We start from the raw sequence: 57,671 nt of genomic DNA, 5'->3' as shown, positions 1-57,671 counted from the left end.
TTGAAGGCTTTAAGCTTTTCTTTTGGGTTAGAAGTGTTTTTTAAATTGCTATCATCTGCTGAAGTATTATTCACAATATACTCAATATGTTAGGAAGTAATGTTTATATGCTTGAACCATTAATAATGGAGTCGAAGAAGCAGTAATTCAAGGATATGGATGGAGAAACAAAAAATCCCATGACCAGTTAAGTCATAGGATTTACCTTTGATTAAGCGATTTAAGGCTTAAGTGCTTTAACGCTTAAGTTATTTAAGAATTAAGTTACTGTTGTTTGATATTGCGGTAAGCGAGAGCAATGGGATAACCACGTTGCTGCGTATAAAGCTCTGAGCGCGTTGTTATATCAAGGTCACTAATAGAATGAGTAATTGGGAACAAACGTTCGCCCACAGACTTTCTATCAACGAATCCGAGCTCTGCCAACTCTTCAGTTAATGCATCCGCACAAGTTAATACCGATGAGGCTTTAACTATTTCACAGCGTGCATAATTATTGCCTTCAAAAGAGACACCTGCCGCGCGTAAATTCGCATCTTCACCAGGAATTTGCTGTGCACCAAATAAAGGTTTACCTTCAACAACAGCATGTTTAAAAGCAGGAATATAACGCGCTAAATGATCGATAGCACGTTGACCACGTACTTCAATTTCTTGCGCTAACCAGCCTTTATCTATTTTACGGATAAACTGTTCGTTTAATTTTGGTTGAGCACTTTCCTCTGAACTGGTTACTAAACCGTTATCAAACAAGGTAATTTCATCGGTCATACCATGTAATTGCACCAAGTTGTCAGCATAAGGCGTAAATTGAGCCATGCCTTCTGGTGTGCCACGTTGACCATGGAAAATAACTTCGGGCCATAAACCTTCTGTGCCTTGCCATTTAGTCACGTAAGCCGCTTTAAATTCAACCAAACGCTGACGATGGAAGCCAGCAAGGTCATCAATTTCACCGGTTCTAAAACCTGCTGCATTAATTAAGTAATCAAATGAATCAGTGCTTTGCAGCCCTTCTTCTTCATGAGTCACTAACCATTGCTTGTTGTTATTTTGCACACCACTAATTTGTTCAATTTTAACAACTTTACTGTTTAAGTGTACTTTGCCTAATTCATTTTTTTCCAATGAAAGCGCTGCCGTTGCGCCAAGGCGAAATACATTCCATCCAAACTCCTGCACTAACACCACAGGGAATTTCAGTGCAGATAAATCAGTATGCTTAGCAAAGGGAATCATCCACTGCTCAGCTGTTTTAGGAATTTTTTGTTCATCTAATAAAGCTAATGCTTGTAACTCTTCTAGCTCAAATAAACGATAATAATCACTCGCTTTACCTAAGACTTGATTCGCTGCATCTTGATCAATCAGTGATTGATATTCATTTTGTAACAGCGTTAATCGAGGCAATAAGTCTAACGGCTGACCGGGATCTTGTTTAGGGATCGCAATCACTGTTGGTCTATAATCCACTGAATCAGGGTACAAACGCAATGATTCAATCGACTCATGTAATAGAGTGACACATTGATCATCGGGAATCTCGCGATATAAATTACCACCAGCATGAAGATGGCAAATAGGCGGCCCATTAACTAGGCTTGTTCCTTTCTCAAACAAGTCTACTTTTAAGCCAATCTCAGTTAAATAAAGTGCGATTGAAGCTCCGGCAATACCACCACCAATGATCGCAATTTTTTTATTGTCTGTTTTATTATTTGCTATGTGATTATTAATCATTGTAAAAACCATCTACATTGATTTGAAGATAAAGCATCTTATTGATTACTCAGCTAAAGTGTATTGGTTAACTTCAGAAAACACAGCAATCATATCGGCAAAGTCATCAAAACTAATATCAGGATTATGTTCATTGATATCTTCACCATAGTTATAACCGTAAGTTAAACCAATGCTTTGCATATTCGCAGCATGTGCCGCTAATATATCGTTTTTGGAATCTCCTACCATCACGCATTCATCTACAGTTACACCTAATTTTTCACAGGTATAATGTAGAGGAAGAGGATCAGGTTTACGTTTATCTAAACTATCGCCACCTAATATGGATTCGAACAAACCATTAAGGTCTAGACCATCTAAAATTGGCTGAACGAAATCAAAAGGTTTATTAGTAATAATCGCTAGTCGATACCCTTTTGCTTTTAATATTTTCAATGTTGAACGAACATTAGGATAAGTCACCGTGCCAACACAAAGATTTTCAGCATAAAATTCAAGGAAGATAGCTAATGCTTTTTCAAGTAATTCAGGATCTAAATTTGGATCAATTTCAGTTTGACCAGATAAACCGCGTTGAACGAGTATGCTCGCTCCATTACCAACCCATGAGTGAATGATCTCAGATGAAACTTCATCTCGGCCAATGCTGGTTAGCATATGATTAATAGCTAATGCTAGATCAGGCCCACTATCAATTAACGTCCCATCTAAATCGAATAAAATAGCTTTTTTATCTTTAAATTTCACAAGTCATTCCTTAATGCATATATGCTTCAAATCGTTATAACGGTTATTAATGGCGCTTTCTTTTTAGTAGTTTATCGCACTTGATTTAATACAGAATGCTTATTTCTTTGTTAACCAAGGTGTTATACGCAAAATGCTGATATCAAGTTCATTTATTTTAGTTATTTCTTCAAAATCACCATTATTTAACAATAACTGTTCATTATCTATAACTCTTGCCTTTGATAAAGCCGCTAATTGCTTGTCATTTAATGGTTGAGCAAGCTGCAATCGAACGCCTGAAAAAGTAGGTAAGAAGTATTTACCTATCATACCCGCATTTTTCTTTAATACGCCTTCTAACTGCTCACTGATAACAGTTAATTTAGTTGGCGTTAAATCATCAAGTTCTTTTTCTTTTGCCATGACAGTCACCTGCAAGTCACAGCTTGAAACCGCTTTGTTATCATCAATATCGATAACTAATACGCCACCGTCTTTACGATGCTGATCAGAATAGAAAGGTAATAAGCGACCTGTGGATTGGAAAAGAATAGGCTCAATATTATCCTCAACTTGTATTTGTGCATTATTTATCGTGCACTGAGTTTTATCGAGATGATCGACAAGATAAAAAGCAGTCGTGACGTATTCATAATCTAATTTGTACATGGTTTTCATGTAATCAAAAAAGAGCGAATAATTTAATTTAACCGTAGAAGCTTGGCTAAAAGGAGACAATAACAATAAAGTAATAACTAACGCTAAACGCATAATTGGTTTCCTGATGTTTACAATCGTTCTATCAATATAAATTAAGCTTCAAAACCACCGCTGTGAGAACTTGGCGTGTCATTATCATCATCGGATACTTCAGTCACTGAAATAGTAACACCGCATATTTGACGATAAATTAATCCCATCATATTCACATAAAATGGAATAACAAAAAGTAAACCAATACCAGAGGTAATAACACCAAATACAAAGAGGAAAATAAAGAAGATAAGTAATATTGTAAATTGACCAATATTCTTATTCACTAGTTTAAAAGAGATAGTTAACGCTAAAAATGCAGAGAGTTTTTTCTCAGCCATTAGAGGGTAAACTAGCATAAATGACATTCTTAAATAAAACATCACTAGAATTGAAAGTATAAAACCAGCGTCATTAAACAGCTGCCCCAGAACAATACTTAAAAAATTAACAAGCAAATTAATCATCATTGCTGCAAGTGATAGTTTAAGCGCCATATTAACGTAACTGAACAAATGAAAAGGTTTGCTTTTTAAACCAATAGAGTGATTCACTCCCATCATTAATAGCCCAGTAACAATAGGAGGTGCGACCAAGAGTACGAGTACAAAAAAGGCGATAACAACTCCTGTGTCCTTAAAGGAATCTACATTTTCAAGAGATAAAGTCACCAATAAAAATAATGAAAGAATAATAAGCAAACACGCAGTAAAAAGCGGGAAAAAGTTTTTCTGCGTTAAAGTGAAAGCATCTTTAAACAAGACTTTTAAATCAAGCTGATACCCTTCAGCGAGCGATTTTTTTATATCTCCGCCTAATACAAAATATTTTGAATTCATAACAAGCTAACATTCCTAGGTTATTTGGTCGTTGAATAGCACTTAGTAGCAGCGAATCATTGTAGGGAGTTCTGTTAGCTTTTCAAGTACATTAGCGGTGGGCAACAGTTTTTTAATAGCAATTAAGCCATTATTTAGCGAATAACATTAGCGTGATTATTTATAGCAAACTTTAATGCTTAGCTTTTGTTTTATTTTGCCAATAGCGTTTTAACCAATTCAGGAACCAGTTCTGTGGCTTTGCCTTGTTGCACAGTATCAAAATGACTATGAACATCACTAGGTTCAAGGTTTATTTCAATTGAATCTGCGCCAACACTTTGCACTTCTTCAACAAACCCCGCAGCAGGATACACAGTGCCAGAGGTGCCTATCGCAATAAACAAATCAGCTTGTGAAAGGTGATGGTAAATAATATCAAGCCCGAGCGGCATTTCACCAAACCAAACAATATGAGGACGCAGAGGTAAAGGGTATTGGCAGCAAGTACAAAGGTCCTCGGAAGTAATATCGGTTGTCCATGGGATCACTTGATTGGTTTTAGCACAACGTACTTTTAACAACTCGCCATGCATATGAATGATATTTTTAGAGCCGGCTTGTTCGTGAAGGTTGTCTATATTCTGCGTGACTAATAAGAACTCACCATCAAACTTTTCTTCGAGTTCAGCTAGTGCATAATGCGCTGCATTGGGTTTTTTATCACCTAAGCAAAAATCTTTACGACGTTGGTTATAAAAATCTAACACCAATTCAGGGTTACGTTTATAACCATCTAAAGTGGCCACATCTTCTAGTTTATACTTTTCCCATAAGCCATCTTTTGCACGAAAAGTTTGAATACCTGATTCAGCGGAAACACCCGCACCAGTTAATACAACAATCCTTTTATATTTACTCACAATAAGGAAACCTCAAATCATTTTTATAATAATGCGAAAAAACTTATGATTAATAATTGTAGTGTTCTATCAAAATTTGTTTGTGCATCACTTCATATAACACTCAAATTTTGAGTAAAAAAAAAGCCGCTAAGCGACTTTTTTCAAAAGATAATTATTATTTATTAGGCGAATCCGGCAGACTCTCTTCTACCAATTCTTTTAATTTCTGACCTGCTTTAAATGTAACCACTCGTCTTGCTTCAATAGGGATATCTTCACCAGTTTTAGGGTTACGACCAGGTCGTTCGCCTTTATCTTTTAGTTCAAACCCACCAAAACCTGAAATTTTAACTGGCGAACCAGATTCAAGAGTTGATTTTATTTCTTCAAAAAAAGATTCTACAAACTCTTTTGCTTCACGTTTGCTTAATCCAATTTTTTCCGATAAATGTGCTGCAATCTCTGCTTTAGTCAGTGCCATAATTTAATCTCTCAACGATGCATTAAACTCCGTAGAAACCGCTTCAACTATTGAACTTACGCTATCAGCAATCTCCTGTTCTTCCAAAGTTCGGGTTGTATCCTGCAAGATTAAACCTATTGCTAAGCTTTTCTTACCCTCTTCAACACCTTGTCCTTGGTATACGTCAAACAAGTTTATGCTAACTAGTCCAGTTCCGCCAATTTTTTCTATAAATTTTAGGACCTTACCTGCATTAACGTGCTCGTCGACAACAAATGCAAGGTCTCGGTGGTTCGCAGGGAACTTAGAAATGCCAATTGCTTGCGGTAATTGACGATTTAAAATAGCATCAACTTCGATTTCAAACACGATTGCTTGTCCATTTAAAGCAAAAGGTTTCTTCAAACTTGGGTGCAATGTGCCAATATAACCAATATTTTCACCGTTACGGTAAATACCAGCAGATTGACCAGGATGTAATGCACTGTGTTTTTCGGCTTTAAATTCAAAACTGCTTGCATCAACAGTTAAATCTAACACCGCTTCTAAATCCGCTTTTAGATCAAAGAAGTCAGCGGCACGTGATTCAATCGACCAATGCTCATCATTCGTATTACCAATGATCACGCCAGATAACATTTGTTGTTGGCGAATACCGTTCTCAGCTTTTTCGTCTTTAATAAAACGTAAACCTGTTTCAAATAAACGCACGCGGCTTTGTTGACGTTTTTGGTTATTAGAAACACTTTCTAATAACCCTGTCCATAAACTAACGCGCATTGCTGACATATCTTTAGAGATAGGGTTTGGCAAGATAAGCGCATCTGATTCAGGATGTAATTTTAACTGTTTGTCAGGGTCAACAAAGCTGTAAGTGATCGCTTCTTGATATTCACGATTCACTAATACGTCACGGATCTTGGATAGTTTTAAACGAGACTCATTATGAGCAGGCATAGTTAATGCTGCTTGCGGTGCGATATTGGGAATGTTGTTGTAACCAAAGACACGCGCCACTTCTTCAATTAAATCTTCTTCAATAGCCATATCAAAACGATAAGTTGGCGCAACAGCAGACCAACCTTCAGCTGTTTCAGTTACTACACAACCTAGTTGCGTTAGTATTTGCTGAACACGATCTGAATCAATTGATATGCCGATTAAACGATCTAGTTTGCTGCGACGTAATTCAATGGTTGCTTGTTTAGGAATATGCGCTTCACTGACTGCTTCAGTGATTGGGCCAACTTGCCCGCCACAAATTTCAACTAAAAGCTGTGTTGCACGTTCCATTGCCGTTGCTTGTAAAACAGGATCAACACCACGTTCATAACGGTGTGACGCATCAGTATGCAAACCGTAGCTACGAGCACGGCCAGCAATTGCTAAAGGTGCAAAGAATGCACTTTCTAAGAAAATATCCGTTGTGCCTTCTTGCACACCTGAATCTTGACCACCAAAAATACCAGCCATTGCCAATGCTTTAGATTGGTCTGCAATCACTAGTGTATCAGTGTTTAATTTAACTTCTTTGCCATCTAACAATGTTAAGGCTTCATCTTGATTTGCAAGACGTACATTAATCGCACCGTCTAATTTAGATAAATCAAAAGAGTGCATTGGATGACCAAACTCAAGTAAAACGTATTGAGTAATATCAACAACTGCGTCCACACTGCGTACACCACAACGACGTAATTTTTCAACCATCCATAATGGTGTTGTTGCATTTTGATTAATGCCTTTGATCACACGACCAAGGTAGCGAGGACAAGCTTCAGGTGCTTGTAAGTTAATAGCAACTTGATCGTCGATAGAAACAGCAACATTTTCCCAAGTCGGTTGTGTTGCTTCAATACTATTTAATACAGCGACTTCGCGCGCTAAACCAGCAATACCTAGACAGTCTGCACGGTTAGCCGTTAAATCTACATCGATGATCACATCATCAAGTTGTAAATATTCACGAACACATTGACCAATTGGCGCATCTAATGGTAATTCAATGATTCCATCAGCACTTTCTGCCATGCCAAGTTCTGACTCAGAGCACAACATACCGAATGACGGTTGACCACGTAGTTTTGCTTTTTTAATTTTGAAATCGCCAGGCAATACTGCGCCAACAACAGCAACAGCTACTTTTAAACCTAAACGACAGTTTTTAGCACCACAAACGATATCGATTAATTCGTCTTCACCGATATTAATTTTAGTCACTTGTAATTTATCAGCATCTGGATGTGGACCACATTCAACCACTTCCCCCACTAAAACTTTGCTAAATTCACCAGCAACAGGCTCTACGTCATCAACTTCAAGACCGGCCATGGTGATTTGATATTGTAGTTCTTCTGAATTAATTTTTGGGTTAACCCACTCGCGTAACCAAGCTTCACTAAATTTCATTATGTTTAACCCTTATTTGAATTGCTTGAGGAAACGAAGATCGTTTTCAAAGAATGAACGTAAATCATTAACGTCGTAACGTAGCATGGTTAAACGCTCGATACCCATACCGAAGGCAAAACCTGAGTATTTCTCAGGATCAACCCCCATCGATTTTAAAACACTTGGATGTACCATGCCGCAGCCTAAGACTTCTAACCAACCGTTTTTACCTTTTACATCCACTTCCGCAGAAGGTTCTGTAAATGGGAAATAAGATGGGCGGAAACGTACTTCTAAATCTTGTTCAAAGAAGTTATGTAAGAAGTCATGCAAAATGCCTTTAAGCTGTGTAAAGCTAACATTTTCAGCAATCATCAAACCTTCTACTTGGTGGAACATTGGCGTATGCGTTTGGTCGTAATCATTACGGTAAACACGGCCAGGAGAAATAATACGCACAGGTGGATTTTGATTTTCCATGGTACGGATTTGTACCCCCGATGTTTGTGTACGTAACACTAAATCTGGATTGAAGTAGAAAGTATCGTGATCAGCACGAGCTGGATGATGTGGTGGAATGTTTAACGCATCAAAGTTATGGTAACCATCTTCAACTTCAGGACCATCTTTTACTTCAAAACCTAATTCACTGAAAAACTCAACGATACGCTCAGTAGTACGAGTCACAGGATGAACATTACCCTGTTTTGAACCACGACCTGGCAAAGTGACATCAATCGTTTCAGAAGCTAATTTTTCATTTAAGATAGCTTCTTCCATGCCTTTTTTGCGTTCAACCAATACGGCTTGAATCGCTTGTTTAGCTTGGTTAATTAACTGCCCTGCTGCTGGCTTTTCTTCTGGAGGTAATTTACCCAAGCCTTTCATTTGCTCGGTCATTAAGCCTTTTTTACCAAGATACTGTAAACGAATTTCTTCTAATTCGTTGGTATCAGCGGCGTTTTCGATCTGTTGTTGCGCGTTAGCAACGATTTCATCTAGGTGCTGCATTCGATTTACTCTACTTTAGACAAGTGATAAAAAATATGGGGTAATTTTACGCAGATCAAAGTGAGTTGGCTAGTGCTGAGGGCATTTTGCAGAGGATAAAACGCAGGAAATAGGGAATTATTTCATGTTCACGGCTGCGCTTTATGTGCTTATTCACTATTTAAAGTTCAATTGCTTAAATTAAAAAGGATTTTACCTTTCAATTAAAATTAAAGTACCGTCCATGTTTGTGTTATCAGCAAGGTATCTTGATCATAAAGTTGACCTACAAAAACATCACCTTGGTTTACCTTACCCACTCCTTTTGGTGTTCCTGTCATCAAAATATCGCCATTCTCAAAAGACATAAATTCACTAACGGCTTCAACAATCTGCGCAGGTTTATAAATCATTAAGTCATAGTTTGCTTGTTGAATAATGACATCATTAATGGATAGCACTAAACGCAGAGTTTCAATTTGATTTGGGATTGCCACAAATTCTGATAATACAGCTGATTTATCAAAGCCTTTAGCGCGTTCCCAAGGTAAGCTTTTTGCTTTTAAAGTACTTTGTACTTCTCGTTTTGTTAAATCTAGTCCGATACCTGCTGCAATAAACTCATTATTTTCAATAATGAATGAAATCTCAGCTTCATAATGAATCGCATCGGTAACATGTGTATAAATCTCTGTTGCAATCGCTGAATTAGGTTTTACAAAAATAACCGGCTCAGTCGGGACTTCATTGTTAAGCTCTTCAATATGTTCAACGTAATTACGACCAATACACACCACTTTAGAAGGTGTTATTTTCTGTCCATTTGATAATACTGATTGCATTTGAGGATCCTTTTTAAAGCTCTTTAACTTAATCTAACGATGCATATTGTGTATACGCTTAACGTAACGCACCTTTAAATAGAGTGAAGTAGTTATTGGTTGTCACTTCAGCTAACTCCTCAAAAGACACACCTTTTAGTTCAGCCACAAATTGTGCAACATCGTAAGTATAAGCGGGTTCATTTTCTTCACCACGATGTGGGACAGGTGCAAGATAAGGAGAATCGGTTTCTACTAATAAACGATCCAACGGCACTGCTTTAATTACTGCTTGTAATTCTTTTGCATTTTTAAAGGTAACTATGCCTGACACTGAAATATAAAAGCCCATTTTCATGGCTTCTTCTGCCATTTCAATGGATTCAGTAAAACAATGCAATACACCACCGACTTGCTCAGCACCTTCTTCACGTAAAATATCTAACGTTTCTTGGCGTGCATCACGAGTATGGATAATTAAAGGTTTATTAAGTTGTTTAGCAACACGAATTTGTTTACGAAACGCATCTATTTGCCAATCTTTGGTTTCAGGCGAATAGAAAAAATCTAATCCAGTTTCACCAATAGCCACTACTTTATCGGAACTTGCATAGTCCAATAATAAAGCTTCATCCATCACTGCTTCTTTATATAAAGGATGTACGCCACAAGTACTAGAAACCTGTTTGAAAGGAGCAATTAATTCAGCCATCGCAGGGTAATCATCTAACGTCACGCAAACACTTAATAAGTGTTTAATGCCTTTTTCCTTTGCTTTGTTAATAACATCATTAATGTCAGTATGCTTTTTACCGTAAGCAAGACGATCAAGATGACAATGAGAATCTACTAACATGATTAACTTTCCTTAAATTTGTTTTTTATTTTTATTAACAGTGCATTAATTAATAATTCTTTTTTTAATGCCGAATGTTCCATCAACAAGTGTCGAGTTTTTAATATTTCGGCACTCAACACACGTAAGCTTTTTAATGAAAGCTGTGTTTGCCAAGTTTGCAACTGAGGTAAAGCAAAATAATAAATAGCATCTTGATTCAGCTGATTATGATTCAACTTAAGTTTATGAATATCATGTAATAAATGAAACAATAATAATAAATTTTGCTCAACATCTTTGGCAATTAGCTGCGCAAATGCAAACAGATTGATAGGTTGAAATAACACATTAAATAAACCTTCAACACACTGACGACGAGTATCTAAAGATGCGTCTTGTTTTAATGCATTAAGATGATTAAGTAATGCTAAAGGACTATTTTGAAACCAGCGTAATACGCCTAAGTCACTCACTTGATAACCCAATTGATACAACCAATCGATTAACATTTGATCATCCGGACTATGTAAATGCGTTTGTTGTAAACGGCTTAATAAGGTCGGCATTAATTGATGGTGAGTACGTGCCAGCAATATTAAGTAACTATCGCCTTGAGGCTCTTCAAGTGTTTTAAGTAGCGCATTAGCCGCAGATTCAGTTAATTGATCAGCCCCTTTTATGACCACTACTTTATTGTTACCTAAATGCGGTCGCTCATTTAATGTTTCCGTTAATGCACGGACTTGATCAATACCAATCGATTTGTTTTTTTCTGCCGCTAATAATTGAAAATCAAGATGATTATTTGCCGCCATTAATTGGCAAGAGTGGCATTGAAAGCAGGCATCATTAGCTTGTTTATTACTGCATAAAAGGAATTGAGCAAGTTGCTTAGCGATTTTATACTTACCAATACCACCACTGCCCGTAAAAAGCAGTCCATGTGGAAAACGTCCTTGATGAAAGTTATTTTGAAGTTGCTGATAAAATGGCGTTAGCCAAGGTGTGCTGACGTTATCAAACACAGCTTCTACACTTTCAACAACTTCATTGCTCTTTGACATAGTTATAAGCTCGCTAACCAAGCATCAAGTTGCTGAATAATTGCAGACTCAACTTGTTCAAAACTAAGACTCGCATCAATTGAAACCGCATTTTTTTCATTAGTAACCAATTGTTTAAAAACAGCACGAGAACGATTAAAAAAATCAATTGCTAACCGTTCAATTCGATCTAATTCACCACGACCACGAGCACGTGCTAATCCCAATTCAGGTTCGATATCGAGAAATAAAGTAAAATCAGCTTTAAAATTACCTAATGCGACTTGCTTGATGTCATTGATCAGTTGTAAATCAATGCCTCTTCCACCGCCTTGATAAGCCAGCGAAGACCAATTATGACGATCACCAATCACGACATCACCAGCATTTAATGCAGGTTTAATTTTATGTTCAACAAGCTGTACTCTTGCGGCATACATAATGAGTAGCTCGGCTTTATCAGCAAGCTGTTCGTCTTCAACGTCCATCTTTACAATATCACGCATTCTTTCAGCTAATACGGTACCACCGGGTTCTCGCGTTAATGCGATCTTCTCTTGAACGATACCCTGTTCCATTAGCCAATTTTTAATATATTGAATTGCAGTACTTTTCCCTGCACCTTCTAAACCTTCAATAACAATGAATTTGCCCGCTAATTTTTGTTGTACAGACATGCTATTTTCCTCGGATATATTTATTAACGGCATTATTGTGTTCTTTTAAGCTTTTCGAGAAATATGACGTCCCATCACCTTTACTCACAAAATAAAGAAAATCAGTTTCAGCTGGATGTAACGCCGCATAAAGTGCATCTTCACTTGGCATTGCTATTGGCGTTGGTGGTAAACCATACATTGTGTAAGTATTGTAAGCCGTTTTTTCTTGTAAATCTTTGCTTCGAATGCGTCCATCATAACGATCTCCCATACCATAAATAACGGTAGGATCGGTTTGTAAGCGCATTCTGATTTTTAATCGGTTAACAAAAACAGAAGATATTTTATCGCGATCATTGGATGAGGCACTTTCTTTTTCAATAATCGAAGCCATGATCAACGCTTGGTAGGGCGTACGATAAGGTAAGCCCTTATCTCTTTCTTTCCAAAGTTTAGTTAGCATTTCATTTTGATGATCGTAGGCTTTTTTTATCAAGCTAAATGCGCTCATATCAGCCGTATAGTGATAGGTTTCAGGAAATAACAAACCTTCTAATTTTGTATAAGGGCTATCTAATTTTCTTAATAATGCTTGTTCATCTTCTTGTAATGGCTGTAAATATTCAGCGTTATCTAAAATCGTTAACCAGTCTTTATAAGTACTACCTTCAATAAAAGTTAATTTAAACTGATATTCACGGCCACTACTCAAGATGGTTAAGATATCTTCTAAAGATGCGCCTTTAGGTAATTGGTAAGTCCCTGATTTTATCTTTGTTAATTCAGGTTTTAGTTTTGATACCACTTTCCACCAAGTTAAATCATCTACTAGCCCTTGAACTACCAATTGTGTGCCGAGATGTGAAAAATAACGCCCTTCTTCTAGCGTAAATAAACGCGTCTCTTCTACTCTTGGAGTATCAAGGTATTGATTGATTTGTTGTAAAACCCAGAAAATAGCTCCCGTCAAAATAAGTCCGACAGAAAATAAGACAGGAGATAATTTTTTAATCATTATTGGATACTTCCTTATTAAGCAATGCTTGTAACTCAGTTACTTTTTGTAATGCTTGCTTTGAATAGTGTTTATCTTGGTATTGCTTAACAGGTACAACTCCCATTAAAGCATTAGTTAAGCACAGACAAGTTGCCTGATTGATGTCGTTGATACTGATTTCTTTTTCGATAACATTAACTTGGTCACTCTGCAAAATACGAGCTCGCATGACCCCAGCAACACCACAATAATCTAATTTAGGCGTTAACCATTGTCCATCTAAGTATATGAATACATTAGCGCTGCAACCTTCGATCACATTACCTAATTCATCGCACACTAAACCTTCATCGGCTTGTGAGCTTATTAATTCTTGTTTAATTAATACTTGTTCTAATCTTGCTAGTGACTTTAACCCAGCTAATTGTTTATTGCGACCCAATTGAGTATGACAGTTAATCACACGAATGCCTTGTTGCTGCCATTTTAGATAAACATCTGGAAAAGAAGAAAGGCTAATAATACGTACAGCCTGCTCACAGCCTTCTGCGCTATAACCCCGTCCGCCTGAGCCTCTTGTTAGTATTATTTTTAACACATAATGAGGATATTCTTTTACTGTTTGAGCAGTTTCAAAAATTTCATTTTCCAATAAAACCCAATCAACGCTTGGAAAAAACAAACGATCTGCACCAGACTTTAGGCGGTTTAAATGTAACGCCCAATCAATCACTTTTCCAAGTTCTATTTTGATTGTCGAGAATAATCCATCACCATAGGCGAGCCCACGGTCAGTGGCAGATATATTATTCGTTACAATACCATTAATTAACATCAAACGTGGATTAGCCTTTGTATAATAAATTTGTTTTCATTATATCCATTTTAAACGCATAAAATCATATAAAAATCAGCCATAAAAAAACCCGATGGATTAGATCGGGCTTTTATTTTATGAATAGTGCTAAGAACTAGATACGTTTGAAGATCAAGGTACCGTTTGTTCCGCCAAATCCAAATGAATTTGATAATGCATATTCAATGTTTGATGGACGTGCTTTACCATCAGTAACATAATCTAAGTCACAACCTTCACTTGGGTTTTCAAGATTAATTGTTGGTGGAGCAACTTGGTCTTTTAATGCTAATACACTGAAAACAGCTTCAATCGCCCCAGCAGCACCTAATAAGTGACCAGTCATTGATTTAGTTGAGCTCATCATGACAGATTTTGCATCATCGCCCCAAATACTTTTAACCGCTTGCGTTTCTGCAATATCACCAGCAGGTGTTGAAGTACCGTGAGCATTGATATATTGAATATCACTTGCTTTGATGCCAGCATCTTTAATTGCATTTTTCATTGCCAATGCCGCACCAGCACCACTTTCTGGTGGTGACGTCATGTGGTAAGCATCGCCACTCATACCGAAACCTACAAACTCAGCATAAATTTTTGCTCCACGAGCTTTTGCATGTTCGTATTCTTCAATCACTAATACACCAGCACCGTCACCTAATACAAAACCGTCACGAGATTCATCCCATGGACGACTAGCCGTTTCTGGTGAATCATTGCGAGTTGATAATGCACGTGCAGCACCGAAGCCACCCATACCTAATTCAGTTGATGCTTTTTCAGCACCACCAACAACCATTACGTCGGCATCTCCATATTGAATCATACGAGCGCCTAAACCAATGCTATGAGTCCCTGTTGTACAAGCCGTTGTTACTGCAATATTAGGGCCTTTTAGACCTTTATTAATTGATACATGACCTGAAATCATATTGATAATTGATGCAGGAACAAAGAATGGGCTTATTTTACGAGGGCCACTTTTGTTCATGTTATCTCTATTTGCTTCGATGATACCTAAACCACCGATACCCGAGCCAATTGCAACACCAATGCGCTCAGCATTTTCATCATTGATCACTAAACCAGAATCTGTAATAGCTTGCTCTGCCGCAGCCACACCGTATTGGATAAATAAATCCATTTTACGGGCTTCTTTCTTTGGCATATATTCTTCAACATCAAAATCTTTAATTAGACCAGCAAATTTAGTAGAAAATTTTTCAGTATCGAAGTGCTCTATATTAGAAATTCCACTTTGACCTGCTTGTATAGCCTTCCATGACTGCTCAACCGTGTTACCTACTGGTGATAACATACCTAAACCAGTTACTACAACTCGACGCTTTGACACTAGACTCTCCTAATGAGATTTAAAAAACAATAACGAAATACTTTAAACAAAATATTTAGTTATGACTTTAATGAGGATAAGTTAAATAAATATGACTTGAACCAAATAATAAATAGACAAAAGGCGGTCAATAGACCGCCTTTAGAAAATTTCTACACATTAAAGTGAAGAATTAACCGTTGTTAACAACGTAATCGATTGCAGATTGAACAGTAGTGATTTTCTCTGCTTCGTCATCTGGAATCTCTGTATCAAATTCTTCTTCAAGAGCCATAACAAGCTCAACTGTGTCTAGTGAATCAGCACCAAGATCGTCAACAAATGAAGCAGCATTTTTTACTTCTTCTAGTTGAACACCAAGTTGTTCTACGATGATGTTTTTTACGCGTTCTTCGATATTGCTCATGTTTTATTTCCTTTGTAATTACGCTTTTGCGTTAAGTTGCGGTAGTTTATTCTATCGCATTTAATATTCAAGTATTCTATCACTGGTTAGACCAGTTATTTTAAACTTTAATCAGCAAATTAGTAGAATAATTGTATTCTTTTAGCTTAATTGGTTAACAGTAATTGTCAACAATTAGACCATATACATGCCACCATTAACGTGAATTGTTTCACCATTAATGTAAGCTGCGCCTTCAGATGCTAAAAATACAACTGTTGCCGCAATCTCTTTTGGGTCACCTAAACGACCAGCTGGAACGTTTGCTAAAGTAGCTGCTCGTTGCTCTTCGTTTAATGCTTTAGTCATATCTGTTTCGATAAAACCAGGTGCAACAGTATTCACTGTAATGCCACGACTTGCAACTTCACGTGCTAATGATTTAGTAAAACCAATCACACCTGCTTTAGCCGCTGCATAGTTTGCTTGGCCCGCATTTCCCATAGTACCAACAACTGAACCTACGTTAATAATACGACCTACACGTTTTTTCATCATAGGACGAAGTGCTGCTTTGCTTAGTTTGAAGATAGGCGTTAGGTTAGTGTTAATAATGTCATCCCACTCGTCATCTTTCATACGCATTAATAGGTTGTCACGCGTGATACCAGCGTTATTAACTAATACATCAACACTACCAAAGTCTTTCTTAATTGCTTCAAAAAGTGCTTCGATTGATTCATTTTCAGTCACATTTAATACGAATCCTTTACCAGATTCGCCTAAATATTCACTGATGGCAGCAGCGCCGCTTTCACTTGTTGCTGTTCCTAGTACAGTTGCACCTAATGCTAAAAAATTCTCAGCAATTGCACGGCCAATACCACGGCTTGCACCAGTTACTAAAACAACTTGATCTTGCATACTCATTTTATTCTCCTTTAACTGCGGCTAATGCTGCATCTAAACTTGTTGTGTCATTAATTGCTTGTGCAGTAAAGCTTTTGTCGATACGACGAACTAAACCGCTTAATACTTTTCCTGGACCCGCTTCAACTTGTAAGTTAATACCTTGCTCAGCCATTTTTACAACAATTTCAGTCCAACGTACTGGACAGTATAATTGGCGTACTAATGCGTCTTTGATCTTATCTGCATCTGTTTCTGCAACAACATCAACATTATTAATCACAGCAATTTCTGGTGTATTGAATGTTAATGCTTGTAAGGCAACCGCTAATTTATCTGCAGCAGGTTTCATTAATGCACAGTGAGATGGGACAGAAACGGGTAATGGTAAAGCACGTTTAGCACCAGCTTCTTTACATAGTACACCAGCGCGTTCAACTGCGTCTTTATTGCCAGCAATAACAACTTGGCCTGGAGAATTAAAGTTAACAGGAGAAACGACTTCACCTTGTGCAGCTTGCTCACAAGCGGCTGCAATTTCAGCATCACCTAAACCAATGATTGCATACATAGCACCAACACCAGCAGGAACAGCTTGTTGCATAAGTTGCCCACGAAGTTCTACTAATTTAACAGCGTCTTTAAAGTCAATGACACCGGCACATACTAATGCAGAATATTCACCTAAACTGTGACCAGCCATAGTCGTTGGTTTTTCACCACCGATTTCAGCCCATACACGCCAAATAGCAACAGATGCGGTTAATAATGCAGGTTGAGTTTTATCTGTTTGATTTAAAGCATCCGAAGCCTGATCTTGAGTTAACGCCCAAAGGTCATAACCTAATACGTCACTTGCTTCTTTAAATGTATCAATAACAACAGGATAAGTAGCAGCTAAATCAGCAAGCATACCTGTACTTTGTGAACCTTGGCCCGGAAAGGCAAATGTAAAGTTTGTCATTTTAGTTCCTAAGTTTTCTATTAGACTTCTATTAATATTTTGTATCGATGGTAATAAATTACATTATTACCAGAGCGCTGCCCCAAGTGAACCCACCACCAAATGCTTCTAATAGCACTAATTGGCCCGGTTTAATTTTGCCACTGCGTACACCTTCATCAAGTGCAAGTGGTACAGAAGCCGCTGAAGTATTGCCATGTTTATCCAACGTTAAAATCACTTGCTCCATGGACATACCTAATTTTTTAGCCGTCGCTGCAATAATGCGTTGATTAGCTTGATGTGGAACCAACCAATCTAGCTTTTCTTTATCTACATTATTAGCCGCTAGCGTATCAACAACAACCTGGCTTAACTTTTTAACAGCAACTTTAAAAACTTCGTTACCGGCCATAGATAAATACGACTCACTCAATGAGTCTACATTTCCACGTTCAGCATTAGGTAGTTTAAGCAGATCACCAAAACGACCATCAGCATTAATATGCGTGGATAAGATACCAGGCTCTTCTGTTGCAGTAACAACAACTGCTGCAGCACCATCACCGAATAAGATAATTGTGCTTCGATCTTCAGGATCACAAGTATTAGCTAATGCATCAGCACCAATAACTAAAATGTTTTTATTGCTTCCAGCTTTAATAAAATTATCAGCGATGCTGAGTGCGTAAGTAAAGCCAGCACAAGCGGCTGACACATCAAACGCAGGAATATCGTAAATACCTAATAAGTTTTGCACTTCACAAGCAGCAGAAGGAAAAGCATTATGATTACTTGTTGTTGCGACAATGATTAAGTCTAAATCATTCGCTGTTAAGCCTGCCGCTTGCAATGCTTTTTCGCCCGCTTCTTTACCCATATAAGCAATTGTTTCTTGCTTATTAGCGATACGACGCTCTTTAATACCCGTACGAACGGTGATCCATTCATCACTTGTATCAACCATATTCTCTAAATCTTGGTTAGTGCGTACTGCTGTTGGTAAATAACTACCCGTACCTATAATTTTACTATTCATGTGATAAACAATCTCGCTCTACTAAGACAGACTCCAATCTTGCATTAATACAAGCTGGTATCTGCCATTGAATTTCTTTAATGGCTTGTTCAATTGCATAGGTAAATGCTTCAACATTTGCACCACCATGGCTTTTAACAACGATTCCACGCAATCCTATCAAACTCGCGCCATTATACAGATCTGGATGCAAATGTTTTAATTGGTTTTTTATTACTGGATTCAATAACTTACCCAGAAGTCGAGTATACCATGTTGCATTCATGGCTTGTTTTAGTTGTGTTAAAAATACTCGCCCCATCCCTTCATAACTTTTCAGTGCAATATTTCCACTAAATCCATCAGTTACTATGACATCTGCACGGCCATCAAACAATTCATTTGCTTCGATGTAGCCGATGTAGTTAACATAATCAGTTTTAGATAGTAAATTGGCACAGTTTTTTATTGTGCCACTGCCTTTATTGGTTTCGCGTCCGACATTGAGTAAAGCAACGAGCGGTGAATTTATTTGCTCTACTTTTTCGCAAAGTACACTCCCCATCACAGCAAAATTAAATAGCGCATTACAATCACATTGTAAATTCGCACCTAGATCCATTAAATAACTGTGTCCGCCATTATTATTAGGCCAAGCAGAGACTAATGCAGGACGAGAAATTCCTTTCAATGTTTTTAAGGTGTGTTTAGCTAACAGCATCAATGCACCTGTATTACCACTACTCACACAAGCGTCAGCTTCACCATTTGCAACTAATTTTAATGCCACATACATTGAAGATTCTGTGCGATGTCTTAATACCGAAATCGGGTCATCTTCCATGGAAATAGTTTCAGGAGCATGAACAAATGTCACTCTAGGATGTTCTAATAGCTGATATTTTTTTAATAAAGGAAGTATTTGCTTACCATCACCAACAATAGAAAGTAACAGTTCAGGATGTTTTTGTAGGGATTGAAAACTTGCAGATAGAGAAATATGGGGGCCAAAATCTCCCCCCATGGCATCAAGCGCAATAGTAAAGTTACGCAAAGTAATACTTACTTTTCGATGACTTTTTTGCCTTTGTAGAAGCCGTCAGCAGTAACGTGATGACGACGGTGAGTTTCACCAGAAGTGCTATCAACAGTTAAAGTAGGTGCACTTAGTGCATCATGTGAACGACGCATACCGCGTTTTGAAGGAGTCTTACGACTTTTTTGTACTGCCATTGTTAAAGTTCCTGCTTGTTACTTGAGCTTTAGCTGAGCTAGAGCATCAAATGGGTTAGGACGTTCTTGTTCTTCTTCAATTTCACCGAAGCTACTTTCGTAGTTGCCATATTTACACTCTTCAATTGCATGTTTAGCAATTTGAGGAAGCGTTAATAAAAGCTCGTCTTCAACGATTTGATGAAGATTTACCTCCCCATTTTCATCGTAATAAATGGGTTCATAAACGTCTGGTAAATTATTTTCCTGTTCTTTATTTTGAACGGGACAATACGTAAATTCAGCTTCACATTGATAAGTCATAGGCTCATTGCACCGTTGACAAGTGAGTTCTACTGCGACACTTGCTTTGCCTTTGAATATTCTCAGCTTTTGCTGGTCAACATCAAAAGCAAAATAAGTATCGATATCAGAGTGAATACTGTTTGTTGATTCTCTTAATCTGCTTAATAAAGATTTATCGAGACTGGCTTCAATCTCTAATCTATTATTAGCAGCGCGAACAGAATCAACGCTAATCGGTAATTTAACCTTTTGCATGGTCGCGAATAATATAGATAGAGTGCAAGTTAGTCAAAGAAAAAGCGCTATTTTTATTAAGTTTTTATTCAGTTATCGCTTTATTCTTTCACAACACCTAAAATAAACTTATTTTTATACTTAACTAAGGTCCATTATGTCACAAACGCTAGTACTAGCATCGACTTCCCCCTTTAGAAAGCAATTGCTAGAAAAACTTCACTTAGAGTTTTCCACAGCTAACCCACAAGTTATTGAAGATGAGTTACCTAATGAAACCGCAATTCAATTAGTGGAGAGATTAGCCATTGCGAAAGCACAAGCGGTAACTGGCGACTTTCCTAATGCCTTAATTATAGGCTCAGACCAAGTTTGTTTAAATAATGGAAAAATTCTTGGTAAACCGGGCAATTTTGATAATGCATTTAAACAACTAAAAGCAGCCAGTGGCCAGCATGTTACTTTTTACACAGGGCTAGCATTAGTGAATAGTAAAACAGGTCAAGTTCAATCTTTAGTAGAGCCCTTTGATGTGTACTTTAGAGACTTATCAGACGAAATGATCACTAATTATCTCAATAAAGAACAACCTTATAATTGTGCAGGTAGTTTTAAAAGTGAAGGATTTGGTATTAGCTTATTTAGTCAATTTGAAGGTAAAGACCCAAATAGTTTAATTGGATTACCACTGATATCTTTAATCGAAATGCTAGAAAAAGAAGGTTTAACGGTTATTTAACTTTCAGGCAAACTATATTGATAGTTAAGAGGTTTCTATTTAGAGAAAATAGAAACCTCTTAACTAAGTTAATCGGCAAATATTCTCATTTCTTCACCAATTTTTTTACGCATATCCATTAATTTCTTTGCAGTTTCATTTTGCTTAATATCGGCTTCAGACTCTGGAATCCATTGAGGAACTTGCTCCGATTGACCATTTTGATCAACCGCAACCATGATCACAATACAGTTGGTTGTTAAACGACGATTCAATGATTTCGGGTCACAAGCATTCACTTCTAAAGCAATGTGCATTGATGAATTGCCCGTGTAAATCACTTTCGCATCAACTTCAACAAGGCTACCAACATGGATAGGTGCAATAAAACGAATGCCACCAGCATAAGCCGTCACACAATAACGACCACTCCATCCAGCTGCGCATGCATAAGCCGCCAAATCGATCCATTTCATTACAGCACCACCGTGCACTTTACCGCCAAAATTGACATCTTGTGTCTCTGCTAAAAATCTAAGCGTAATATCACGTTGTGGTTTTTTCATATTCATTCTCTAAATTCTGTAGGAATGTTGAATTTATATTCAAACGAGCTTGTTAGCAAATAATTAGTGATTAAGTTAACAAAAAATTTACAATTGCTTATGTTTTGTATGAATTTCAAGCAATTCATAATAAAAAACTTAATGATTTAAAATAGCTGGAGCTCATAAAATAGTGATTAAATTAACATTAATCTGTACTGTTGATAAATATCGAAGTTAGAGATTGGCGTGCATTTTATAATATGAAACTTTATTTTTATAAAATAGCTCTCCAGAAATTTGGAAACCTAAACCTTGATAAAAATTGACAGCAGAAGATCTTGCATCAAACCAAAAATAAGTAACGCCGCATTTACTTAATATTTGAATAATATGATTCAATAAATGCGAGCCAATTCCCTTACCTTGAAATTCCGCTAACGTGGCAAATTTTCTTAATCGAGCAGAAGATGGATCGTTATCCATATAAATTGAAGCAACAGAGACCAATTTATTATTAATAGTTACGCCAAAATGAAGTGCTTTATCATCTCCCTTTAACATACAATATTCAGGTAACTCATTTGGCCACAATACTTTATGACGAATTGGTATTGTTTGTTGTGCTGTTAATTCGACGACCTGCAATGCTTACTCCTTATGTTATATTTATTGGTCATGTTGTGTTTTAGCATTGTAAATAGAATAAGACATTGCTAATAGCAAGCAGCCCACAGCAGGCATAAATAAAGCTTCAAATTTAAATGCATTGAAAGCAAATGCCCCAAAAATACCACCAAAAATAAAGCCATTGATAATTAAAATAAAAAGTAGAGCTTTGCGCTTATCAAACGCCTCTCCTCTTAATTTTGCACCAACCATCAAACCTAAGTCTGTAAAAATACCTGTTACGTGCGTTGTACGAATAACAGCGCCACTAAATGTGGTTACCAATGCATTTTGTAAACCACAGGCAGCAGAAGCAAAGTAATGCCCATAAAAAGAGTCTTTAGTTAAAAAGCAAATAGCGATCAATAGAAAGCATGCTTCTAACATTAAAAGACGGCTGTAATTACGGCCTAGCTTTAATGCACCACTACGTAAAAAGAATCCAGAAATAGTCGCACCAATAATAAAACTGAGTAATACCATAGAAAGATGCAGAACGTCTGTAAATAAAGCATTAACGATAGAAGTACCAATTAAAGTCGCGGTGCCTGAAAGGTGAGAAATAGATTGATGGTTAAAGCCTAATAAACCAATTGCATTTACAAAACCTGCAATTAAAGCAAGTACAAAAGAGCCGAATTCGATCCAACGAGGTAATTTTGAAATCACAATAATCCTTTAACCAATGAAGTTAAAACTCAAGCTATTGAAGTATATTTCAATATTTATTAACCAATGTTGCTCTTTAACATCAAAAAAAACAATCAATTATTGATTAGCTTCTAATATGAGTATCTAAGATTCACAAATTTTACTTAACGCTCATTAAAGGATTCAAATAAAGTTTTACGTAATGGTTTTAGTAAATAATCCATTAAAGTTCTATCGCCGGAACGAATATCAACCTGCGCAGTCATTCCTGGTAATACGGTGATTGAATGCCCTGCGCTAGTTACAACAGGAAAGGCATCTGGAGAAACATGTACACGATAATAAATTTCAGTACCATTGCTAGTTTCTTCTTTCAATGTATCAGCACTAACATAAATTACCTTACCTTTTACAACACCATAAATCGTATAATCGTATGCATCAAAACGAATAGTGGCACTTTGTTCTTTATGTACTTGAGCAATATCCGCAGGTAAAACCTTGGTCTCAACAATTAACTCATCATCAAGTGGCACGATTTGCATAATCTCTTCACCTGCACTTAGTACGCCACCAACGGTAGTAACTCGAACATTTTTAACTACACCAGGTACTAAAGCAACGAAAATGCTATCTTGTTTTTCCTGATCTCTGCGATTAAAAATTTGTTGATTCTGTGCAATATCATCTTCCGCTTTAGCAAGGTCAATACGCGCATCTTCTAAGAACTGATTTTTATAATTAATTAATTTAGCTTCAGCTTCATTCAGAGATCGTTTTGCATGCAATCGCTCTAATGCGCTTACATCACCTTCTTTAAATAGTTTATTTAGTATTTCAAGTTCTTCTTTTGCTAAATTAACAGCATGACTTAAAGTGCTAGAACCCGCCAGAAAACCTTTGCGGCGTTGTTTAAATAGCGCTTTTTCTACAATTGCAGTTTCTTTAAATTTTTCATCGAATTCAATCGGAAAAAAGATATCATCTTCCCCAACCACTTCAGCACGTAAACGTATTGCTCGCGCTTTAACTGCAAATAGCTTAGCTTCAACTTCTGATACGGAGGCTTGAATACGAGTAGTATCTAAACGAGCAAGTATATCGCCAGCTTTAACCAAATCACCTTCTTTCACGTTCAGCTCTGAAATAACCCCACCATCAACAGCTTGAATAATCTGCACTCGGCTACTTGAAATAATCTCTCCAGTCGCTTTAGCAACTTCATCAATGCGAAATGATGTAGCCCAAAAATAAAAGCTAACTAATGATGCTAATAATACAATCAAGAGAATACCTTTACCTTCTCGGTAATAGTTCTCTAATCGATTTACTTTGGCTTCATTCACCTAATTTTTCCTTTCTATTTTTATATAACATCAGGGAATTTTCTGCCTGATATTGATGATGATTGTTGAATAGGTTTATTTTGAAAGCGAGTTTGCATCTGCGGCAAGACATTTTCAGGTTTACCATCTTTTAAGACAGTACCTTCATTCATCACAACAACACGATTTACCCAAGCCAATGCATGCTTCGGTTTGTGAGTTGCAACAATAACAATATCATCGGGCTGTACATTATCCTTTAGTACTTGCCAGACCTTCGCTTCACTATCCACATCTAATGAAGCTGTAGGCTCATCCAGAATCCAAATTCGAGGTTGATTGATAACCATACGAGCCAAAGCAACAAGTTGTTGCTGACCACCAGAAAGGCCAACACCACCTTCACTAATAGGCAGTTCCATTCCCATAGGGCTAGTTGCAGCAATGGCATCGATGCCTAAATCATGAGTTATTTTTAACAAACGAGAGTCTGTTGATGTACCAGAAAGAGCAAGGTTACTTCTTAATGTTCCCTTAAATAAATGCACTGATTGAGGCAAATAACTTAAATGGGAAGACACTGTTTGAGGTTCCATTTCCCATAAATCGGCCATACCTAATTTAACACGTCCTTCGCTCGGACGATGAAGCCCAGCAAGTATTTTCAATAAAGATGACTTACCACAACCCACTGCGCCTAATAATAAAACTCTATCGCCTGATTTAAAAGATAACTTAGGAATATTAACCTGTTGAATGGGCGATTCAGGATAAGCAAAACGTAGACCTTCTACTTCTAACGTTTCAGGAAGCTCTTCGGGTGAAAGTAAATGTTGCTGATCATTACGCTCTTTGTTGAGCATCAACACATTATTAGCCATATTTAAGGCTTGTGAGGCACTTTGCCATTGAGACAAATGCTGAACACCTTGTGCTATGGGAGCAATCACTCGTCCACCTAAAATGCTACAAGCAATCAATGCTCCCATGGTTAAATGACCACCACCAATTAAAAAAACACCAACGACCAATGCACTAACATAGGCAATAGTCGATAAGCTTGTAGTTGTCACTGATGAAAAATTACTAATCGCTTTTTGTTGCACGTTATAACGACTAATAGATTGATTAATTTCTTGCCATTGTTGAGAAAACCGCCAACCAGCATTGTTTGCTCTAATAGATTCGGCACCACGAATTGCATCGACTAAAATTCCTTGGCGTTCATTTTCTCGCATTAATTGCTCATACATCAAACCACGTAATCGACGTTGTGTGACATAACCAAGTAAAATGGCTATCGGTAACAACGCTAAGTATACAAAGCCAATTTGGCCACCAATCACTGCAATAAAACCAATAAACATTAAAGCAAAAGGTAAATCAATTAATGACAAAATAAGAGCAGATGACAAAAACTGTCGAACAGCAGTTAATCCATTAACTTGAGCAGCTAATGACCCTAAACTTCGGGGCTGAAGATCTAATTGTAAATGTAAGAGATGATCAAATAAGTGTTGGGAAGTTTTTTTATCTACGGCTGCAGCCATACTATCAACAATACGCGCCCTTATTGTTTTTAATGACCAATCCAGTGAAATGATAAGCAACATACCGACAACTAATGTAGTTAACGTTGCGTAAGCTTGTGTTGGTACAACTCTGTCATAAACTTGCAAAGCAAAAAGTGAAGTCGCTACTGCGAGCACATTGATAATAATAGTTGCGACTGCAACTTTCCAGACCCATGCTGACTCACTAAACATTTCTCGCCACACTAATGCTGCGGCTTTGTTATCTTTAAATTTAAAATGACTTTGCTTTTTTTTTGCCGCCACTCGGCAAAGCAATACGACAGAATCGTGTAATGCCTCTTCTGAAACTAAATTAAGTTCTCCATTGGCATCTGTTAATGAAATATTACCCGCCTCTTCTCGCTGAGCAATCATCCATTTTTCTTGATAATGTATTAACGCAGGCAAAAGGCGCTGATCAAATCGACGCCAGCCAACTTGAATGACTTTTACATCTTTTATATCCGCAGAAATTAACGCACTCTGCAACCATTCAACAGGACGCACTTTAGGTAAATTTTTAGTTGTTTTTTCACAAGCTTGCTTCAATATGCATTCTTCAACATCACGGCCTAAAAGGCTCAAAAGTTTAGTAATCAAGGTTGAATTTAATTGCATACCTTTCTCTACTTCTCGCATTTATTGATATTCCCTTTCATTAACAACATCTAACGCGCCAACTAACACCATTAATTTTAATGAAGATCTATACCACTGAGTTCTTACATCAACTAGTTCTAATTGAGCAGAAGTCATTTCACGCTGAATATTTAGTACATCTAACCAAGTCTTTTTACCTGCTTCATATTGTCGAATATATGACGCCAAAATTGTTTCAAAGGAACCGATAGATTGATCAATAACACTCACCATATCACCTTGTGTTTTTCGGCTGTGAATTAAGCTATTGACCTGTCTAATAACTTCAGTACGAGCGACTTCAACAGCTTCCTGACTTGAAAGTTCTCTTGATTTAGCTGCATTAGAGGCCCCAACATAAGCGAAACCTAAACCATCAAGAGAGGCCTCAATGGTAATGCCGATTTGCTCACCATTGCTTGAACTAAAATCATCAATTTGTTTGCTCGCTTGTGCATAAACTGTTGGCATAATTGATGATCGCTCTCTGGCCGTATTTGCCTGAGCTAAATTTAATAAACGGGCTTTATGTGCAATTTCAGCACTATTACTTAGCGCTAATGTAATAATATCCTTGTCATCGCGAGGCAATGAAATAAAATCAACAGGTAAACTGGCTATATCGTTAATAGGTAATTGTGTTAATGCTGCTAATTCAGTTATTGCTAATAAAACATTGCCGTCTATATTGTTTTTTTGAGTTCGAGCTTGAATTAAACGCAAAAATGCTAAATCCACATCCGCCTTAGAAGCGACTCTTCCCTCGTAACGACGTTGGATTTGCTCTGAAAGGCTTTGTAAAGCAGCGACACTATTGGTTAGGATAGCTTGTTGCTGTTTCATATTTTCAAGCTCTGTAAAAGCAACAACAGTTTGATCTAATAATTCACGAGATATCCTGATTAAATCAGCTTGACCGACCACAACATCCATCTCAGCATATGCAATATTATTATCTATTCGACCAAACGCCCATAATGGTTGTTTGATTTCTAAATTAAGAATAGCCTCTTTTGTGTTTACATCATCATAATTACTATTAACATAACCTGTTTTAATACTAGCACTGGGATAACGACTTGCTTTTGCACTATCTTTTAAATGTTTTTTTTCTTCAATTTCAGATTGTTTACCATGCATCGCAGGATTATTTCTAATAACAGCTGTTAATAGTTCAGGTAAGCTATAAATTTTATTCATTACAGAAAGATTGTTTGATATAGCTGAAACAGGCGTATTAAATAAAAGGAATGTTCCTAATAAACTCATACGACAAGTCGCCTTAAATGCAACGCTATACTTATTAAGTGAAGACATAAAATTAAAGTTCATTAGTTAAACTCGTTAATTGTTCAAATCCATCATGAAGCTCTGTTATTTCACTTTCAACTTCGAGCATTTCTTTACCTAGTTTAACCGTTTTAGCTTTATCTAAGTCGCCTTGTAACCGATATAGCTGAGCCAAATCTTGGCTCCAGTTTTGGTTCCATGGACAAACTGACACACTTCTTTCTAAGAGAGGTGTTGCATCCGCTAAATGCCCCTTTTGCACATAAATGAGACTTAATACCGCATTCGCGGCTGCATGTTCAGGAATATGATGAAGCAATTTTTTCAACTCATACTCTGCTTTATCGAGCTGTTTTTCCTTATAAAAGGCGACACCTGCTTGCAACAAACCCGCTTCAGGTAGGCTGATCATGTCGGTAATCGGTGTGGTTTTTATTTTGGCATTAGTGCCTTTAATCAAAGGCGCCAAATACGCCTCATAACGTTTCCATTTTGCCATTGCCGTTTTATAAATAGGCTGTCGAACTTGCCAAACACTTGCGGTTTTTACTGTTCGGTCGAGTTCATTAAAGTTCAGCACTTCAGGTTCCCAATCGACGCCAATGTAGTCGAGCATTTTTTTAGCAGAACCTTCCGTATCAGATACCACATCTTCATAATTTATTTCTAAGATTTCGCCAGGAAACACATTATGCCAATGATGCATCATCATATTGTGATCCGCCAACTGCTCACCAATATGCATCATGTCATAAGCAAAGCCCATTCCACCGTGTTTGGCTTGATAATCGGTGAAGTAATTCGATAAAGCAATGTCTCTAGGATCACGTCGTACAGAAATAATTTTGGCATTAGGAAAAAAGAACTTTATGAAGCCGACATTTTCAAAGTTGTGTGGGAGTTTATCAACAACATGGCGAGCGTTCGGCTTGTCGTCTTCCGCTAATTCCTTTAGTTCATCTAAGATACCATTGGCAATGCCTTCACGTACTTGAAGACTAAGATCATCAACACAATCAGGGTATTGTCGACCAGACCCAACATGGCGTTCCCAACGATTTAATCCTTGAATGCGACTCGGGATCACACCCAATTCTCCAGCACCAAAGATGTCACTGTGCCCAGCCAATATTTGCTCAACTAACGTTGTGCCAGAACGCGGCATACCGAGTACAAAAACAGGTAAACTCGACGTTACATTATAATTAGGACGATGTTCATATAAGGATTTTGAGAAAGCATAACGAACTCTTGCACATTTATTCCTGTGTTCAACAGGATCATATTTAAGTAGGTTTTTACTGGATTCGTTGGCATCAAAAGCTAATTCAAACGCTTTGTCATAAACCTTGCGTTTCTCCCAAGCACTAGCAAGCTGTAACAACAAACCAGATCGCACAACGCCTTCCATACTGCTTTGTCTGGCAAGCTTTTCTAAGCGCGTTAACGTCACTTCATCATCCGGAAATTGGCGCGCACTGATTAAAGAAGAATGGCCTTTTACAGGGTCAATTTTTTTTACGCGTTCAAACAAAGAAATCGCTTGTTCAATATTCCCTTGTTGCATTTCCATATTGCCTAAACCTTGAAGCGCCGGTAGATAATACGCATGTTCGGCTAATATGCTCTCAAACAATGCTCTGGCTTTATCAAAGTGTTGCTCTTGGCTTTCTACCTGTGCCAAAGCATTTTTGGCTTGTAGTTCCAAAAGTTTAATTTGATGAATCGATAGGTCATCACTCTCTTGCATATATTCAATTAAGCGAGTCGCTTTCTCTGTTGCTTTACGAGCCCACTCTGAGTTGGTATGCAACAAAGTTGAAGATAACTGAAGCCAGTAATGAGCTGTTGGTAAATCCTGTTTATTGGCGCACGCAATGACACGCTTGTACAGTTTTACCGTTTGAGGAATGCGTCCAAGTAAGTGAGCCAATTCCGCGAATGAAGTCATCATTTCGATGTTCTGAGGATAGTGTTTCAATCCTCTTTTCAACATTTCTTCCGCAGCATCATGTAAGCCTTGCCCTGCCAATAATTTTGAATAATGAATGGCTAATTTAGACCAGTCTTTTTCTTCTAGCGATGCTTTACGTTGTTCTAACCATTCTTCTGCATTCGCAAGATTATGACTATTTACCCAAATTTCTAACTGCAATACACGAAATTGCTCTGTGAATTGTTGCGCCGTTTGCTCCGACAGCTCGTGAAAGATCGCTCGAAATTGCGCAATACCTTTATCTAAAGAGTCTTGCGCGGCTTGATCGTCTTTTAACTCAAGACAAACACGTGACAAGCCACTCCAAATAGGCAGACGTTCAGGGTTCAATGAGGCAGATTTCTCATACAAACTACGCGCTTGTTCTCGCTCATTTATGAAAAGTTTGCACCAAGCAAGCCGTGCTAGCGCTAAACCATGTTCAGCTTCAGCCAATAAGGCAGCTTCTAGAAGACTGATCGCATCATCAACGCGTAAAAACAAGCAATACACGCCAGCCAAATCCACTTGTGCATCCGTGTCTAACTTCCCTGCTTTTAGGTATTTCTCTGCCTCTAAACAAGCCGATTCAGCAGCCTCTCTTTCGCCTAAGTGCGCGCAAGCAAGCGCCAACAATGGCCAAGAAAAATACTGTTCATCATCCAATTCTAAGGCATATTGAGCACTTGCTTTTAGTTCATCAAACTGCAATAAGTCAACATGATGTCGCAATGCAGTAGGCGTTATTAAATGAGTCATAATATTACGCTAAACCTTGGGATGTCAGGATGCCACTAGGGATGGCGTAGCCCAGAGCAACACCGCTACCCAAAAAAGCACTCCCCAGAGTAACCTCTATAGAAGCATATTGGCCATTCCATAAATCTTGGCTACTTATATTCACAAGAGTACTTGAAGGTTGAGATGCCACATCATTAGGTCTTACGCTGGCACTGAGAACTCCGCCTGGAGTCAATTGAAAGTGTTGCCTTTGTCCTGTGGTATTCAAGAGAATGTTCGGATTAGTCGCCGATAGATACGTTAGTGAAACGCCTCCTAAGTTAGGGCCACTATCAAGGCCAACAAAGACGATGGTATCGGATGAATCTAAATTATTCGCACCACTCCATTCCTCAGTAAGTAAACTGCTTAAGTTATCCGCCCTAGAATCTACGACAATATAAATAGTGTAATCCACATTCGCATCAAAGGTTCGATCTGAATGACTGCTACTGTTACTGCTACCTAGATCAAACACAACAATAGACGTATCTGCAACATAAACCGACTCATCAGAAGCGTCACTCAAATTACCTGCTTCATCAACGCTGTAGAATGTGTATTCTCCATAATCTAGCCCTGTTGCGGATAATTCAGTATCGGTATCGGCTACGGTGATATCAACACTGTTCCAAAGGCTGTCATCTGAGTTTGTGATGCTCGCCACATCAGTAACTGTGACGCTCGAATGAACAAGATAGCCAGTACCTACGTCTGAGCTTTGAACTGACACACTTTCATCATTGCCGATAACCACTTCATCGTTACCGCTCATCGTTTCGGTTACGCTTGCTGTCGGCACAATAGTATCAACCGCTTGTGTATTGGTAATGGCGACTGTGTTGCCATTACCAGCCAGATCGGTTGCCACATCGGCCGCTACATCCACCGTAATATCCGTTGTGCTATCAGATTCAGGCGTCACCACTAAAGTGTAAGTAATATCATCGGATGTGGATAATGTTCCTGCTGTGCCACCTGTAATAACAATGTCACTGACAGTAAACCCAATCACTTCTTCTGAAAAAGTAAAGGTGTAGGTCACATCACCAATTGCCGTACCAGCGGTATCATCAGTAATAACAACACTTGGAGCGGTCGTATCTGGAGTGGAACTGCTTGAATCATCAGAAGCGCCAGCCAAGGCGACGCCACCTAATACCGCTGCACCGCCAGCAAGAGAATACAATAAAACGTTGCTACCAGCGGCCGCACCACCGGAAGCAAACGAGCTGGATGCTTGCCACACCAAAGCACTGCCATCTGCCGCAACAAATGCAGACGCTGGCGTTGAAGAAGTAATCAAGCTCGCTTCCGTCGCTTGTGCTAACGCACTGCCGTCTGCAGCAAAACTGGCATCCGCTCCTTCCACAAAAAACTGCTCAATCTCAATAAGAGGTTGGCTAGTACTAGCGGCTTCTGCACCTGACGCTTCTTGAAGTACAAGATTGTTGCCCACTTTAAGGACATCCAATGCCGGCGCTTGACCTGTCGCACTATCAATAACGGTATAGTGCGCATTTGCTTCTACACTGATCGCTTGAGCACTGGGTAGTGCTATTTCAGTCACCACACCATCAAGTGTTGTTTTAATTAATACTAATGCCATTTTATATAATCCTATAAAGACAAAAAGCCTCATGCCTATCAGGCATAAAGCTCAATGAGTTTTAAATAAAGCGCTACGCTAAACCTTGGGATGTCAGGATGCCACTAGGGATGGCATTACCTAAACTGCCATTCGTTAAATACCACGTCCCAGTCCATAAATTCTGATTACTTAGATAATCCCCATTAGGGGTTAGTGCTGAAAGTGAACCATTAGCATATAACCGGAAATATTGACTAGCAGTAGTATTACTACGCGGAACACCAGTAGAATTTAAAACAAAAAATAAACTCGCTCCATTTGAAGTACGTGATGCGTAATCAATATCAATATTTCCAAATTCAGGGCTCCCATTACTGCCAACAAAGACAATGGTATCGCCTGAATCTAAATTAGATGCGCCTTCCCAAAGCTCAGAACTCCATTCACTATTGCCAAGATTACTTGCGCTGGAATCAATCACTAGGTAGATGGTGTAATCCACATTCGCATCAAAAGTTCGATCCGAATGACTGCTACTGTTACCACCAGCTAAATCAAACACAACGATAGAGGTATCTGCGACATAAACAGGCTCATCAGAAGCATCACTTAAGTTACCTGCTTCATCAACGCTGTAGAATGTGTATTCTCCATAATCTAGCCCTATTGCGGATAACTCAGTATCGGTATCGGCTGCGGTGATCTCAACACTGCTCCAAAGGCTGTCATCTGAGTTTGTGATGCTCGCCACATCAGTAACTGTGACACTCGAATGAACAAGATAGCCAGTGCCTACTTCTGAGCTTTGAACTGACACACTTTCATCATTGCCGATAACCACTTCATCGTTACCGCTCGCTGTTTCGGTTACGATTGCCGTAGGCGCTTGTGTATCAACCGCTTGAGTATTTGTAATGGCTGCTGTGTTGCCATTGCCTGCGGCATCCGTAGCGACATCGGCCGCCACATCCACCGTAATATCCGTTGTGCTATCAGGATCAGGCGTCACGACTAAAGTGTAAGTGATGTTATCGGATGTGGATAATGAGCCTGCTGTGCCACCTGTAATAACGATGTCATCGATGGTAAAGCCCATCATTTCTTCTGAGAAAGTGAAGGTGTAGGTCACATCACCCGCTGCGGCCCCTGTTGTGTCATTAGTAATCACAATAGCAGGATTGAATGTATTAACCGTTTGAGTGTTAGTTATCGCGACTGTGTTGCCATTACCAGCCAGATCAGTTGCCATATCGGCCGCTACATCAACCGTAATATCCGTTGTGCTATCAGATTCAGGCGTCACGACTAAAGTGTAAGTGATGTTATCGGATGAGGTTAATGTGCCCGCTGTGCCACCTGTAATAACAATGTCACCCGCAGTAAACCCAGTCACCTCTTCTGAAAAAGTAAAGGTGTAGGTCACATCACCTGTTGCCGTGCCTGTTGTATCATCAGTGATAACCACACTTGGAATTATGGTATCAACCGTTTGTGTATTCGTAATGGCTACTGTGTTGCCATTACCAGCCAGATCAGTTGCCACATCAGCCGCCACATCCACCGTAATATCCGTTGTGCTATCAGGATCAGGCGTCACGACTAAAGTGTAAGTGATGTTATCGGATGAGGTTAATGTGCCCGCCGTTCCACCTGTAATGACAACATCATCCACAGTAAACCCAGTCACCTCTTCTGAGAAAGTGAAGGTATATGTCACATCACCCGTTGCGGTCCCTGTTGTGTCATCGCTAATCATAACACTAGGAGCTGTAGTATCTGCTGTTGAATCACTTGAGGATGAGTCACTTGAAGATGAATCAGAAGAGCTTGCAACAGCAACACCTGCCGCTGTCAAACCTGCTGCTCCACCTGCAAGGCTATATAATAATGTATTGCTAATAACACTCGCTGAACTAGCGCCAACTGAAGCTGTACTTTGTGCTGCAGCACCTTTCCACACTAAACCGCTTTCACCTGCAATGCTTGGCGCAAAAGCTTCAGATGAAGAAGAAGTAATTAAATTTCCTTCAACGGTATTAGCTAATTGTGAACTACCATCAGCGGCAAAGCTCGCTTCGGTTTCTGCCTCAAAGAATTGTTCTATTTTAACTAGCTGCTCACTCGCATTTTCAGCACCTTGCTGAATCACTAAATCATTATTTGCTTTAACAATTTGCAATGATTCAGGTGCTTTTCCTGTGACGCTATCAATAATTGTGTAGTGTGCATTTGCTTCTACATTGATTATTTGAGCACTGGGTAATGCGATTTTTGTCACTGCACCGTCAAGAGTAGTTTTTATTAAAACAAGAGACATAAATATAAAATCCGAGGAATAAAATAATGAAGGGCTACAGCAGGAGTTAAAATAACTACGTTAAAGTATTTAACTTCACTTAACCGAAAAACTGTAATAGGAGCATTATAAAGCTTCACCAAAGGTGTCAATTATACAGCTCAAAAAAAACAGAACAAACAAGTCCTGTCAATTTACTTTCAATTGCTTTAATGATCAACAATAAAAAATAAAAAGTTAAGTGAAGTAAAAGTAAAATAAAGATTACATCATATTTACCATTGGATTTTCGTATATAAACCAAAGACTTACAAAAAACAAACAAGCTGCATAAAAGAAATTTAATCCTTTTTCATAAACAGGGCTACTCGACACTCTCGCTAATAACTCACCAATAGAAACCCAAACGAAGTGCATTGATATATTTAATAATGCCAACCAAATAATTAAAACGGTAACACCACTTTGTCCAAAAACTTGCAGGGATTGCTCACTAAATAAAGTGAACATTAAAAAAACCATTAACCATCCCTTGCTATTAAGTAACTGAATAATCAGACCATCTGTAAAACCGAGTGTTTTAATTTCTGATTCAGACCTAGCCTTATTCGATCGAATAAATGTAATTGCAAGGTAGATTAAATAAAGCGCCCCTAATAACTGCATGCTATTCATTAATATAGGTAATGAATGTAAAACCTCACCTAAACCATACCCAATGACAATGGATTTAATAATAAATACACAGTCGACACCTGCAATCAAAGGAATTGAACGCTTAATACCTACTTTAGCACCAGAAGCGGCAAATACGATATTTGCAGGACCAGGACTAAACACCAAAGGAAACATCACACCTAACCAAATAATAAATAAACTCATATCAATAAACCTCTTTTCAAAAAAAGCTATATTAATTAATCCACATAAGAGGGTCTTGTACAAAATTGATTAAGTTTATATACCGATCAGGTTAGCCTCGAAGATAGGATGAAGGTGATTATTAACAAGTATAATTAGAAGGCGAAACACCAAATGCTTTTTTAAAGTTACGCGTAAAATGACTTTGATCGTAAAACCCACAAGCTAAGGAAGTCTCAACGCAACTAAATCCTTGAGAAAGTAACCTTTTAGCATTTTTCACTTTAATTTGTAATAGATATTGATGAGGAGTAATACCGAAAATAGCTTTAAAACTTTTAATCAATTGAAATTTAGTGCAATTAGATACACGCTCTAGTTCTGATAATGATGGGTTTACGTCAAAGTTATCTTGTATGAAATCACGGGCAATATAGCAGCTCTTATGACAAATACTATTAGACGCTTCTTTCTTGGCAGATCCATATTTTGTAAACAGTTTTTCAAGTGACGCAGTAAATAGTGAATCTTTGGTTAATGTAAAGGAAGGTAATTCAAGTGATAAGTGTAATTGCATCAAACTATCAAAAAGAGCTTCATCATAAATTAAAGCTTGGTCAATAATAGGATCAATAGGTAAGTCTCTATGAGTAAATTGCTCACTAAGCTCTTGAAGGTTGAAATAAAACATTCTATAGCGCCAACCATCCTTAGATCCAGAAAATCCAGTATGAACTTCTCCAGGGTTGATCGCGACGATATGTCGTTTAGGAATAACAAGGTTATTGCCTCTATAAAACAATCCTTCAGCGCCTTCTTCAATAATCCCTATTGCTAACTCATCATGCCAATGCTTAGTAAACTGAAATTTCTTATAACTAGCAGAAAGAAGTTCAACACCAGAGAAGGTTTTATTTGTCCAAATTTTAGATTCTTCCAACATTCCCTCCTCTACAAGGTAATTGAAGCTTCATTTATAAAAAGTGCAAAACGAATATTATTTATCGTTGCTTAAGGCAATCTTTGCACTTAATACAATTAATAAAGATCCAGAAACACCTTCCAATACGCGAGCATATTTTTTAGCTTTAGGGCTATTGAACAAGATACTCCCCAAACCAGCATAAAGTAAATTGCATAGCGTTGCTAAACCACTAAACAATAAGCCTAGAGTCAACAAATCTTGTGTCGCAGTTATAGAGTGAGGGTCAATAAATTGAGGTAAAAATGCAAGGAAGAACATCGCTACTTTGGGATTTAATACACTAACAATAACCCCTTGTTTAAAAACGCCCGTTTGCTTTTCATCTTTATTATTAATAGTAAGTTTGGCATTGTTTCGATAACAATTAATAAGTGATGTAATACCAAGATAAAGTAAATAAAGTGCGCCTAAGTATTTAATTAATGTAAATAGAAATGCAGAACTTAAAATTAACGCAGACAAACCAAAAACAGCGGCTAGTGTATGAATTAAGTAACCAACACCTAATCCTAAAGAAGCTTTAATTCCTGATTTCATCTGCCCTTTCATTGTATTCGTCACAATATAAATAACATCTGGACCAGGAATCAGATTAATAGATAAAGCAGCAATAACAAATAAAACTAATGAATGCATTTCCATAGATATTCGCCTGATATAAATTTAATATAGGCATCAAACCTTACTACAGTTGATATTCAAATGTATAGTTATGCTGGTCATTCTCTGTATTAAGCGACATTTTACCCTTTAGATTTTTCAATTCATTGGTTCCTGAATCAGGAATGACTTCTAATATTAAATTTAAGTTCTCACTAGACATAGTGCCAAAGTGTTGCAAAGCAAAGCTTCCTTTTTTACCATTTAACTCTCCGGTCACAAGTTCAATTGCAACATACCCACCTGAACCCGCTTTTGGAGAAAGTGCATTTAACATCTCACCTTTGCTTGTAGCAGATAATTCACCTAAAAAGGCTTTATCAATGGATTTACGTGCAAACTTAATACCGTCAACAGATTCGACGTAAGATTCGATTGATTTGATCACGACACTAAATTTTCCTGATATTTTCATATACTCTCTTTTTAAATATTTAACTGCACTGACAGCTTAAAATACATTATCTTAAATAAGCGGCAATAATACCCTCACCACAAAAAACAAACAAACCATTGTTTAGTAAGGAAAAAGCATTGATTTTTTCAAAGAAAAAATGCTATTTATGTAAACACATCCTATTCTATTTAAGTTAATGCAGTATTTATGCCTAAACAGACTAAACAAGAGATAAAGATTAAAACAAAAGGACAAAAGATAAGGAATTGTGCACTTTTATATTACATGGAATATCTGATTGAGTTTCGAAGAATCAAGTGAACCATCTTCATTCACTTCTACAAAATAAGGTAATTGCCAAATTTGTGTTTTCTTGCCAGATTCGGAAAAAACTTTAGTCGCGACATCACCTCTATTTCCACTCCATGGCGGAAAAACTCTAAATCCAGTTTTACCTTTATGTTTCGCCGACGCGATAATTCCTTTTTCAATTAATAATAAAGTTGGAAAAACAAACACACCGATTTTAGGCTTCTCAATTTGCAGATTACCTTGATCCACAACTGCATGCTCCTCCACATGAATAAATAAGTAATCAATATCTTCTTTTGTTAATGGAATCGGTTTATTGTTTTCACTTGAAAAATGAGGTCGTTTCCATAAGGCTAAAAAAGCCCCCGGTCTATCAGCGGTAACCTTTCCTTTACGATAAACACATTTTTTATCATTTAAACTAAATGTAGCACCATCATATTGCTTTGCTTCAGGAAGATATTCGATTTGAACTTTTTCGGATAACTTGTATCCCGTTTCAGCAAGATCATTCACTATGTTGAATATAAAATTATTACCGATTCTATCGTTTCTCAATATGATACCTCATTATATTTATGCCACTCACCGAGTGGCATTTTATTGTTAATAAAAAATAGACTTACAGTTATTATTTCAATTAAGAGTTTCTATCTGAATTTCCATAAGGGTATTTAAGATGACCGAAACGAATAACTAATATTGCTAATGCGATAATCAATATAGCACCAGATAGACCTAACATTCTTTCTGTATCTAGGTTTTTCATATCTAAAATAATATATCGAGCCAGAGCAACGACAGCGATATAAAGCGGCATGCGGACAGGTAATCGACCAGATTTAAGATATAAACTTACCATTGCAAACACTTCTAAATATATAAATAACAGTAATAAATCCGCCAATGTCACGGTTGCATTTTTAATCACTACCCAAACTTCAATCCCCATCGCAATGGCGGTTAATATAGCGATAGTAAATAAGCCGAGATGCTCAACGAAGGATAAGGCTCTATATCCAGCTTTTTTTACATTCATTTATACTCTTCCTTAAATGCTAATTTTATAATAAATGACAACGATTCTTTACGACGGTAGAAAGTCAATCTGTTTTATAAATAACAAACCTTCTTTGCCATTTACTTTTAATTGTCACATTGATTTTTAATGTAAGTTAAAAGTTAAGATCACCATAGCAAACTTAATTTCATAATCAAAACCTTAACAATAATAAATAATTATTTAACATCAATAAAAATTAGCATGATAAACAGGTTTAAAAGGAAGTTTTCTAGGAAAAGACAAACATTTTTGTAAGGTAAATAATAAAGCGAATTAAGAATGGCCTTAACTCGCTTTAAAGACTTTAAAGATAGCTCACATCTATCCAGTTATTGCTGCCACGGATCACATCGATGATTTTTTGGTAGCGACAGCCTTCTTCGAAGGTTTGGTAGGCTTCAACGTCCTTACCTTCAATATCTTTAACAAATAAAGTCGCAAGATGTGTCCAACTTCTTTGTGTGTCATCTTCAATAGGTGGCAACGATCCTGCAATATCTTGCGGTAATGGAATTTCTTTCCAAGCGAAACCTGATTTACCTTGCTTGAATAGATGCAAAGGACCAGAGCCATAATGGCCTTTAATATAAATAGATCCCTCACTGCCGTGAAAGGTAATATGATCGTCGCTAAAACGCGGTGTTAACCCTCCATGTTTAAATAATACAGAAACAGGTTGTTTAGTTTCTCTCTCCGCCTCGAGTTGTGCAAGTACAGTATAAGACCATTCTACGTCACTCTTTTTCCACTCAAGAGAAGGATCATTAATATCATCGGGAATAAAGTTACGTCTTTCCATGAAATTATGCACGCCCTCTACAACTGGAGCGGATCCCATATCATCTCTAATTTCACCACTTACCGATAATATTTTTTCACCAATCACTGAAGTAACAATCGATAATAAATGCGTAAAGTTATTATTTAAACGACCGCCACCAGCGGCTGCATTGTGCGACCAACCAAATGGAATATGCCTATCTAAATTAAAATGCGAAACACATTCAACCTCTGTTGGCATACCAATCGCACCTGCTGCGACTAATCGTTTTGCATGCATGATTTCAGGCATGTATCTAAAACTTGCCGCAAAAGCAGTTTTCAATTTACATTTAAGAGATAAATCGTAAATTGCTTGCGCTGTTTCTCCGCTTTCAGTTAACGGTTTATCACAAAAAACATGGCAACCAAATTCCATCGCTTGTTTGATGGGTTCAACATGCGCACCTCCTGGTGTCGCGATAGAAACGATATCAGGTTTACAAACCTTCAATGCTTCAACCCAATCGGTTCCTGCATAAGGGATCGACATTTCTGCTGCAACTTGTTTAGCCATACTTTCAGTTCGGCCAACAATCCCCACCACTTCTGCGCCTGCATCTCTAAAAGCTTGAGCATGCCCCTTGCCTGCAAATCCTGTTCCGTATACTAAAACTGTTTTTTTGTTACTCATCATGACTCCATCAATTCTTTAATTAATTCGTTTTTTCAAATACTAATTTTTTACCAATGCCAAAGCGTGCCATCTTCTAATCGACTCACAGGTAAGTAAGAACGTTTATAAGGGTATTCCAATGCAGCATCTTCATTAAATTCAATACCTAATCCTGGTTTATCAGAGACATAAACCATTCCATTTTCTAAATACATTTCGTGTTTGAAAATTTGTTTAGTCTCTTCATTCCCCATCCCAACATATTCTTGAATGCCAAAGTTAGGTGTCGAAATATTTAAATGCATATGGGCAACAAAACAAATCGGTGATAAATCAGGCGCACCATGCGGCGCTGTTTTTACATTAAACACACTGGCAAAGTCAGCGATTCGCTTCATCGCAGTAATACCTCCAGCATGTGTTGCTGCCACTCGAATATAATCAATCAATTGGTTTTGTAATAAGTCTTTGCAATCCCAAATGGTGTTATAGGTTTCACCTAAAGCGAGTGGGATAGTTGTATGTTGACGGATCAGTTTATAATTTTCTTGGTTTTCAGCAATGGATGCATCTTCCAAAAACAGTAAATTATATTTTTCTAGCATCTTACCTAATCTTGCCGATTCAATCGGTGTTAAACGACTATGCACATCATGGGTGAACTCAATCTCTTCACCAAAACGAGCGCGGGCCTGTTCAAACAAATCCGTAACCATATTAAAGTATTTACTCGTTGACCAAGTTTGCTCAGGCGGAAGTGGACGATTGCCTTGTAATTCAAAGTAATCTTTTTTATCGCCTAATACGCCGTAAGTTTCTTTTAAACCATGTATGGCACATTGCAATCTAACGACTTTAAAACCTTGATCAATACACTCGCCGACTTTATCTAAAGTATCTTCAATGGTTTCACCATTTGCGTGTGCATAAACGGTCACACCAGTACGACTTTTCCCGCCTAATAATTGATAAAGTGGTAATCCTGCAACTTTACCTTTGATATCCCACAGTGCCATATCAATTGCCGCTACAGCAGCCATCGTAATTGGTCCACGACGCCAATAAACGCCGCGGTATAAATATTGCCAAATATCTTCAATATCATGTGCATCTCGGCCAATTAAACAAGGAATAACATGCTCTTCAAGGTAAGCAACTACTGCCATTTCTCGGCCATTAACCGTTGCATCTCCAACACCATAAACACCATCTTCAGTGATCACTTTAACCGTGACAAAATTGCGCCCCGGACAAGTCACAAATACTTTAATCTCTTTTATTTTCATTATTCGAATCCACTTCTAATTAAATAATCATTAACGAAACACGTCTAACGACATAGCGTTTTTTTAATCGATTTTAGATCCTTGTAGTTAGCGGCAAAGGTTGAGTTTTCGAGAGATTAACACATCAAACAAAACGGTTTACTAAATCGATTTAGTTGACAAATTACACCCACTGACTAGAATGTCAAGATTCCGCATTGCCTGAGTTAACAAAAATAAAAATAACCATGAAAAAAATAAAAATAATTGATGTAGCAGAGCATGCCGGCGTTTCCAAAAGTACCATCTCTCAATTTTTGAGTGGTCGTTTTAATTACATGTCAGAAAAAACAAAAGCGAAAATAGAAGCCGCAATCTTAGAACTTGATTATGTGCCCAACCCTATCGCTCGAAGTTTAAAAACAGATAAAACAAAAACCATTGGCGTCATTGTGCGAGACATTACAGGCTACGATACAAGCCGCGTACTAAGAGGCATTGATGATTTTTGTAAGACCAGTGAATATAATGTATTGATATACAACACAGATTTTGATGCAGAAACAGAAGCGCGCGCCCTTTTAAGTTTAAAAAGCATGCGAGTCGATGGAATTATTATTGCCTCTTCTGGTAACAATTTAGAGACCATTTCAAAACACGTTGAAGCTAAATTCCCTTTAGTTCAATTCCAATTAGAATACGATCAATGCCAAACTAATATTGTATTATCAGACTATCGAGAAGCCGCTTTCCAAGCCACAGAATATTTAATCAAACTAGGCCATACAAAAATTTGCTTCTTAACGCAGGAGTTTGAAGGAATTAGATCTCGTGATGAACGTTATCAAGGTTACTTGGCCGCATTAAATCAATACGGTATTCAGCAATTACCCGAGCTTGTTCAATATTGGGATAGAGCAAATGGTTTTCATACGCCTTTAGCTGAAACCTTAATAAGCCCCGCCGCACCGAGCGTTATTTTTTCACAACATTTAGCGATCACTATTGATGTGATTAAAACGTTAAAGCAACTTAACTTGAACATTCCTGAAGATATTTCATTGTTGGGATTTGATGACATTCCGATGGTTGAGCATTTTAAAGTGCCTATTACAGTCATTAAACAAAACCCTTATAACGTCGGCATTGAATCCGCTAAGTTATTACTCAATAATATTAATAATGAAAATTTACCAATCACTAAAATAACCATTCCTTGTGAATTAGTAGAAAGAGAGTCATGTCAGCGCTTTATTCAAAAATTAGGTCAATAAAACTTTAAATACTCCCACTAATAGCAATCAACATAAAAATACTCACCAAAAAAATACCTACAAATAAGTATTCTTTAGTATACTCCCTTTTAATACAATACAAGTCTGTATAGCTAAGGTCGATTTAAAAGTACTGTTTAGATATAACTTTTACTGCCTAAAAGGAATATAAAAAATTATGTTTTCATTTAAAAAACGAAATAATAAAATTAAATATAAAGAAAGCAATGCAGTTTTATTATTGAAAGAAAACCAATTAGAAACATTATCTAAAAATCTTTCAGTTGATGATTCATTTCCTCTTATTATTGCGTATTTTCCGCCTAATTTATCTAACCCAGAAAAAATATCAGCAAAGGTACAATCGCTCCTTTCAACTTACTCAGAAAATATTGTTACCGTGATGACAGCAGGATGTCTAAGTGATAGAAAAGAACAGAAAGGCATTTATCACACCACAGATGATCCAAGTATTGTATTTCATTTTTTTAGTGATCAAATTATTGATAAAATTTCAGTTCATACATTAGATATTCCAACTCATACTGATCATCAAAGTATTTCAAGCCATACTAGAACAATCGCAGAAGGGATTAAAACTTTAACTCCTCCCTTTCAAATTGAACACAGTAATACCTTTGCGCTAACATGGTTTGCAGGTTTGGCAGCAATGGAAAATCAATTTTTAGAAGCATTATATTCAACAAATAATCAGTTAACTTGTGATTTTATTGGTGGCTCTAGTGGCGGCAAAATGGACTTTAAAAGTGCCGCAATTGGTTACAACGGAAAAATGAGTGAAAAACAAGTTGTTATTGCTTTTGTAAAATTAAAAGCAGAATACCGCCATGCAATATTCAAATCTCATAACTTTGACTTAACCGACCTTTCATTTTCTGTTGCAGATTCTAACAGTGCAACTCGAACCTTAAATAGCGTAATTAATGAACAAGGAGAAATAGAAACTATTGTTGAATTTTTATGCCGACGATTAAAAACATCTCCAGAAGATCTTGAAAAACGATTAGTTGAAAATGCGTTTGCAGTACAGATAAATGGTGATTTGGTTATCCGTTCTGTAGCAGGTATAGATTTAACATCAAACTCTATTAGCTTCTTTTCTGATATGAGTTTCGGTGAAAAAATACACTTAGTTAAAGTGAAAAATATAGCAGATCATACCAATAAAGAATTCAATAAATTAATTAATGGTATTGATGGAAAAATAGAAACCATGGTTATTACTGACTGTATTCTTAGACGAGTTCAAAATCCATCTGAACAACTAAATATGATTGATTATTCTGGCGTTAACAATATTGCTGGATACAGTAGTTTTGGTGAAACATTAGGTCAACACCAAAACAATACCGTTGTAATCTTACTCATTTATAAAACAGAAACTAATGCACCAACACATCATTCAGTCAGTTCGTTCCCATTAAGAATGGCTAATTACAAAGCTTATTATTTAGAAACACAACTTCAACAAGAACGCTTCTTTAATAGCATTCAAGCAGATTTAATTGATTCATTAGAAAAGTATCAGCCTATTGTTCAATCCTCTATGAATAGTTTAATTTCATTAGCAGATAAAGCTCAAAAAAGTCATGAACAACAAGAGCGCATCGCAAAAGCATTGGAAGAATTAATCATTGAAACTCAAAACCAACAAGGTAGACGTGATGAATTAGTTTCTAAAGTATGCACTTTAAATACATCAGCTGCCGAGATCGTTAATGTAATGACTTCTATTAATGGCATAGCAGAGCAAACAAATCTGCTTGCTTTAAATGCCGCGATTGAAGCCGCTAGAGCAGGTGAGCATGGACGAGGTTTCGCAGTCGTTGCAGACGAAGTTCGTAAACTTTCAACAAGCACTCAAGCGAATGTCAATCAAACTTCCGGTGTAGTTAAAGAAGTGGAGGAAGCCGTTTCAGGCATTTCACAAAGCATCGATTTCTTTCATGAGCAAACGAATATTCAACAAAACACCACAGCGAATATGTCAGATATAATGACAGAATTAATTGCCTCATCAGAAAGCTCAATGGTTGAAGCAACTAACGGAGTAACATTAGTAGAAACGAAAAGCGTAGAAATGGAAAACATTGAGAATAATAGTAAAAAACTCAATATTTTAAGGGCGTTAAAAAACTAAGAATTAATTTTCTAATTCGAAAATCAAAAGCTAACAAAAAGGGGTTATAACCATAAGCCCTTTAACATCTTGCATTAATTATATTTTTACAGATTGATAAAAATAACTGTTAAAATCCACGCTTTCAAATAATATAAAAACTTAAAGGCATTAAAAATGGATGTTTTAATTTCCAATCATATTGATCACTCGGCGCTCAGGTCTCATCCGTGGACAAAGATGCAAACCGATGATGAAAGCGTTTATATGGACTTTAAACAACATCCAAATTTGATTCGTACTGCTTTGGAAGATCTCATTCCCTATAAAAAATGGGATTTTGTAGAGCAGTTTTATACATTAATTGAATGGATAAATAGCCAAGATTGTTTATTAGAAAGTAACGACTGTACTTTTAATGCGATAGAAGATAACTCAGATAAACAATACGCTTATGCTAAGAAATGCAGCGCACGTTTAATGATTTTGTTTCGAGACATTCCTGAAAACTGCCAAGAAAAAAGTATCACTTGGTTACTTGAAAAATTACAAAGCTTAATCGCAGCGAGCAAGCCTAAATTTAAAGCAGGTGCGATCGGTTTATCACTTTCTCCAACATGTTACCTAGCTTTAGGTGATACACCAGACACTGGTGGCATGGGCCATCAATTAACATTAAACTTCTTTGCTTATGGCAAAAATGAACGTCGTTGTTATGAGAATATGAAAGAAATATTAATCGTTGCAGAGCAGAGCCTTAAGCGCATCAATAAGAGCATTCAATTAGGCGAATTAGACAAACTTTATACCCTATCTAATTAGTTAAAGGCAGCCACAAACAAAATTGTGAAGTAGCGCTTAAATAAACACTACTTTAATTCTATTATTGGTTATATTGGCTGAAAACTCGCGTTTTCCCATTCCTATCAAATGCGATAACTTGATAAGGATCGACATTGCCAACCACATCCATGCCAGGAGATGAAGCAGGCATACCAGGAACAGTAAGCCCTTCTATTTCAGGTTTATCTCGTAACATACGTTGAATATCAGCAACAGGAACATGCCCTTCAATAATATACTTCCCGATTTTAGCCGTATGACAAGAAGCTAATTCAGCTTTAATGCCGTGGGTTTTACGTAACTCATTATTGTCAGCTTGCTCAATAATAGTGACATTAACCCCGGCTTCTTTTACATGCTCAGCCCAAGCTGAACAGCAACCACAGTAAGGGGATTTATAAAGTGTCAAATCAGCAGCCAATGTAGATGTACTCAAAAATGATAAAGTTAATGCGGTTATTTTAAATCTGTTTATTAATCTATTCATAGATCACTCCAATATTTTAAATTTTTATACTTCTAAAGATAATATTAAATATAAGAAATAAACGTAATTGGAGGACGATAATGGTCGGCTTTTATTCCAAGCAAGATTTGAGCGCTATATTCTAAATAGATTGGTTCAAATCTAGCGAATGTTAATGATAAAGAGGTGCTTGATGTATCGAAATAAAAACTTACATTACTCAAGGGACAGAGATCTTTACGCATCTCACAATCGATTTGCATAGACTCTATACACGTTATCGAACTAGCAATAGTAGTATGAGATTCATGATGAAGATTATTACGTTCGATACTTTGTTGTGTACCGCTTATCAAAGAAAAAGCAGAGTTTGAGAAAAGTAAAAGTATCAATGCAAAAGACATTATTTTTTTCATAAAAGTAAATGTAAACTATACCCATAGGGGAAGGTCAAGCACATAGCATGCTTTTCATTAACCCCAACGAATATAAACTAAAAACTGTAAACCTATCCCATTGTCACTAATTGCTCATGTAATTTACTGACTTGATCACGTATTTGAGCGGCCTTCTCAAACTCTAACTCTTTGGCACAAGCAAACATTTCTTTTTCTAATTTTGCGATTTCTTTTAAGATATCTTTTTCGCTGCGTAATGTTTTAGTGGTTTGATATTGCCCATTATCTTCAGCGACTTTATTAAGTGGAACAATATTGCTTTTTGGCTGAGGTTTTTGCCCTAATTGCATCACATCGGTAACTTCTTTTGATAAGCCTTTTGGCTCGATACCATTAGCTTTATTAAAGTCATCTTGCAATATTCGTCTATCTTCAGTGGTTTTAATAGCTTTACGCATTGAATCTGTAATTCTATCCGCATATAAAATCGCTCTACCTTCTAAATTACGTGCCGCACGCCCCATTGTTTGAATCAATGAACGTTCAGATCTTAAAAAACCTTCTTTATCGGCATCTAGAATCGCAACTAAAGACACTTCAGGAATATCCAATCCTTCACGCAATAAGTTAATGCCAATCAATACATCAAATACACCTAAACGAAGATCTCGAATAATTTCAACACGTTCAACGGTATCAACATCAGAATGTAAGTAACGCACTTTAATGCCATGATCGTTTAAATATTCAGTTAAATCCTCTGCCATACGCTTAGTCAAAGTGGTAACGAGTACGCGCTCACTCTTAGGCACTCGAATGTTTATTTCTGATAAAAGATCATCAACCTGTGTCGCAACGGGACGCACTTCGATAATAGGATCCAATAATCCAGTTGGCCTGATCACCTGTCTTACGACGTCACCTTGAGATTTTTCGATTTCATAATCACTTGGAGTGGCCGAGACATAAATAGTTTGCGGTGCTAATTTTTCAAACTCTTCAAACTTTAATGGTCGATTATCTAACGCTGAAGGTAATCGGAATCCGTAATTAACCAAGTTCTCTTTTCGTGAACGATCGCCTTTATACATTGCCCCAATCTGAGGTACTGTAACGTGACTTTCATCTATAATTAATAAACCATTTTTAGGCAGATAATCAAATAAAGTTGGCGGTGCTTCGCCAACACCACGACTTGATAAATAGCGAGAGTAGTTTTCAATACCAGAGCAATACCCTAACTCATTCATCATTTCTATGTCGTATAAAGTACGTTGAGAAATACGTTGCTCTTCAACCAATTTATTTTCTGCTAAAAATTCTTTTTTACGATCTTGCAATTCTTCTTTAATATTATCGATAGCCGTTAAAATTCTTTCTCTTGGCGTAACATAATGCGTTTTAGGAAAGATGGTCGTACGGGATAATGTTTCTAATTGCTGACCGGTGAGTGGGTCAAAAATACTAATACTTTCTACTTCATCATCGAATAATTCAATACGAATAGCTTGTTTCTCAGAATCTGCAGGGAAAACATCAACGACTTCACCACGAACACGAAAAGTACCACGGCTTAATTCTGTTTCGTTGCGTGTATATTGAATATCAACTAAACGTTGTAAAATATCTCTGCTTGAAATAACTTCTCCCACGCTGATATGCAACATCATCTTAAGGTAAGATTCAGGGTCACCTAAACCATAGATAGCAGATACAGAGGCGACTAGGACAACATCATCGCGTTCTAATAGCGCTTTAGTCGCAGAAAGACGCATTTGTTCAATATGCGCATTAACAGCGGCATCTTTTTCTATAAAAGAGTCTGAACTGGGTACATAAGCTTCCGGTTGATAATAATCGTAGTAAGAAACAAAGTACTCCACAGCGTTATTTGGAAAAAATGCTTTCATTTCCCCATATAACTGAGCCGCTAAGGTTTTGTTAGGAGCGAGTATCAATGTCGGTCGATTTAATTTAGCGATAGTATTTGCCAAGGTAAATGTTTTACCAGATCCAGTTACACCTAATAAGGTTTGAAAAGCCAAACCAGATTCCAACCCATCCACTAATTCTGCAATGGCTTGTGGCTGATCGCCAGCAGGGGAAAAAGGACACACTAACTCGAAAGTTTTACTCATAATTTCTCAACATTTATTTGGATGAATAAATAGTACTTTGGTATTCATATTTAAATGGTTTATTAGATAAGTTAATAAACGACTAAGGATGCATATAAATCAGCCAATCTTATAAAGAGTATATCTTGCTCAAAGTGATATTTGTATCTATAAAAATAAGCTTTCTAAAAACCATAACCACATTTAAAATATGGTCTTAACTCTTCATCGTATTTTTATAGAGATAGTTAAGAAAGATCCGAACAAAAAACAATCGATCCAAACTCGGTAAATTTAGCTGTTGTCAATGAAAAAAAAGAATTTTTTTTAAAATTAATTCACAGAAAACTATTGACACAAGAAAAAACAAAAAGACAGTTGAAAAGCAAACCAAAAACTTAAAAAAAACCACTTGACGATTATAACTAGTTGAAAAACAATAGAATTTTATTATGCTCAAAAAAACTTCTATTTAGTCAAACCTAAGGTATATCAAGGCTTACAGCACGATCTTCATTAACTTCCCACAGAGTTATCCACAGAAAAAGTGGATAACCGCCGCTAGCCTAGAGACCATCAGTGTTACAGAAAGATTAAGGTAATATGACGAGGATCCTAGTGATAAAAAAAATAGTAATTATGATCATATTTTATACAAAAAAGACTATTTATAAAGTAATAATTTTTTAAATATAAGCCTTTTTTAATAAAATAAAAAACGCCAACATTTATTTAACAATCCCAAAAAATAATGGTGATAAATAAAATGATAACTCTAGACATATTCTCTTTAATTTAATATGGCTTTATTAAGAGGTTTGCTATGATGTATTTTTATTTATTATCAAGGAATTCATCATGATTAAAAGTTACCTTAAAAAAACGCTTCTCATCTCCTCTTTATTAACATTAATAAGTTGTGCTTCAGTTCCTACTGATATTAATATTATTCCTGATCTTGATTTAAAAGCTGGTACTTACACCTTTACTAATGAAAACCCATGGCAAGTAGATAGCCAAGATTTACGCATCGAGCGTCACTTAGTGCAAATAGTTGACGGCGATAAGGTTGCTCAATTAATTAATGAGCATCAGTCAGTGCGTTTATTAATTGAAAAAAATCTATCAGAAGCTTGGGCAAATAATAAATTAAAAATAGTCGATCAAAGCGATTACAAAATTGATATTAAGTTAATCAAAGCATTAGCAACAGTAACAGAAGCTGCGGTTAGTTACGAAGTGAAATCAGAATTAATACTGAAAATACAGGTTACTCATCAAGGCAATATTTATGTGAAATTATTCAAATCAAATAATCAGTGGGAAGGTCCATTCACAGCAAGTATTTCACGTATTACAAAAGAATTAAGTGTGCAACTATCAGAATTACTCAATCAAATAGTTCAAGATGAAGAGCTAAACGATAAACTACAACAATTTTAACTTATTGATATCAAAGGAACAGTTATGAAATTCATTACCGCACTAATATTTTTATTAGTAAGTAATATAGCGTTAGCAATTGAAAAACCCATATTAATTAACCCAATTATCGAGATCGATACGAATCAAGGGAAAATAACTGTTCAACTTTTTACAAGTCGAGCACCCAATACGGTGGCTAACTTTCTAAATTATATCGACAATGATGAATACTCGAAAAGCATGTTCCATCGGGTTATTAACGACTTTATGATCCAAGGTGGTGGTTTTTACGAGTCAGGGCAGCAGCTAAAGACTTTTATCGCCATTGGTAATGAATCACGTAATGGCTTAAGTAATATCCGCGGTACTATCGCTATGGCCCGTACAAGCCATCCACATTCTGCAACACGTCAATTTTATATTAACCACAGAGACAACACTTTTTTAGATGCTAAAAATACGAAATACGGTTATGCCGTTTTTGGTAAAGTAACGTTAGGAATGGATGTTGTTGATAAAATAGCAGCTGTAGAAACAGACGATCAGGATAAACCTGTTGTACCAGTTATTATAAATAGTATTACTGTACTTAAAGCTGCACCTGTACAAGAAATCCCAGTTATATAACTATAAATTAAATAACCGTATGATGCTTCAGTATGAGCTATACGGTTATTGATTATAAGTGAATATTACTTACTTCCAACCTTGCAACCATTGCTTCACATCTTTTAAATCTTGCCAAAGTATTTCATTCTCTCGGTTTGATAATATTGCTTCTAAAATACAAAGAGTGACCTCACCTTCTTCATCAAACTCAACTTTAGTGACCAGAAAATGCTTTTCTTTATTAATCGGTTTAACCGCAGTCCATTTACTTTTAAGTAGCTTTTTCGGGTTAATTTGATTCAAAATAACATCTCCTAGGCATTAAAATTCGTAATAATAGACAGGTAAAGTGACTTGAAGAAACAAAACACTGCTCTATCGTGAGCAGTATTATTGGTTCTAAATTGATCTAGATATGATGCTGACGCTTTTCCCATAATTTAAATAAATAGATAACCGAAAAGGTTAAACACATATATAAAATACCCGCAGCTAGGTAAGCTTCAAAAGGTGCATAGTATCGCGCATTCACAACTCGAGCAGCACCAGTTATATCAACAATGGTCACAACACCAGCAATTGCACTACCATGGATCATGAAAATTATTTCATTACTATAAGCAGGTAAAGCACGGCGTAATGAACCAGGTAAGATAATACGTCTTAATGTTTGCAAGCGAGTCATACCATAAGCTTTAGCGGCTTCTAATTCACCTTTTGGCATATTTTTAATTGCACCGCGGACAATTTCAGCAGTATAAGCACCGGTATTCAAAGTGAAAGCTAACAAGGCGCAGAACCAAGCTTCTTGAAAGTAATACCATAGCCAACTTTCTTTAATTGCATCAAATTGTGCAACACCGTAATAAATTAAGAATAACTGTACTAATAGCGGAGATCCGCGAAAGAAGTACATATAAGCCCAAATAGGTCCTTTAATAAGCCAATTGTTATTGGTTCGTAGAATACCTGCTGGAATAGCAATAATTAAACCTAATAATAATGATGCAGCAACTAACCAAGTCGTTGTCCATAAACCTTCTAGGTAAAACTGGTATTCATTAATAATGATCGAAAAATCCATATCTACCTCGTTCGAATACTGTATTTATGCTCTGCCCACTTTAAGAATGCAGTAGAAACAGAGGTATAAAATAGAAAGACTAAAGCAACAACTAAATAGAATGTGAATGGTTTTTGAGTTGAGCCTGAAGCATCACCTGCAATTTTCACCATATCCTGTAATCCAATAATCGACACCAATGCCGTTGTTTTTAATAACACTAGCCAGTTATTACCTAAACCAGGTAATGCATGGCGCATCATTTGTGGAAACATAATACGGAAAAATCGTTTATATTTATTCATACCATAAGCTGTAGCTGCCTCTAACTGCCCTTTACTGACAGAAAGAATTGCACCTCGGAAAGTTTCAGCCATATAAGCGCCAAAAATAAATCCTATTGTAATAATGCCAGCAAGATAAGGACTGATATCGATATAATCAGGTAAATAAGAAGTCCATTCATGATTTGGGTAATAACCAGTTAAGACTTCGTTAATCCATTCATTAAAGCCATAACTCATATTGTTAATGAGCACTTGCCCACCAAAAAAAATTATCAGCATTAATATCAAATCAGGTATTCCACGTATCACTGTTGTATAGATAGTGGCGATGCTGGTTAATATTTTTGAATGAGATAGCTTAGCTAAAGCGGCCAATAACCCTAAAGCAACAGCAAGTATTAAAGATAGCAAAGCCACTTGAAGTGTTAGCCATGCCCCCTTTAAAAAAATGTCTTGGTAACCATATAAATCAAACATATAAACTTCTTTTCATAGAATTTACTCTCTATCTCGATACCAATTACAATAAATCGATAGAGCGCAAATAATAAAAAAGGATGACGCAACTGATAAAATACTATCAGTCAAAATCATCCTTCTGGTTTAACGTTATTACAAACTAACGTCTAATTTATTCTTCACCGTAAATGTCAAAAGTGAAGTATTTATCTTGAATCTTTTTGTAAGTACCATTTGCACGAATCGCAGCAATTGCTTTATTTAACTGTTCAGTTAAATCTTTATCGCGTTTACGAGTAGCAATACCTGCACCATGACCAAACCATTTAGGGTCTGTTAATTTAGGACCAACAAAGTCAAATTTATCGCCACCTGCTTTAGCTAATAAACCAGAAGAGATAGAAGCTGAGTCAGCAATGATGTAATGAACACGACCTGCTTTTAAATCTAGGTAAGCTTCATCAAATGTACCGTAACGTTTGATTTCTGCAGATGGGAAGTTATCAGAAACGTATTTATCCATTGACGTCGCACGTTGTACGCCAATTTTTTTACCTTTCATAAATGCATTTGTCGCTTCAAATGCAGCGCCTTTTTTAGCTGCAAAACGAGCTGGGATATGTTGATATTTGTTAGTAAAATCAACTTTTTTAAGACGATCTTCAGTAATATCCATTGTCGCGATAATACCATCGAATTTACGCGCTAATAAAGCAGGGATCATGCCATCCCAATCTTGCTTAATTAATGTACATTTTGCATTTAGTTCTTCACATAATGCATTAGCAATATCAATATCAAATCCCGTTACTGTTCCATCAGCTTCTGTTTGGCTAAATGGAGGGTAAGCTCCTTCAATACCAAAACGGATTTCTTTCCAATCTTTAGCTTGTGCAGTACCAAATGCAAATGTAAACGTTGCAAGCAATAGCGTTAGTTTTTTCATTTTTCTTCCTTAGTTATTTTATTATTGTTGTTGTTTTTTATTGTATGAATTAACAGACTAATAAACGGTTGATATAAACTTCTTAAAACGTTCTGATGTTGGGTTTTCAAAAATAAGTTCAGGTTTACCTTCTTCTTCAACTAAACCTTCATGTAAAAATATAACTTTACTAGATACGTCTCTTGCAAAGGCCATTTCGTGAGTTACTACTAACATAGTACGCCCTTCTTCGGCCAAATCACGCATTACACTCAACACATCGCCAACCAATTCAGGGTCAAGTGCCGATGTAGGTTCATCAAATAGCATTACTTCAGGCTCGACAGCCAATGCTCGAGCAATCGCGACACGTTGTTTCTGACCTCCAGATAGTTGACCTGGATAATAATCTTTACGATTAAATAAGCCAACGCGTTCTAATAATGCTTCTGCTTTAACAATCGCTTCTTTTCTCGGAACGCCTAATACATGAATAGGTGCTTCGATTACATTCTCGATCACAGATAAATGCGACCACAAATTAAACCCTTGAAACACCATGGCTAAACGGCTACGAATTCGCTCAACTTGTTTAATCGACACAGGCATCGGCCCATGTTTCTTATCGTCTTTCATTTTAATTAATTCACCATTAATTAAAATGTGACCTGATGTTGGCGTTTCAAGTAAATTAACGCAACGTAATAATGTACTTTTACCTGAACCGGATGCACCCAAAATAGAAATAACATCACCTTGATGCGCTTCTAAGTCAATGCCTTTTAGTACTTCATTATCAGCGAAAGATTTATGTAGATTTCTAATCGATATAGTAGGTATTGTCATTATTATTATTCATTTTAATTAATCGTAATTAATTTTCATTGTACCTAGTTTATTAAGAAAAATTAATAGAATTAATAGCGATAGTTTGCTGTTATTGCGCTTTAAAGGTCAAATTAGGCTAATTCCAAGCAATTATTTATAAAAACAGACCTTCAAATGCACTCAAGGTTTATTGATCCAAATTAATTACAATAGAGATCTCAAGCTTATTCTAATAAATTTCTTTACAAAATTTTCTTCCATGATATTGTGCGCGCGATCTCAATTTCTTACACATTTTATAAAAGGTATACAAAAGTGTCACAATCAATTAATTATGCTAATCCAGCTCCTCTTGGCCTAATGGGCTTTGGCATGACAACAGTTTTACTTAACATCCATAATGCTGGTTTTTTCGAAATCAGCGCAATGATTCTTGCAATGGGTTTATGTTACGGTGGTATTGCACAAGTATTTGCAGGTCTTTTGGAATTTAAAAAAGGTAACACTTTTGGTTTAACAGCATTTACTTCATACGGCTTTTTTTGGATTAGCTTAGTAGTATTACTATTGCTACCGCAATTAGGTCTTGAAGGTGGTCCAACTCAAGCAACTCCGCATGCATTTATGGCTTGGTATTTAGTGATGTGGGGTATTTTCACTGGCTTTATGTTTATTGGTACGTTACGTGGTAACAAGGTATTACAATTTATCTTTGGTAGCTTAACTGTATTATTTGCTTTATTAGCAATTCGTGATTTCACTGGTAATGAGTTAATTGGTCAAATAGCGGGTTATGAAGGTATCATTTGTGGTTTAAGTGCGATTTACTTAGCAATGGCTGAAGTGATCAACGAACAATACGGTCGTACTGTTTTACCAATCGGTGAACCAAAATAGTATTAACTAATTTGAATTAGTGCTAAAAAAACCGAGTTAAACTCGGTTTTTTTATATCTAATCCATCTTGATTAAATATTATTACGTTTTTTAAACTCTTCAATCAAAGCAACTGGTTTTACTTTCTTATTATCACTACGTAACACATATACAACCGTTTCCCCTTTAGGACCACTTCCAATATCTGTATAACGTAATGAAGCTTCACCAACCTCACGTACTGCTTTCATATCATCAATGCTATCAAAAACATAAATACGATTTTCTAAACGAGCCTCGCCATAAAAATCAGCTGCAGCAGGTAAAGTGCCGTGATAAAGGTTATATCCTGCAATTTGGCTAAAGTGCTTTTTCTTATCTTTGCTTGTCATGCCAAAAACAACGGTTTGACCGTGTGGCCCACTGCCGATAAACGTTTGACGGAAAGAAGTTTCACCGACAGACAAAAACTCATTATACGTTGCCTTATCATCAAAGACATAAAGACGCCCTTCCGCATGAACCTCATATAAGTCATCATTGTTTATATTTTCAATAACTTCACTTACATTAGATTGAGCAGTTTTAGTATCATTATTAGTACAAGCAGTTAAAGCAAGCGCTAAACTAGCAGCTAGGATTGTTGTTGTCGTTTTCATTAATATCTCCAAATAAAGTTGAATGAATAATTTCAACTACATACTACAAAGCGAATATGTAACAAATATGACAACGGCTATAAAATATAAAACGGTAAAGAATAAGGTGATTTAGAGTAGTAAAAGTCAATAACGATAAACTAAATCGTTATTGACAAATTATCAAGAGAGAGGGAAAGCAGCTTGGTAAGCTTTAATCTGTTTCTTTTTCTGATTTATTCGATGACGACTCGTCTTCTACTAAATTCAATTTTTTTGCTAATGGTTCAATCGCTCCACCTTGTAATAAAACAGAAAACAGGACAACAAAAAAGACCATGTTAATAATGTCTAAAGAGCCTTCAACGCCTGCCGTTGCCGGAATAAGTGCAAAGACAATAGGTGTAGCACCTTTTAGGCCGATAGAAGAAATAAACAAACGTTTTTTCCAAGAAGCTTTTATAAAAGGCAAGTAACATATCTGTACAGCGAGAGGCCTAGCAACAAAAATAAGCAACAACGCAGGAATAACTGAGATCCAAAAAACACTAATTAAATTTTGAGGGAAGATCTGTAAGCCAATCAAAATAAACATTAACGATTGCGCTAACCAAGAGAAACCATTAAAGAAGTGTTTATTCACATCGCGTCCGCGCATTAGTTGATTACCAATGATCACACCTGCAATATAAACGGCGATTAATACATTGCCACCAATTAATTCAGATGCATACACACAAATTGTAAAACAGGCCAAAATAAACACAGGAATTAACCCGTATTCTTTAAGCTTGATATGATTAAGCGCAATCACACATAATTTACCTAGGAAAAAACCAAGTAAACTACCTAATAAAACCTGCTGTGCTAATAATACACTGATACTTGAAACGGTAGGTGCAACGCCACTTCCGCTTAATATGAGATCCGTTAATAAAACAACCATTAATAATGCCACGGGATCATTTGTTGCAGATTCAAATTGTAAAACCGTATCTGTGTTTTCTTTTAATTTTAGCTTTTTTGATTCTAAAATAGAAAAAACAGCGGCGGCATCTGTTGAAGAAACGACGGCAGCAAAAAGTAAACAAGTTAAGAAATCGAAATGTAATAAGTAATATAAAATAATAGCAAACACAAAAGTGGTGAAGAGAATACCAAAACTCGACAGCATGCCGCCTTCTTTCCAAGCTAGCTTGATGCTTTCATTGGATGTATTTAAGCCACCAACAAAGACAATCACGTTTAATGCCATGCCGCCAATAAATGAAGTCAGTTGTAAATTGTCATAAACAAAGTCGAATTCACCGTTGCCAAAAACAAATCCTACGGACATGAAAATAAGCAAGGATGGAATACCAACCGTTTTAGATGGATGATGCAATAAGATACCAATAGCAACTAAGCTAGCAATACCTATCATGATCATTTCAAAAGACATATTTACTCCATTTAAACTAAAAGAAATGACACTTATTAAACAAATTCAGACAGGAAAATTAGCATTAATAAGAGAAGGTTAAAGACTTACTTTAAGGCTTGAACGTTAATAATAAACAACTAAAGCTGAAGCGCAAAGATAAAAATAACATATAGATAAAAACATTTTTATTTATGCTAAGCGCATTAAATAGATATTATAAATTTTGCGTAAAAAGATAATTCAATACGCACTTTCAATTAGTACTTTTTACGCATTAAGATCTGTTTAGTATTCTATGATTAATTAATAGGCATAAAAAAAGAGCAGCAAGCCCTTTTTTTAATCGATTAAACAGTGAATAAAGACGAGACTAAGCGCCTAATGCCGATCAGTTAAGAAAAATTAGTTGATTTTTACCCGAATGGGATCAGAATCCGATGTTCACTCAACATCGGATTTTTTTATGCCTTTAGATTACGATTTCCACTCACTCGAAGCC

Annotated in this window: 55 protein-coding genes; 7 read left to right on the top strand and 48 right to left on the bottom strand. The window is 36.7% G+C overall.

Annotation, left to right across the window (positions count from 1 at the left end; genetic code table 11):
- Window positions 1-264: 264 nt before the first annotated feature.
- From E2R67_RS05925 to yceD, 22 genes are all read right to left on the bottom strand, one after another.
- Window positions 265-1,740 (bottom strand): FAD-dependent oxidoreductase, encoded by a 1,476-nt coding sequence (locus E2R67_RS05925; RefSeq protein WP_134290007.1) that lies wholly within the window; start codon window positions 1,738-1,740, stop codon window positions 265-267.
- Window positions 1,741-1,785: 45 nt separating this feature from the next.
- Window positions 1,786-2,490, bottom strand: a complete 705-nt coding sequence (locus E2R67_RS05920; RefSeq protein WP_134290006.1) for a phosphoglycolate phosphatase — start codon at window positions 2,488-2,490, stop codon at window positions 1,786-1,788.
- Window positions 2,491-2,589: 99 nt separating this feature from the next.
- Complete coding sequence (locus tag E2R67_RS05915; RefSeq protein ID WP_166739326.1) at window positions 2,590-3,243, bottom strand: DUF2987 domain-containing protein; 654 nt, start codon at window positions 3,241-3,243, stop codon at window positions 2,590-2,592.
- A gap of 41 nt (window positions 3,244-3,284) precedes the next feature.
- The gene (locus tag E2R67_RS05910; RefSeq protein ID WP_134290004.1) at window positions 3,285-4,064 is read right to left on the bottom strand and encodes a hypothetical protein; all 780 of its coding nucleotides are present in this window, start codon (window positions 4,062-4,064) and stop codon (window positions 3,285-3,287) included.
- Between the two features lie 191 nt (window positions 4,065-4,255).
- Window positions 4,256-4,966, bottom strand: coding sequence for a Sir2 family NAD+-dependent deacetylase (gene cobB, locus E2R67_RS05905; RefSeq protein WP_208379473.1), 711 nt, complete (start codon window positions 4,964-4,966; stop codon window positions 4,256-4,258).
- A 157-nt stretch (window positions 4,967-5,123) separates the two neighbouring features.
- On the bottom strand, window positions 5,124-5,429 hold the full coding sequence (locus tag E2R67_RS05900; RefSeq protein ID WP_134290002.1) for an integration host factor subunit alpha: 306 nt from the start codon (window positions 5,427-5,429) through the stop codon (window positions 5,124-5,126).
- Window positions 5,430-5,432: 3 nt separating this feature from the next.
- Window positions 5,433-7,820: a phenylalanine--tRNA ligase subunit beta gene (pheT, locus tag E2R67_RS05895; RefSeq protein ID WP_134290001.1), complete on the bottom strand. Its 2,388-nt coding sequence runs from the start codon at window positions 7,818-7,820 to the stop codon at window positions 5,433-5,435.
- Window positions 7,821-7,832: 12 nt separating this feature from the next.
- Window positions 7,833-8,813, bottom strand: coding sequence for a phenylalanine--tRNA ligase subunit alpha (gene pheS, locus E2R67_RS05890; RefSeq protein WP_134290000.1), 981 nt, complete (start codon window positions 8,811-8,813; stop codon window positions 7,833-7,835).
- 209 nt (window positions 8,814-9,022) lie between these two features.
- A complete protein-coding gene (locus E2R67_RS05885) occupies window positions 9,023-9,634 on the bottom strand; it encodes a fumarylacetoacetate hydrolase family protein (RefSeq protein WP_134289999.1) in 612 nt (203 codons plus the stop codon).
- A gap of 58 nt (window positions 9,635-9,692) precedes the next feature.
- Window positions 9,693-10,469 carry a TatD family hydrolase gene (locus E2R67_RS05880; RefSeq protein WP_134289998.1) on the bottom strand — a complete coding sequence of 259 codons (777 nt, stop codon included), beginning with the start codon at window positions 10,467-10,469 and terminating at the stop codon, window positions 9,693-9,695.
- Between the two features lie 2 nt (window positions 10,470-10,471).
- Window positions 10,472-11,515, bottom strand: a complete 1,044-nt coding sequence (holB, locus tag E2R67_RS05875; RefSeq protein WP_134289997.1) for a DNA polymerase III subunit delta' — start codon at window positions 11,513-11,515, stop codon at window positions 10,472-10,474.
- Window positions 11,516-11,517: 2 nt separating this feature from the next.
- On the bottom strand, window positions 11,518-12,171 hold the full coding sequence (tmk, locus tag E2R67_RS05870; protein WP_134289996.1) for a dTMP kinase: 654 nt from the start codon (window positions 12,169-12,171) through the stop codon (window positions 11,518-11,520).
- A gap of 1 nt (window position 12,172) precedes the next feature.
- Window positions 12,173-13,168, bottom strand: coding sequence for an endolytic transglycosylase MltG (gene mltG / locus E2R67_RS05865; protein ID WP_134289995.1), 996 nt, complete (start codon window positions 13,166-13,168; stop codon window positions 12,173-12,175).
- Window positions 13,161-13,985 carry an aminodeoxychorismate lyase gene (gene pabC / locus E2R67_RS05860; RefSeq protein ID WP_134290073.1) on the bottom strand — a complete coding sequence of 275 codons (825 nt, stop codon included), beginning with the start codon at window positions 13,983-13,985 and terminating at the stop codon, window positions 13,161-13,163. The genes mltG and pabC overlap by 8 nt, the downstream gene beginning before the upstream one ends.
- Before the next feature lie 136 nt (window positions 13,986-14,121).
- Window positions 14,122-15,363, bottom strand: a complete 1,242-nt coding sequence (gene fabF / locus E2R67_RS05855; protein ID WP_134289994.1) for a beta-ketoacyl-ACP synthase II — start codon at window positions 15,361-15,363, stop codon at window positions 14,122-14,124.
- Between the two features lie 172 nt (window positions 15,364-15,535).
- Complete coding sequence (gene acpP / locus E2R67_RS05850) at window positions 15,536-15,769, bottom strand: acyl carrier protein (RefSeq protein ID WP_134289993.1); 234 nt, start codon at window positions 15,767-15,769, stop codon at window positions 15,536-15,538.
- 174 nt (window positions 15,770-15,943) lie between these two features.
- Window positions 15,944-16,678 carry a 3-oxoacyl-ACP reductase FabG gene (gene fabG, locus E2R67_RS05845; RefSeq protein ID WP_134289992.1) on the bottom strand — a complete coding sequence of 245 codons (735 nt, stop codon included), beginning with the start codon at window positions 16,676-16,678 and terminating at the stop codon, window positions 15,944-15,946.
- A gap of 1 nt (window position 16,679) precedes the next feature.
- Entirely contained in the window at window positions 16,680-17,621 is a 942-nt protein-coding gene (fabD, locus tag E2R67_RS05840; RefSeq protein WP_134289991.1) for an ACP S-malonyltransferase, read from the bottom strand.
- Window positions 17,622-17,679: 58 nt separating this feature from the next.
- Window positions 17,680-18,639 (bottom strand): beta-ketoacyl-ACP synthase III, encoded by a 960-nt coding sequence (locus E2R67_RS05835; protein ID WP_134289990.1) that lies wholly within the window; start codon window positions 18,637-18,639, stop codon window positions 17,680-17,682.
- On the bottom strand, window positions 18,632-19,672 hold the full coding sequence (plsX, locus tag E2R67_RS05830; RefSeq protein WP_134289989.1) for a phosphate acyltransferase PlsX: 1,041 nt from the start codon (window positions 19,670-19,672) through the stop codon (window positions 18,632-18,634). The genes E2R67_RS05835 and plsX overlap by 8 nt, the downstream gene beginning before the upstream one ends.
- A gap of 8 nt (window positions 19,673-19,680) precedes the next feature.
- Window positions 19,681-19,851 (bottom strand): 50S ribosomal protein L32, encoded by a 171-nt coding sequence (gene rpmF, locus E2R67_RS05825; protein WP_025562454.1) that lies wholly within the window; start codon window positions 19,849-19,851, stop codon window positions 19,681-19,683.
- Between the two features lie 18 nt (window positions 19,852-19,869).
- Window positions 19,870-20,391: a 23S rRNA accumulation protein YceD gene (yceD, locus tag E2R67_RS05820; RefSeq protein ID WP_134289988.1), complete on the bottom strand. Its 522-nt coding sequence runs from the start codon at window positions 20,389-20,391 to the stop codon at window positions 19,870-19,872.
- A 136-nt stretch (window positions 20,392-20,527) separates the two neighbouring features.
- On the opposite strand from yceD, the gene E2R67_RS05815 reads away from it, so the two are divergent.
- Window positions 20,528-21,109, top strand: a complete 582-nt coding sequence (locus E2R67_RS05815) for a Maf family protein (protein WP_134289987.1) — start codon at window positions 20,528-20,530, stop codon at window positions 21,107-21,109.
- 68 nt (window positions 21,110-21,177) lie between these two features.
- On the opposite strand, the gene E2R67_RS05810 is transcribed toward E2R67_RS05815, so the two are convergent.
- The 17 genes from E2R67_RS05810 to manD form a co-directional block, all read right to left on the bottom strand.
- Window positions 21,178-21,654 carry an acyl-CoA thioesterase gene (locus E2R67_RS05810; protein WP_134289986.1) on the bottom strand — a complete coding sequence of 159 codons (477 nt, stop codon included), beginning with the start codon at window positions 21,652-21,654 and terminating at the stop codon, window positions 21,178-21,180.
- Between the two features lie 216 nt (window positions 21,655-21,870).
- On the bottom strand, window positions 21,871-22,281 hold the full coding sequence (locus E2R67_RS05805; protein ID WP_134289985.1) for a GNAT family N-acetyltransferase: 411 nt from the start codon (window positions 22,279-22,281) through the stop codon (window positions 21,871-21,873).
- Between the two features lie 21 nt (window positions 22,282-22,302).
- A complete protein-coding gene (locus E2R67_RS05800) occupies window positions 22,303-22,971 on the bottom strand; it encodes a YoaK family protein (RefSeq protein WP_134289984.1) in 669 nt (222 codons plus the stop codon).
- 146 nt (window positions 22,972-23,117) lie between these two features.
- Window positions 23,118-24,299 (bottom strand): beta-barrel domain-containing protein, encoded by a 1,182-nt coding sequence (locus tag E2R67_RS05795; protein WP_134289983.1) that lies wholly within the window; start codon window positions 24,297-24,299, stop codon window positions 23,118-23,120.
- A 20-nt stretch (window positions 24,300-24,319) separates the two neighbouring features.
- Complete coding sequence (locus E2R67_RS05790) at window positions 24,320-26,491, bottom strand: ATP-binding cassette domain-containing protein (protein WP_134289982.1); 2,172 nt, start codon at window positions 26,489-26,491, stop codon at window positions 24,320-24,322.
- Complete coding sequence (locus E2R67_RS05785) at window positions 26,492-27,760, bottom strand: TolC family protein (RefSeq protein WP_166739325.1); 1,269 nt, start codon at window positions 27,758-27,760, stop codon at window positions 26,492-26,494.
- 52 nt (window positions 27,761-27,812) lie between these two features.
- The gene (locus tag E2R67_RS05780; RefSeq protein WP_134289980.1) at window positions 27,813-30,515 is read right to left on the bottom strand and encodes a tetratricopeptide repeat-containing sulfotransferase family protein; all 2,703 of its coding nucleotides are present in this window, start codon (window positions 30,513-30,515) and stop codon (window positions 27,813-27,815) included.
- Window positions 30,516-30,519: 4 nt separating this feature from the next.
- Window positions 30,520-32,145 carry an Ig-like domain-containing protein gene (locus E2R67_RS05775; RefSeq protein ID WP_134289979.1) on the bottom strand — a complete coding sequence of 542 codons (1,626 nt, stop codon included), beginning with the start codon at window positions 32,143-32,145 and terminating at the stop codon, window positions 30,520-30,522.
- A 73-nt stretch (window positions 32,146-32,218) separates the two neighbouring features.
- Complete coding sequence (locus E2R67_RS05770) at window positions 32,219-34,444, bottom strand: Ig-like domain-containing protein (RefSeq protein WP_134289978.1); 2,226 nt, start codon at window positions 34,442-34,444, stop codon at window positions 32,219-32,221.
- Window positions 34,445-34,687: 243 nt separating this feature from the next.
- On the bottom strand, window positions 34,688-35,305 hold the full coding sequence (locus E2R67_RS05765) for a LysE family translocator (RefSeq protein ID WP_134289977.1): 618 nt from the start codon (window positions 35,303-35,305) through the stop codon (window positions 34,688-34,690).
- Between the two features lie 121 nt (window positions 35,306-35,426).
- Window positions 35,427-36,227 (bottom strand): helix-turn-helix transcriptional regulator, encoded by an 801-nt coding sequence (locus E2R67_RS05760; protein ID WP_243836964.1) that lies wholly within the window; start codon window positions 36,225-36,227, stop codon window positions 35,427-35,429.
- Window positions 36,228-36,281: 54 nt separating this feature from the next.
- Window positions 36,282-36,911, bottom strand: coding sequence for a LysE family translocator (locus E2R67_RS05755; RefSeq protein ID WP_134289976.1), 630 nt, complete (start codon window positions 36,909-36,911; stop codon window positions 36,282-36,284).
- 43 nt (window positions 36,912-36,954) lie between these two features.
- On the bottom strand, window positions 36,955-37,344 hold the full coding sequence (locus tag E2R67_RS05750; protein ID WP_134289975.1) for a DUF3224 domain-containing protein: 390 nt from the start codon (window positions 37,342-37,344) through the stop codon (window positions 36,955-36,957).
- 258 nt (window positions 37,345-37,602) lie between these two features.
- Window positions 37,603-38,196 (bottom strand): MepB family protein, encoded by a 594-nt coding sequence (locus E2R67_RS05745; protein WP_166739324.1) that lies wholly within the window; start codon window positions 38,194-38,196, stop codon window positions 37,603-37,605.
- Between the two features lie 82 nt (window positions 38,197-38,278).
- The gene (locus tag E2R67_RS05740) at window positions 38,279-38,677 is read right to left on the bottom strand and encodes a phosphate-starvation-inducible protein PsiE (protein WP_134289973.1); all 399 of its coding nucleotides are present in this window, start codon (window positions 38,675-38,677) and stop codon (window positions 38,279-38,281) included.
- A gap of 328 nt (window positions 38,678-39,005) precedes the next feature.
- Window positions 39,006-40,154 carry a Gfo/Idh/MocA family protein gene (locus tag E2R67_RS05735; RefSeq protein WP_134289972.1) on the bottom strand — a complete coding sequence of 383 codons (1,149 nt, stop codon included), beginning with the start codon at window positions 40,152-40,154 and terminating at the stop codon, window positions 39,006-39,008.
- A 50-nt stretch (window positions 40,155-40,204) separates the two neighbouring features.
- Window positions 40,205-41,422, bottom strand: coding sequence for a D-mannonate dehydratase ManD (gene manD / locus E2R67_RS05730; protein WP_134289971.1), 1,218 nt, complete (start codon window positions 41,420-41,422; stop codon window positions 40,205-40,207).
- Between the two features lie 227 nt (window positions 41,423-41,649).
- On the opposite strand from manD, the gene E2R67_RS05725 reads away from it, so the two are divergent.
- From E2R67_RS05725 to E2R67_RS05715, 3 genes are all read left to right on the top strand, one after another.
- The gene (locus E2R67_RS05725; protein WP_134290071.1) at window positions 41,650-42,675 is read left to right on the top strand and encodes a LacI family DNA-binding transcriptional regulator; all 1,026 of its coding nucleotides are present in this window, start codon (window positions 41,650-41,652) and stop codon (window positions 42,673-42,675) included.
- A 178-nt stretch (window positions 42,676-42,853) separates the two neighbouring features.
- Window positions 42,854-44,836 carry a methyl-accepting chemotaxis protein gene (locus E2R67_RS05720; protein ID WP_134289970.1) on the top strand — a complete coding sequence of 661 codons (1,983 nt, stop codon included), beginning with the start codon at window positions 42,854-42,856 and terminating at the stop codon, window positions 44,834-44,836.
- Between the two features lie 156 nt (window positions 44,837-44,992).
- Entirely contained in the window at window positions 44,993-45,637 is a 645-nt protein-coding gene (locus tag E2R67_RS05715; RefSeq protein WP_134289969.1) for a hypothetical protein, read from the top strand.
- A 61-nt stretch (window positions 45,638-45,698) separates the two neighbouring features.
- On the opposite strand, the gene E2R67_RS05710 is transcribed toward E2R67_RS05715, so the two are convergent.
- Together E2R67_RS05710 and uvrB are read right to left on the bottom strand one after the other, a co-directional pair.
- Window positions 45,699-46,145, bottom strand: a complete 447-nt coding sequence (locus E2R67_RS05710; protein WP_134289968.1) for a DUF411 domain-containing protein — start codon at window positions 46,143-46,145, stop codon at window positions 45,699-45,701.
- Between the two features lie 487 nt (window positions 46,146-46,632).
- Window positions 46,633-48,660, bottom strand: coding sequence for an excinuclease ABC subunit UvrB (gene uvrB, locus E2R67_RS05705; protein ID WP_134289967.1), 2,028 nt, complete (start codon window positions 48,658-48,660; stop codon window positions 46,633-46,635).
- Between the two features lie 837 nt (window positions 48,661-49,497).
- Between uvrB and E2R67_RS05700 the strand changes: the two genes are divergently transcribed.
- Entirely contained in the window at window positions 49,498-50,082 is a 585-nt protein-coding gene (locus E2R67_RS05700) for a YajG family lipoprotein (RefSeq protein ID WP_134289966.1), read from the top strand.
- A gap of 24 nt (window positions 50,083-50,106) precedes the next feature.
- Window positions 50,107-50,691 carry a peptidylprolyl isomerase gene (locus E2R67_RS05695; RefSeq protein ID WP_134289965.1) on the top strand — a complete coding sequence of 195 codons (585 nt, stop codon included), beginning with the start codon at window positions 50,107-50,109 and terminating at the stop codon, window positions 50,689-50,691.
- Window positions 50,692-50,760: 69 nt separating this feature from the next.
- Here E2R67_RS05695 and E2R67_RS05690 read toward each other — a convergent pair whose 3' ends face one another.
- The 5 genes from E2R67_RS05690 to E2R67_RS05670 all read right to left on the bottom strand — a co-directional run bounded on the left by E2R67_RS05690 (window position 50,761) and on the right by E2R67_RS05670 (window position 54,253).
- Window positions 50,761-50,976 (bottom strand): TIGR02450 family Trp-rich protein, encoded by a 216-nt coding sequence (locus tag E2R67_RS05690; RefSeq protein WP_134289964.1) that lies wholly within the window; start codon window positions 50,974-50,976, stop codon window positions 50,761-50,763.
- Between the two features lie 106 nt (window positions 50,977-51,082).
- Window positions 51,083-51,757: an ABC transporter permease gene (locus E2R67_RS05685; RefSeq protein ID WP_134289963.1), complete on the bottom strand. Its 675-nt coding sequence runs from the start codon at window positions 51,755-51,757 to the stop codon at window positions 51,083-51,085.
- A 2-nt stretch (window positions 51,758-51,759) separates the two neighbouring features.
- Window positions 51,760-52,500 carry an ABC transporter permease gene (locus E2R67_RS05680; RefSeq protein ID WP_134289962.1) on the bottom strand — a complete coding sequence of 247 codons (741 nt, stop codon included), beginning with the start codon at window positions 52,498-52,500 and terminating at the stop codon, window positions 51,760-51,762.
- Window positions 52,501-52,654: 154 nt separating this feature from the next.
- On the bottom strand, window positions 52,655-53,428 hold the full coding sequence (aotJ, locus tag E2R67_RS05675) for an L-arginine-binding protein AotJ (protein ID WP_134289961.1): 774 nt from the start codon (window positions 53,426-53,428) through the stop codon (window positions 52,655-52,657).
- A gap of 57 nt (window positions 53,429-53,485) precedes the next feature.
- A complete protein-coding gene (locus E2R67_RS05670; RefSeq protein ID WP_208379472.1) occupies window positions 53,486-54,253 on the bottom strand; it encodes an ABC transporter ATP-binding protein in 768 nt (255 codons plus the stop codon).
- Window positions 54,254-54,550: 297 nt separating this feature from the next.
- On the opposite strand from E2R67_RS05670, the gene E2R67_RS05665 reads away from it, so the two are divergent.
- Window positions 54,551-55,132, top strand: coding sequence for an acetate uptake transporter (locus E2R67_RS05665; protein ID WP_134289959.1), 582 nt, complete (start codon window positions 54,551-54,553; stop codon window positions 55,130-55,132).
- 71 nt (window positions 55,133-55,203) lie between these two features.
- On the opposite strand, the gene E2R67_RS05660 is transcribed toward E2R67_RS05665, so the two are convergent.
- Together E2R67_RS05660 and E2R67_RS05655 are read right to left on the bottom strand one after the other, a co-directional pair.
- Entirely contained in the window at window positions 55,204-55,770 is a 567-nt protein-coding gene (locus E2R67_RS05660) for a hypothetical protein (RefSeq protein WP_134289958.1), read from the bottom strand.
- A 193-nt stretch (window positions 55,771-55,963) separates the two neighbouring features.
- Entirely contained in the window at window positions 55,964-57,190 is a 1,227-nt protein-coding gene (locus E2R67_RS05655; RefSeq protein ID WP_134289957.1) for a potassium/proton antiporter, read from the bottom strand.
- Window positions 57,191-57,671 lie beyond the last annotated feature (481 nt).

This window comes from Psychromonas algicola, assembly GCF_004378355.1.
Classification (GTDB): Bacteria; Pseudomonadota; Gammaproteobacteria; order Enterobacterales; family Psychromonadaceae; genus Psychromonas.
Note: the sequence above shows the minus strand (reverse complement) of the source record. Positions and strands in the feature narration are given on the sequence as shown.

What these genes read in the sequence shown, in the direction of transcription:
- E2R67_RS05925 (WP_134290007.1), bottom strand. Translation starts at nt 1,740, where the DNA reads ATGATTAATAATCACATAGCAAATAATAAAACAGACAATAAAAAAATT.
- E2R67_RS05915 (WP_166739326.1), bottom strand. Translation starts at nt 3,243, where the DNA reads ATGCGTTTAGCGTTAGTTATTACTTTATTGTTATTGTCTCCTTTTAGC.
- E2R67_RS05910 (WP_134290004.1), bottom strand. Translation starts at nt 4,064, where the DNA reads ATGAATTCAAAATATTTTGTATTAGGCGGAGATATAAAAAAATCGCTC.
- E2R67_RS05900 (WP_134290002.1), bottom strand. Translation starts at nt 5,429, where the DNA reads ATGGCACTGACTAAAGCAGAGATTGCAGCACATTTATCGGAAAAAATT.
- pheT (WP_134290001.1), bottom strand. Translation starts at nt 7,820, where the DNA reads ATGAAATTTAGTGAAGCTTGGTTACGCGAGTGGGTTAACCCAAAAATT.
- pheS (WP_134290000.1), bottom strand. Translation starts at nt 8,813, where the DNA reads ATGCAGCACCTAGATGAAATCGTTGCTAACGCGCAACAACAGATCGAA.
- E2R67_RS05885 (WP_134289999.1), bottom strand. Translation starts at nt 9,634, where the DNA reads ATGCAATCAGTATTATCAAATGGACAGAAAATAACACCTTCTAAAGTG.
- E2R67_RS05880 (WP_134289998.1), bottom strand. Translation starts at nt 10,469, where the DNA reads ATGTTAGTAGATTCTCATTGTCATCTTGATCGTCTTGCTTACGGTAAA.
- holB (WP_134289997.1), bottom strand. Translation starts at nt 11,515, where the DNA reads ATGTCAAAGAGCAATGAAGTTGTTGAAAGTGTAGAAGCTGTGTTTGAT.
- tmk (WP_134289996.1), bottom strand. Translation starts at nt 12,171, where the DNA reads ATGTCTGTACAACAAAAATTAGCGGGCAAATTCATTGTTATTGAAGGT.
- mltG (WP_134289995.1), bottom strand. Translation starts at nt 13,168, where the DNA reads ATGATTAAAAAATTATCTCCTGTCTTATTTTCTGTCGGACTTATTTTG.
- pabC (WP_134290073.1), bottom strand. Translation starts at nt 13,985, where the DNA reads ATGTTAATTAATGGTATTGTAACGAATAATATATCTGCCACTGACCGT.
- acpP (WP_134289993.1), bottom strand. Translation starts at nt 15,769, where the DNA reads ATGAGCAATATCGAAGAACGCGTAAAAAACATCATCGTAGAACAACTT.
- fabG (WP_134289992.1), bottom strand. Translation starts at nt 16,678, where the DNA reads ATGAGTATGCAAGATCAAGTTGTTTTAGTAACTGGTGCAAGCCGTGGT.
- fabD (WP_134289991.1), bottom strand. Translation starts at nt 17,621, where the DNA reads ATGACAAACTTTACATTTGCCTTTCCGGGCCAAGGTTCACAAAGTACA.
- E2R67_RS05835 (WP_134289990.1), bottom strand. Translation starts at nt 18,639, where the DNA reads ATGAATAGTAAAATTATAGGTACGGGTAGTTATTTACCAACAGCAGTA.
- rpmF (WP_025562454.1), bottom strand. Translation starts at nt 19,851, where the DNA reads ATGGCAGTACAAAAAAGTCGTAAGACTCCTTCAAAACGCGGTATGCGT.
- yceD (WP_134289988.1), bottom strand. Translation starts at nt 20,391, where the DNA reads ATGCAAAAGGTTAAATTACCGATTAGCGTTGATTCTGTTCGCGCTGCT.
- E2R67_RS05815 (WP_134289987.1), top strand. Translation starts at nt 20,528, where the DNA reads ATGTCACAAACGCTAGTACTAGCATCGACTTCCCCCTTTAGAAAGCAA.
- E2R67_RS05810 (WP_134289986.1), bottom strand. Translation starts at nt 21,654, where the DNA reads ATGAAAAAACCACAACGTGATATTACGCTTAGATTTTTAGCAGAGACA.
- E2R67_RS05790 (WP_134289982.1), bottom strand. Translation starts at nt 26,491, where the DNA reads ATGCGAGAAGTAGAGAAAGGTATGCAATTAAATTCAACCTTGATTACT.
- E2R67_RS05785 (WP_166739325.1), bottom strand. Translation starts at nt 27,760, where the DNA reads ATGAGTTTATTAGGAACATTCCTTTTATTTAATACGCCTGTTTCAGCT.
- E2R67_RS05780 (WP_134289980.1), bottom strand. Translation starts at nt 30,515, where the DNA reads ATGACTCATTTAATAACGCCTACTGCATTGCGACATCATGTTGACTTA.
- E2R67_RS05775 (WP_134289979.1), bottom strand. Translation starts at nt 32,145, where the DNA reads ATGGCATTAGTATTAATTAAAACAACACTTGATGGTGTGGTGACTGAA.
- E2R67_RS05770 (WP_134289978.1), bottom strand. Translation starts at nt 34,444, where the DNA reads ATGTCTCTTGTTTTAATAAAAACTACTCTTGACGGTGCAGTGACAAAA.
- E2R67_RS05765 (WP_134289977.1), bottom strand. Translation starts at nt 35,305, where the DNA reads ATGAGTTTATTTATTATTTGGTTAGGTGTGATGTTTCCTTTGGTGTTT.
- E2R67_RS05760 (WP_243836964.1), bottom strand. Translation starts at nt 36,227, where the DNA reads ATGTTGGAAGAATCTAAAATTTGGACAAATAAAACCTTCTCTGGTGTT.
- E2R67_RS05755 (WP_134289976.1), bottom strand. Translation starts at nt 36,911, where the DNA reads ATGGAAATGCATTCATTAGTTTTATTTGTTATTGCTGCTTTATCTATT.
- E2R67_RS05750 (WP_134289975.1), bottom strand. Translation starts at nt 37,344, where the DNA reads ATGAAAATATCAGGAAAATTTAGTGTCGTGATCAAATCAATCGAATCT.
- E2R67_RS05740 (WP_134289973.1), bottom strand. Translation starts at nt 38,677, where the DNA reads ATGAATGTAAAAAAAGCTGGATATAGAGCCTTATCCTTCGTTGAGCAT.
- E2R67_RS05735 (WP_134289972.1), bottom strand. Translation starts at nt 40,154, where the DNA reads ATGAGTAACAAAAAAACAGTTTTAGTATACGGAACAGGATTTGCAGGC.
- manD (WP_134289971.1), bottom strand. Translation starts at nt 41,422, where the DNA reads ATGAAAATAAAAGAGATTAAAGTATTTGTGACTTGTCCGGGGCGCAAT.
- E2R67_RS05725 (WP_134290071.1), top strand. Translation starts at nt 41,650, where the DNA reads ATGAAAAAAATAAAAATAATTGATGTAGCAGAGCATGCCGGCGTTTCC.
- E2R67_RS05720 (WP_134289970.1), top strand. Translation starts at nt 42,854, where the DNA reads ATGTTTTCATTTAAAAAACGAAATAATAAAATTAAATATAAAGAAAGC.
- E2R67_RS05715 (WP_134289969.1), top strand. Translation starts at nt 44,993, where the DNA reads ATGGATGTTTTAATTTCCAATCATATTGATCACTCGGCGCTCAGGTCT.
- E2R67_RS05710 (WP_134289968.1), bottom strand. Translation starts at nt 46,145, where the DNA reads ATGAATAGATTAATAAACAGATTTAAAATAACCGCATTAACTTTATCA.
- uvrB (WP_134289967.1), bottom strand. Translation starts at nt 48,660, where the DNA reads ATGAGTAAAACTTTCGAGTTAGTGTGTCCTTTTTCCCCTGCTGGCGAT.
- E2R67_RS05700 (WP_134289966.1), top strand. Translation starts at nt 49,498, where the DNA reads ATGATTAAAAGTTACCTTAAAAAAACGCTTCTCATCTCCTCTTTATTA.
- E2R67_RS05695 (WP_134289965.1), top strand. Translation starts at nt 50,107, where the DNA reads ATGAAATTCATTACCGCACTAATATTTTTATTAGTAAGTAATATAGCG.
- E2R67_RS05685 (WP_134289963.1), bottom strand. Translation starts at nt 51,757, where the DNA reads ATGGATTTTTCGATCATTATTAATGAATACCAGTTTTACCTAGAAGGT.
- E2R67_RS05680 (WP_134289962.1), bottom strand. Translation starts at nt 52,500, where the DNA reads ATGTTTGATTTATATGGTTACCAAGACATTTTTTTAAAGGGGGCATGG.
- aotJ (WP_134289961.1), bottom strand. Translation starts at nt 53,428, where the DNA reads ATGAAAAAACTAACGCTATTGCTTGCAACGTTTACATTTGCATTTGGT.
- E2R67_RS05670 (WP_208379472.1), bottom strand. Translation starts at nt 54,253, where the DNA reads ATGACAATACCTACTATATCGATTAGAAATCTACATAAATCTTTCGCT.
- E2R67_RS05660 (WP_134289958.1), bottom strand. Translation starts at nt 55,770, where the DNA reads ATGAAAACGACAACAACAATCCTAGCTGCTAGTTTAGCGCTTGCTTTA.
- E2R67_RS05655 (WP_134289957.1), bottom strand. Translation starts at nt 57,190, where the DNA reads ATGTCTTTTGAAATGATCATGATAGGTATTGCTAGCTTAGTTGCTATT.